49 protein-coding genes and 3 pseudogenes (1 of these 52 cut by a window edge) are annotated in these 57,671 nt (G+C 69.1%); 25 read left to right on the plus strand and 27 right to left on the minus strand.

Annotated elements, in window-relative coordinates; genetic code table 11:
• Window positions 1–88: 88 nt before the first annotated feature.
• From trmB to FHR84_RS10820, 7 genes are all read right to left on the minus strand, one after another.
• The gene (trmB, locus tag FHR84_RS10790) at window positions 89–802 is read right to left on the minus strand and encodes a tRNA (guanosine(46)-N7)-methyltransferase TrmB (protein WP_179535311.1); all 714 of its coding nucleotides are present in this window, start codon (window positions 800–802) and stop codon (window positions 89–91) included.
• 107 nt (window positions 803–909) lie between these two features.
• The gene (locus FHR84_RS10795; protein WP_179535312.1) at window positions 910–1,437 is read right to left on the minus strand and encodes a hypothetical protein; all 528 of its coding nucleotides are present in this window, start codon (window positions 1,435–1,437) and stop codon (window positions 910–912) included.
• Window positions 1,438–2,568: 1,131 nt separating this feature from the next.
• Complete coding sequence (locus FHR84_RS10800; protein WP_179535313.1) at window positions 2,569–3,318, minus strand: ABC transporter permease subunit; 750 nt, start codon at window positions 3,316–3,318, stop codon at window positions 2,569–2,571.
• A gap of 131 nt (window positions 3,319–3,449) precedes the next feature.
• Window positions 3,450–4,421 (minus strand): ABC transporter ATP-binding protein, encoded by a 972-nt coding sequence (locus tag FHR84_RS10805; RefSeq protein WP_179535314.1) that lies wholly within the window; start codon window positions 4,419–4,421, stop codon window positions 3,450–3,452.
• Between the two features lie 180 nt (window positions 4,422–4,601).
• Window positions 4,602–5,408, minus strand: a complete 807-nt coding sequence (locus FHR84_RS10810; protein WP_179535315.1) for an HAD hydrolase family protein — start codon at window positions 5,406–5,408, stop codon at window positions 4,602–4,604.
• A gap of 111 nt (window positions 5,409–5,519) precedes the next feature.
• Complete coding sequence (locus FHR84_RS10815) at window positions 5,520–6,176, minus strand: response regulator transcription factor (RefSeq protein WP_179535316.1); 657 nt, start codon at window positions 6,174–6,176, stop codon at window positions 5,520–5,522.
• A 159-nt stretch (window positions 6,177–6,335) separates the two neighbouring features.
• Window positions 6,336–7,547 (minus strand): histidine kinase, encoded by a 1,212-nt coding sequence (locus FHR84_RS10820; protein ID WP_179535317.1) that lies wholly within the window; start codon window positions 7,545–7,547, stop codon window positions 6,336–6,338.
• 399 nt (window positions 7,548–7,946) lie between these two features.
• Here FHR84_RS10820 and FHR84_RS10825 point away from each other — a divergent pair, with 399 nt between their 5' ends.
• The 9 genes from FHR84_RS10825 (at window position 7,947) to FHR84_RS10865 (ending at window position 21,116) form a co-directional block, all read left to right on the plus strand.
• Complete coding sequence (locus FHR84_RS10825) at window positions 7,947–9,869, plus strand: glycoside hydrolase family 2 protein (protein WP_246300419.1); 1,923 nt, start codon at window positions 7,947–7,949, stop codon at window positions 9,867–9,869.
• 100 nt (window positions 9,870–9,969) lie between these two features.
• Entirely contained in the window at window positions 9,970–11,040 is a 1,071-nt protein-coding gene (locus tag FHR84_RS10830) for an aldose 1-epimerase family protein (protein WP_179535318.1), read from the plus strand.
• Between the two features lie 216 nt (window positions 11,041–11,256).
• Complete coding sequence (locus tag FHR84_RS10835; RefSeq protein WP_179535319.1) at window positions 11,257–12,792, plus strand: dynamin family protein; 1,536 nt, start codon at window positions 11,257–11,259, stop codon at window positions 12,790–12,792.
• 281 nt (window positions 12,793–13,073) lie between these two features.
• Window positions 13,074–13,418, plus strand: a complete 345-nt coding sequence (grpE, locus tag FHR84_RS10840) for a nucleotide exchange factor GrpE (RefSeq protein ID WP_218862639.1) — start codon at window positions 13,074–13,076, stop codon at window positions 13,416–13,418.
• 52 nt (window positions 13,419–13,470) lie between these two features.
• Window positions 13,471–15,351 (plus strand): dynamin family protein, encoded by a 1,881-nt coding sequence (locus FHR84_RS10845; RefSeq protein WP_179535321.1) that lies wholly within the window; start codon window positions 13,471–13,473, stop codon window positions 15,349–15,351.
• Between the two features lie 446 nt (window positions 15,352–15,797).
• Complete coding sequence (locus tag FHR84_RS10850; RefSeq protein WP_246300420.1) at window positions 15,798–17,342, plus strand: pyridoxal phosphate-dependent decarboxylase family protein; 1,545 nt, start codon at window positions 15,798–15,800, stop codon at window positions 17,340–17,342.
• Between the two features lie 59 nt (window positions 17,343–17,401).
• Window positions 17,402–18,724, plus strand: coding sequence for a lysine N(6)-hydroxylase/L-ornithine N(5)-oxygenase family protein (locus FHR84_RS10855; protein WP_179535322.1), 1,323 nt, complete (start codon window positions 17,402–17,404; stop codon window positions 18,722–18,724).
• Window positions 18,721–19,308 carry a GNAT family N-acetyltransferase gene (locus FHR84_RS10860; protein ID WP_179535323.1) on the plus strand — a complete coding sequence of 196 codons (588 nt, stop codon included), beginning with the start codon at window positions 18,721–18,723 and terminating at the stop codon, window positions 19,306–19,308. The genes FHR84_RS10855 and FHR84_RS10860 overlap by 4 nt, the downstream gene beginning before the upstream one ends.
• Entirely contained in the window at window positions 19,305–21,116 is a 1,812-nt protein-coding gene (locus tag FHR84_RS10865; RefSeq protein WP_179535324.1) for an IucA/IucC family protein, read from the plus strand. Before FHR84_RS10860 ends, FHR84_RS10865 begins: the two co-directional genes overlap by 4 nt.
• Before the next feature lie 201 nt (window positions 21,117–21,317).
• On the opposite strand, the gene FHR84_RS10870 is transcribed toward FHR84_RS10865, so the two are convergent.
• The 3 genes from FHR84_RS10870 to FHR84_RS10880 are packed head-to-tail and all read right to left on the minus strand — an operon-like array spanning window position 21,318 to window position 26,254.
• Window positions 21,318–22,238: a thiopeptide-type bacteriocin biosynthesis protein gene (locus FHR84_RS10870; RefSeq protein WP_179535325.1), complete on the minus strand. Its 921-nt coding sequence runs from the start codon at window positions 22,236–22,238 to the stop codon at window positions 21,318–21,320.
• Window positions 22,239–22,250: 12 nt separating this feature from the next.
• A complete protein-coding gene (locus FHR84_RS10875) occupies window positions 22,251–23,456 on the minus strand; it encodes a lanthionine synthetase C family protein (RefSeq protein ID WP_179535326.1) in 1,206 nt (401 codons plus the stop codon).
• Window positions 23,453–26,254 carry a lantibiotic dehydratase gene (locus FHR84_RS10880; protein WP_343075227.1) on the minus strand — a complete coding sequence of 934 codons (2,802 nt, stop codon included), beginning with the start codon at window positions 26,252–26,254 and terminating at the stop codon, window positions 23,453–23,455. The genes FHR84_RS10875 and FHR84_RS10880 overlap by 4 nt, the downstream gene beginning before the upstream one ends.
• Between FHR84_RS10880 and FHR84_RS10885 the strand changes: the two genes are divergently transcribed.
• The 7 genes and pseudogenes from FHR84_RS10885 to FHR84_RS22405 all read left to right on the plus strand — a co-directional run bounded on the left by FHR84_RS10885 (window position 26,150) and on the right by FHR84_RS22405 (window position 28,908).
• On the plus strand, window positions 26,150–26,503 hold the full coding sequence (locus FHR84_RS10885) for a DUF5753 domain-containing protein (protein ID WP_179535328.1): 354 nt from the start codon (window positions 26,150–26,152) through the stop codon (window positions 26,501–26,503). The genes FHR84_RS10880 and FHR84_RS10885 overlap by 105 nt on opposite strands.
• A 17-nt stretch (window positions 26,504–26,520) precedes the next feature.
• The gene (locus tag FHR84_RS10890; protein WP_179535329.1) at window positions 26,521–26,730 is read left to right on the plus strand and encodes a DUF397 domain-containing protein; all 210 of its coding nucleotides are present in this window, start codon (window positions 26,521–26,523) and stop codon (window positions 26,728–26,730) included.
• A gap of 174 nt (window positions 26,731–26,904) precedes the next feature.
• A pseudogene (locus FHR84_RS10895) lies at window positions 26,905–27,297 on the plus strand (DUF5753 domain-containing protein); the annotation flags it as partial.
• A 4-nt stretch (window positions 27,298–27,301) separates the two neighbouring features.
• Complete coding sequence (locus FHR84_RS10900; RefSeq protein WP_179535331.1) at window positions 27,302–27,508, plus strand: DUF397 domain-containing protein; 207 nt, start codon at window positions 27,302–27,304, stop codon at window positions 27,506–27,508.
• A 134-nt stretch (window positions 27,509–27,642) separates the two neighbouring features.
• The gene (locus FHR84_RS22880) at window positions 27,643–27,765 is read left to right on the plus strand and encodes a hypothetical protein (RefSeq protein ID WP_281361290.1); all 123 of its coding nucleotides are present in this window, start codon (window positions 27,643–27,645) and stop codon (window positions 27,763–27,765) included.
• Between the two features lie 260 nt (window positions 27,766–28,025).
• A pseudogene (locus FHR84_RS23505) lies at window positions 28,026–28,247 on the plus strand (methyltransferase domain-containing protein); the annotation flags it as partial.
• Window positions 28,248–28,329: 82 nt separating this feature from the next.
• Window positions 28,330–28,908 carry a methyltransferase domain-containing protein gene (locus FHR84_RS22405; protein WP_246300423.1) on the plus strand — a complete coding sequence of 193 codons (579 nt, stop codon included), beginning with the start codon at window positions 28,330–28,332 and terminating at the stop codon, window positions 28,906–28,908.
• 81 nt (window positions 28,909–28,989) lie between these two features.
• Here the strand turns inward: FHR84_RS22405 and FHR84_RS10910 are convergent, their stop codons facing one another.
• Window positions 28,990–29,973, minus strand: a complete 984-nt coding sequence (locus FHR84_RS10910) for a siderophore-interacting protein (RefSeq protein ID WP_179535333.1) — start codon at window positions 29,971–29,973, stop codon at window positions 28,990–28,992.
• 345 nt (window positions 29,974–30,318) lie between these two features.
• On the opposite strand from FHR84_RS10910, the gene FHR84_RS10915 reads away from it, so the two are divergent.
• From FHR84_RS10915 to FHR84_RS10925, 3 genes are all read left to right on the plus strand, one after another.
• Window positions 30,319–31,032, plus strand: coding sequence for a DUF6802 family protein (locus FHR84_RS10915; RefSeq protein ID WP_179535334.1), 714 nt, complete (start codon window positions 30,319–30,321; stop codon window positions 31,030–31,032).
• A 420-nt stretch (window positions 31,033–31,452) separates the two neighbouring features.
• The gene (locus FHR84_RS10920; protein ID WP_179535335.1) at window positions 31,453–33,282 is read left to right on the plus strand and encodes a phosphoenolpyruvate carboxykinase (GTP); all 1,830 of its coding nucleotides are present in this window, start codon (window positions 31,453–31,455) and stop codon (window positions 33,280–33,282) included.
• 447 nt (window positions 33,283–33,729) lie between these two features.
• A complete protein-coding gene (locus FHR84_RS10925; RefSeq protein WP_179535336.1) occupies window positions 33,730–33,996 on the plus strand; it encodes a hypothetical protein in 267 nt (88 codons plus the stop codon).
• A 90-nt stretch (window positions 33,997–34,086) separates the two neighbouring features.
• Here FHR84_RS10925 and FHR84_RS10930 read toward each other — a convergent pair whose 3' ends face one another.
• The 6 genes from FHR84_RS10930 to FHR84_RS10955 form a co-directional block, all read right to left on the minus strand.
• Window positions 34,087–34,848 (minus strand): amino acid ABC transporter ATP-binding protein, encoded by a 762-nt coding sequence (locus FHR84_RS10930; RefSeq protein WP_179535337.1) that lies wholly within the window; start codon window positions 34,846–34,848, stop codon window positions 34,087–34,089.
• The gene (locus FHR84_RS10935; protein ID WP_179535434.1) at window positions 34,845–35,645 is read right to left on the minus strand and encodes an ABC transporter permease subunit; all 801 of its coding nucleotides are present in this window, start codon (window positions 35,643–35,645) and stop codon (window positions 34,845–34,847) included. The genes FHR84_RS10930 and FHR84_RS10935 overlap by 4 nt, the downstream gene beginning before the upstream one ends.
• 138 nt (window positions 35,646–35,783) lie before the next feature.
• Entirely contained in the window at window positions 35,784–36,572 is a 789-nt protein-coding gene (locus tag FHR84_RS10940) for a basic amino acid ABC transporter substrate-binding protein (protein ID WP_179535435.1), read from the minus strand.
• 436 nt (window positions 36,573–37,008) lie between these two features.
• Entirely contained in the window at window positions 37,009–38,424 is a 1,416-nt protein-coding gene (locus tag FHR84_RS10945) for a M20/M25/M40 family metallo-hydrolase (protein WP_179535338.1), read from the minus strand.
• 57 nt (window positions 38,425–38,481) lie between these two features.
• Window positions 38,482–39,222, minus strand: a complete 741-nt coding sequence (locus tag FHR84_RS10950) for a GPP34 family phosphoprotein (protein WP_179535339.1) — start codon at window positions 39,220–39,222, stop codon at window positions 38,482–38,484.
• A 79-nt stretch (window positions 39,223–39,301) separates the two neighbouring features.
• On the minus strand, window positions 39,302–39,997 hold the full coding sequence (locus FHR84_RS10955) for a GOLPH3/VPS74 family protein (RefSeq protein ID WP_179535340.1): 696 nt from the start codon (window positions 39,995–39,997) through the stop codon (window positions 39,302–39,304).
• A gap of 352 nt (window positions 39,998–40,349) precedes the next feature.
• Between FHR84_RS10955 and pdhA the strand changes: the two genes are divergently transcribed.
• The 4 genes from pdhA to FHR84_RS10975 all read left to right on the plus strand — a co-directional run bounded on the left by pdhA (window position 40,350) and on the right by FHR84_RS10975 (window position 46,790).
• The gene (pdhA, locus tag FHR84_RS10960) at window positions 40,350–41,603 is read left to right on the plus strand and encodes a pyruvate dehydrogenase (acetyl-transferring) E1 component subunit alpha (RefSeq protein ID WP_179535341.1); all 1,254 of its coding nucleotides are present in this window, start codon (window positions 40,350–40,352) and stop codon (window positions 41,601–41,603) included.
• Window positions 41,603–42,622 carry an alpha-ketoacid dehydrogenase subunit beta gene (locus tag FHR84_RS10965; protein ID WP_179535342.1) on the plus strand — a complete coding sequence of 340 codons (1,020 nt, stop codon included), beginning with the start codon at window positions 41,603–41,605 and terminating at the stop codon, window positions 42,620–42,622. Before pdhA ends, FHR84_RS10965 begins: the two co-directional genes overlap by 1 nt.
• Before the next feature lie 10 nt (window positions 42,623–42,632).
• The gene (locus FHR84_RS10970; protein ID WP_179535343.1) at window positions 42,633–44,072 is read left to right on the plus strand and encodes a dihydrolipoamide acetyltransferase family protein; all 1,440 of its coding nucleotides are present in this window, start codon (window positions 42,633–42,635) and stop codon (window positions 44,070–44,072) included.
• A gap of 1,248 nt (window positions 44,073–45,320) precedes the next feature.
• The gene (locus FHR84_RS10975; protein ID WP_343075228.1) at window positions 45,321–46,790 is read left to right on the plus strand and encodes a multicopper oxidase family protein; all 1,470 of its coding nucleotides are present in this window, start codon (window positions 45,321–45,323) and stop codon (window positions 46,788–46,790) included.
• A gap of 135 nt (window positions 46,791–46,925) precedes the next feature.
• Here FHR84_RS10975 and FHR84_RS10980 read toward each other — a convergent pair whose 3' ends face one another.
• The 7 genes and pseudogenes from FHR84_RS10980 to FHR84_RS11000 all read right to left on the minus strand — a co-directional run bounded on the left by FHR84_RS10980 (window position 46,926) and on the right by FHR84_RS11000 (window position 52,621).
• Window positions 46,926–47,393 (minus strand): pyridoxamine 5'-phosphate oxidase family protein, encoded by a 468-nt coding sequence (locus FHR84_RS10980; protein ID WP_179535345.1) that lies wholly within the window; start codon window positions 47,391–47,393, stop codon window positions 46,926–46,928.
• A gap of 99 nt (window positions 47,394–47,492) precedes the next feature.
• Window positions 47,493–48,077: a glycoside hydrolase family 97 C-terminal domain-containing protein gene (locus FHR84_RS21995; RefSeq protein WP_218862641.1), complete on the minus strand. Its 585-nt coding sequence runs from the start codon at window positions 48,075–48,077 to the stop codon at window positions 47,493–47,495.
• 112 nt (window positions 48,078–48,189) lie between these two features.
• Window positions 48,190–48,765 (minus strand): annotated as a pseudogene (locus FHR84_RS22000) (glycoside hydrolase family 97 catalytic domain-containing protein); the annotation flags it as partial.
• On the minus strand, window positions 48,752–49,207 hold the full coding sequence (locus FHR84_RS22005; protein ID WP_218862642.1) for a glycoside hydrolase family 97 N-terminal domain-containing protein: 456 nt from the start codon (window positions 49,205–49,207) through the stop codon (window positions 48,752–48,754). The pseudogene FHR84_RS22000 and the gene FHR84_RS22005, both read right to left, overlap by 14 nt.
• 287 nt (window positions 49,208–49,494) lie before the next feature.
• Window positions 49,495–49,995 carry a hypothetical protein gene (locus tag FHR84_RS10990; protein WP_179535346.1) on the minus strand — a complete coding sequence of 167 codons (501 nt, stop codon included), beginning with the start codon at window positions 49,993–49,995 and terminating at the stop codon, window positions 49,495–49,497.
• A gap of 750 nt (window positions 49,996–50,745) precedes the next feature.
• Window positions 50,746–51,954 carry an acyl-CoA dehydrogenase family protein gene (locus tag FHR84_RS10995; RefSeq protein WP_179535347.1) on the minus strand — a complete coding sequence of 403 codons (1,209 nt, stop codon included), beginning with the start codon at window positions 51,952–51,954 and terminating at the stop codon, window positions 50,746–50,748.
• A gap of 73 nt (window positions 51,955–52,027) precedes the next feature.
• Window positions 52,028–52,621 carry an SCP2 sterol-binding domain-containing protein gene (locus FHR84_RS11000; RefSeq protein WP_179535348.1) on the minus strand — a complete coding sequence of 198 codons (594 nt, stop codon included), beginning with the start codon at window positions 52,619–52,621 and terminating at the stop codon, window positions 52,028–52,030.
• A gap of 351 nt (window positions 52,622–52,972) precedes the next feature.
• On the opposite strand from FHR84_RS11000, the gene FHR84_RS11005 reads away from it, so the two are divergent.
• Together FHR84_RS11005 and FHR84_RS11010 are read left to right on the plus strand one after the other, a co-directional pair.
• Complete coding sequence (locus FHR84_RS11005) at window positions 52,973–53,650, plus strand: TetR family transcriptional regulator (protein WP_179535349.1); 678 nt, start codon at window positions 52,973–52,975, stop codon at window positions 53,648–53,650.
• Between the two features lie 220 nt (window positions 53,651–53,870).
• The gene (locus FHR84_RS11010) at window positions 53,871–54,524 is read left to right on the plus strand and encodes an MBL fold metallo-hydrolase (protein WP_179535350.1); all 654 of its coding nucleotides are present in this window, start codon (window positions 53,871–53,873) and stop codon (window positions 54,522–54,524) included.
• A 15-nt stretch (window positions 54,525–54,539) separates the two neighbouring features.
• Here FHR84_RS11010 and FHR84_RS11015 read toward each other — a convergent pair whose 3' ends face one another.
• The 3 genes from FHR84_RS11015 to purB form a co-directional block, all read right to left on the minus strand.
• Complete coding sequence (locus tag FHR84_RS11015; protein WP_179535351.1) at window positions 54,540–55,292, minus strand: polysaccharide deacetylase family protein; 753 nt, start codon at window positions 55,290–55,292, stop codon at window positions 54,540–54,542.
• Between the two features lie 161 nt (window positions 55,293–55,453).
• The gene (locus FHR84_RS11020) at window positions 55,454–56,356 is read right to left on the minus strand and encodes a phosphoribosylaminoimidazolesuccinocarboxamide synthase (RefSeq protein ID WP_179535436.1); all 903 of its coding nucleotides are present in this window, start codon (window positions 56,354–56,356) and stop codon (window positions 55,454–55,456) included.
• A gap of 254 nt (window positions 56,357–56,610) precedes the next feature.
• A protein-coding gene (gene purB, locus FHR84_RS11025) for an adenylosuccinate lyase (protein WP_179535352.1) crosses the window boundary here: on the minus strand, window positions 56,611–57,671 show its 3' portion. Its footprint extends 373 nt past the window's final position; the window shows 1,061 of its 1,434 coding nt (coding positions 374–1,434); its start codon lies beyond the right edge, outside the window; it ends in the stop codon at window positions 56,611–56,613.

A 57,671-nucleotide genomic window follows, 5' to 3' on the forward strand; every position in this document is an offset into this window, starting at 1 on the left:
GCGAGTGCTCGCTCGGCCGAGTCGGTCGTCGTACAAGCGGCGAAGCCACTTTCCACAGCCTTCGGAGCGATCAGACGTCGAAACGGCGTCAGCGACGCTCGAATATCAGATCGTGCACCGCTCGCCCCTCGGAATGAGCACGTTCTTCGAACTTGGTGACCGGTCGCCACTCCGGACGCGGCGCCCAGCCACCGGGATGATCGGCGAAACCGTTGCGCAGTTCGGGCCGGGCGGTGCAGACCTCCATCATCTGCTCGGCGTAGTCCTGCCAGTCGGTCGCCAGGTGCAGCACTCCTCCTTCCCGCAGCCTCGAGGCCACCAGTTCGACGAACTCGGGCTGAACCAGCCGACGCTTGTGGTGACGTTTTTTGGGCCAGGGGTCGGGAAAGAAGATCCGCACCTCCGCCAGCGACCCCGGAGGCATGTGCTCGCGCAACAGCACGGTCGCGTCACCGCGCAGCAGGCGGAGATTGTCGATTCCCATTTTCTCGGCACGCAGGAGCAACTGCGCCAACCCCGGCTTGTACACCTCAACCGCGAGGTGGTCGAGATCCGGCCGGGCTGCGGCCAGTTCCGCTGTCGTCTCCCCCATGCCGGAGCCGATCTCCAGAACCAGCGGCGCGGAGCGGCCGAACCAACCGGTCGTGTCCAGTGACCCCTCGGGAAGTTCGGACACCTCACAGCCGAACTCGTCCCAATACCGGTCCCAGGCACGTTGTTGCCCGGCTGTCATCCGTTCACCGCGCCGCACGTAGCTGACAACCGTACGCCGATGGGGAACCTGCTGGTCGGAAGCACTCACGGGAGGTCAGTATCGCAAACTCGACTCCGGTCTCCGAGTTCGACCAGCACTGCCGGGCATCCGATCACCCTTCGAACAGCCCGGCCGAACTCGCCGTCCGCAATGGATCACCAGGACTCGATGCGCGGAAGGAACCCGGACAGCCCGTCGATCCCCGGCTCGGGAACCGGGACCGTTCTACCGCTGTCCACCTGGGCCGGGACGATGTTGAGCCATCCCGGGTGCTGGTCCGTCAGCGTGACGGTGGTCGGGACGGTCATCGGCGGGCGATCGGAGGGAGTGTACTCCCAGTAACCTATCTCACCCGCCGTCGACCACGGCACGAAGATCCAGCCCCGCCGCTTGCTCAACAGGGAGTGCACGGCGTCCTCGAATTCGAAGCCCTCCGCGCGCGTGGAGATCTGGCCCCGCTCCAAGGCGCGCAACCACCAGGGAACCGGTAGTCGCCCTGCCGAACCGTCGAGTCGCCGGAACAGCTCGAGCACGTGTCCTTCCGGTGCGGTGTGCACCCACCCGCACCGCACCGATGCCGGCGAGGTGGCCTCGTCCGCGGACGGGACCGGCTCGGTAGCCAGTGACCACTCCAGGCGAGGTATCGGAATCAGCCGTACATCGTTTTCCTCGTCCTCGCTCACCTCCGCTTTTTGCTCATGCGACGAAAACTCACTCGAAAGAACCACAATTCACCTTCCTCCGCGAGCACCGCGAGAGGGTCTGACGAACACTCGCGGCAAGCACCCCCAGGGGATGCGCCCCGGAAACGGCGCTGGTTCGGGATCGCACCACTCACTTTACGAACTACCACGGACACAAGAGGTAAACACAACCTCTCGAACCGCGGCCCCACCCTCACGCATGGGGGCCATCGATAGTAGCGCAGAACCAATCGAACCGTAATCACAGCAGCGCGCACAGTGCTCGCCGAGGTTCTCCGTCGCGGTTGTCCCAGTGGCCGCGCGGTTCGGGCGAGCAACCGCTCGGTTTGGCCGGTATTCGGGCAAGCGGCGAAACCGCTTGCCGCCACCTGCGCAACCGACACCGCCGGGGTGTCTCAGGCGCGGGTCTCGCGAGGACAGCCGGCGCGTGGCCACAGGTTCCTGCTCGATGTGGGCGGATCCCGCAGCGAGCCCCCGACCGGGGTTCCCCACCCACGCGGCCGAGCAAACCAACCCGCGCGAGCTCCCGGGTACTCGGTCGGCGGAACCTCCCGCGGGCTCGCGAGTTGGCGCCCCGGCCTCGGGTGGTGACCCACGGGTCGCGCCGGACAGCGGACTTCGGCGCGTAGCTGTCGCCGGGCGAAGAGTTGCGCGCGCTCGACACCGGGCGTGCGTGCTCGAATTCCGCGGTGATCGGCCGATGGACGGGGTTGCGCGGCGAAGCCCCACCAGAAGTGATCAGGGCCAGGGCCGTCCCCCGAATGACAGCCCTGGCCCTCCCCCGTCCCGACCGTTAGGCACCCCCGAAGCGCCCGTACAGCCGGTCGATCCGGTTGTGCCAGGACTCACCCCGACAGAGTGCACAGCGGATCGTTACGCCTGTAGTGGTCCCTCTCGGACCAGTTACCGTGATCTTATCGGCCGGGGTGAGCAGTCTCTCCCCCGGGATCGGTAACAGCGCGGAGTCACATGGAGAGCTTTGTTTTTCCTTCGCGTGAAATGTTCACCCGAACAGACGTATTGCACATTCGTTCGAGTAACCGCCTGATGACAAAACGGTCGAAGTTCGGGTTTTCCTCACCCGAGGGAAGGAAAAACTGACGGTGGTGCTCACGCGTCACGCTTGCGAACCGTGACCAAGGCCACCACGAGCAGAACCAACGTGATGGCGAGGAAGTAGACCAGCGAGGCCCACGGTCCGATCGGCATCTCGGAGACGGGCTGACTCATCATGGAGTCCCCACCTCCGCGCATGAACCTGAACGCCGCGGCGAACGGCAACCACTGGTAGATGTCGTCCCCGATGGTGGGCAGCAGCTGGATCAACGACTCGGCCAGCAGCACCCAGATCATGACCAGCGTCACCGCACCGGCCGTCTGGCGTACCAGCGCACCGACGGAAAGGGCGAAGACCGCGGCACCCGCGAACACCAGCCCCACTCCGGCGACCTGCCGCCATTCGGCCGCCGTGTCCAGCACCAGAGCCTGGTCCGAGGTGAGCAGCCACCCCGCGGCCCACGAACCGAAGGCGGCCAGCTCTCCGATCAGGAAGGCCAGCACCGCCACCACGGAGGTCTTGGCCAGCATGACGGCCACGCGGTTGGGCATCGCCTGGAAGGTCGCCCGGATGGTCCCGAACCGGTACTCGGTGGTCACGGCCAGCGCCGCCATCACCATGACCACGATGAGCCCGAACTGGGCGCCCCGCTGGGTCATCCCGACGCTCATCGGGGCCGTGTCCTGGACCTGGGACGCGAACATCGCGGCGAACCCGATGGTCAGCCCCAATGCCGTGACTATGCACCACCACGGGGACCGGGTGGAGAAAAGCTTCATACGTTCGACTGAGATCAATGTCATACGAAAATCCCGTTGGAAAGGTGTGGGCCGGCAGTTCGCTGCGCGAACCCGAACCGCCGCCCCGTGAACGAGTGAACTGTGGATCGGCGAAACCGGACCGGTGGCGAGTCGGCCACCGGCTCAGCTCCGCTTCATTTGTCGGCCGCCGCGAGCGCCCCGTCGCCCGCGTCCCCCGGGAGAGCGGATTCCGGTGATCCGGTGCGGTACTCCACGTCCTGCCCGGTGATCCGCATGAACGCGTCCTCGAGCGAACCGCGCTGAGCGGACAGCTCGTGCAGCACGAAACCGTGCCCCGCCGCGAGCTCGCCGATCCGCTCGGTGGTGGAGTCGGAGACGAGCAGGCTGTCGGGCTCACGGGAGTCCGGGGGCGCCACCGCCATCCCCTGCGCGGTCAGCACCTCCCGCAACCGTTCCGCCTGGGGAGCACGGACCTTGACGGAGGAGCTGCTGGTGCTGTCCACGAACTCCTCGGTGGTGCACTGGGTGATGAGCCTCCCGCGGCCGACCACCACCAGCTCCTCGGCCGTCTGCGCCATCTCGGAGAGCAGATGACTGGAAACCAGGACGGTACGTCCCTCGGCGGCCAGCCGTTGCATGAACCGGCGGATCCAGTTGATGCCCTCGGGGTCCAAGCCGTTCACCGGTTCGTCGAACATCAGGATGTCCGGGTCGCCGAGCAGAGCCGTCGCGATCCCGAGACGCTGGGACATGCCGAGCGAGAAACCGCCGGCCTTGCGGCGTGCCACTTCGGTGAGCCCGACGGTGTCCAGCACCTCGTCCACTCGCTTCGTGGGGATTCCGTTGGAACGCGCCATCCACTTCAGGTGCGCGTACGCCGAACGGTTCGGGTGAACCCATTTCGCGTCCACCAGGGCTCCGACCGTGCGCAGCGGATTCCTCAGGTCGGTGTAGCGCTTGCCGTCGAAGAGGACCTCGCCCGCCGTGGGCCGGTCCAGTCCGAGCATCATGCGCATGGTGGTCGACTTGCCGGCGCCGTTCGGACCGAGAAAACCGGTCACCTTGCCGGGTTTGACGGTGAACGACAGATCGTTCACCGCGACCGTCGAACCGTAGCGTTTGGTGAGGCCCACAGCCTCGATCATCTTCACTCCTGGACGGACTCGGTGACGGCCGGAACGAACGATCCGAGTTCCGGCCCCATGCCACACGCCAGGTTGCCCGACGATCGGGGGCGCGCGCGTCAACCTTCGGTCTAAAACCGAATAGTCTTCAAGTCGTACTTCCGCCCCGGACACTCTCGGGGCGCGGCCAGGCCGGCGGGCTCAACCGAGCGGGAACCAGCGCTCCAGCGCCGTGACCAGACCGTCCTCGGTGACCGCACCGGTCACCTCGTCGGCGGACAGCCGCACCGTGGCGGGAGCCTGCCCCATGGCCACCCCGTGCCGGGCCCAGTCCAGCATCCGGATGTCGTTGTCCCCGTCACCGACCGCGAGCGTGTCCTCGGAGCCCACCCCGAGTTCGACCCGCAACTTCTCCAGGGATGCGGCCTTGGTCACCCCGTCCGGGACGACCGTGACCCACGGTTCGTAGTGATCGATCGTGTAAATGCAGCCGGGCAGCTCCACCCCTTCCAACCTTCCCCACACCTCTGCGGGGGAGTGCCCGGCCCAGTTCGCGATGAACCGGGGGACGCGGCTCGCGAGCAGTTCGGGGACACCGCTGCGCCACTGGGGCCCGTGCAGCTCGCCCTCGGCGAAGGGCTCCGTGACCAGACTTCCCGCACCGACCTGCTCAGCCGCGAACAACGCCCCCGGCAGCAGGAGGCTCAGCCGCTCGTGAACGGGCCGCGGGTCGAAGGTCTCCACCGAGACGTCCTCCCTCGTGGCGACGTCGACCCGGACAGCACCGTTGGAGCACAGGGCGTCCCCGGAGCTCATCCCCAGCTCGTCGAGCACGGGCAGGACTCCGAGCATGCTCCTGCCGGTGGCGACGACCACCTGAGCTTCCGCGGCCACTCGGGCCACGGCCTTCCGTACCGGCGCGGATATCGCCCGCGTGGCCGGATCGAGCATGGTCCCGTCCACGTCGAGCGCGACCAGACGCGGCTTCCAACTGGATGTTGCGGTCACACCGGCAGCCTATCCATCACGCGCACCGCCGCAGCCGGAACGTGCGACGTCGCACGAAACGTGCCGAACAACCGCCCGGAGGGCCCCTGGCGAGACCCTCCGGAGGTGGAGCTACTCGCCACCGGGACGCACCAGACCGGTCTCGTAGGCGAGCACCACGGCCTGCACCCGGTCACGCAGTTCGAGCTTGGACAGCACACGCCCGATGTGGGTCTTCACGGTGGCCTCGGAGAGGTGCATGCGTTCGGCGATCTCGCCGTTGGACAGCCCCCGGGCCGTGTTGACCAGGACCTCGCGCTCGCGGTCGGTGAGCACTTCCAGCACGGAGTCGTCCCGGAGCTCACCCCCGGCCGCCCCGAGGAAGCGGTCCAGCAACCGCCTGGTCACGCTGGGCGAGACGACGGCGTCCCCCTCGTGCACGGAGCGCACGGCGGAAACCAGGTCGTCGGGCGGAGTGTCCTTGAGGAGGAAACCGCTCGCCCCGGCCCGCAGGGCGGACAAGGCGTAGTCGTCGAGATCGAAGGTGGTCATCACCAGCACCTTGGCCAGGTCCTCGCCCACTATGAGCTCGGTGGCGCGCACCCCGTCCGTCCCCGGCATCCGAACGTCCATGAGCACCACGTCAGGAGCGTGTTCGCGCGCCTTGTCCACCGCGGAGGCCCCGTCCTCGGCCTCGTCGACCACCTGCACGTCCTCCTGGGAGTCCAGCACCATGCGCAGGCCGACCCTCATGAGTTCCTGATCGTCGACCAGTACCACGCGAACCATGCCGGTCAGCCTATACGCAGGACTCGGTCGTCCCGGTCCGCTCAGGGGTGCGGGTGGCGGAACCTCCCGGGGGCTCTCGCTCCGGGAGCGGCCGTTCCGGCGCTGCCGCGCCGAGGAGCACCGGCGCGCCACCGGAGTCGAACGGGCGCAAGGCTTCGGCTACGGGTTCCCGGAGACGGCTCGCTCCCCCTCCAGCGGGAGGTCGGCGCGCACGCACCAACCACCGTCGGCGTTCGGCCCCGCCTCGAGGTTCCCGCCGTAGACGGTGGCCCGTTCCCGCATCCCGATGACGCCGTTGCCCCCGGACGCCTGCGGAGCCAGCACACCGCGCGCCCCGCTGTCGGACACCTCGATGCGCATGCTGCTGCCCCCCTCCTCCAGCGACACCGTCGCCGTCGCGTTCCACCCCGCGTGCTTGAGCACGTTGGTCAACGACTCCTGCACGATGCGGTAGATGGCCAGCCCCGGTCCGGTCGGGACCCGATCCAGCTCCCCGTTGATCCGCAGGGTCACCGGCAGTCCCAGCGCACGAACGCGTTCCACGAGGTCGCGGACACCGTTCACACCGGGCTGGGGGGAGCGACCCCCGGTGTCGTCCCGCTCCTCCGGGTGGCGCAGCACGTGGAGCAGGCTCCGCAACTCGTTCAGGGCGTCCCTGCCGGTGTTCCCTATGGTCTCCAGAGCCTGCTCCGCCAGCTCCGGTTTCCGCCGAACGGCGTAGGTGGCGCCGTCGGCGTGGGTGACCATCACGCTCACCGAGTGCGCGAGCACGTCGTGCAGCTCCCTGGCTATGCGGTTGCGCTCCTCGGCCACCGCGATCCTGGCCTGCTGGTCCTGTTCGAACTCCAGGCTGCGCAGCCTGCTCTCCGTCGCTTCCTGGTACGCCCTGCGCGCGCCGACGTACTCGCCCAGCACCCAGCAGAACCCGAGTTCGAGCCCCAGCTGGATCGCGAAGAACACGAGGGGCGTTCCCACGTGGGGCTCGCTGAGCAGCGCAGGCGGAACCAGCCACGTCACGGCGACGCCGCAGGCATAGCACGCGGCCGCGCTCCTGCCCACGTAGGCGACCAGGGTGTACAGCATGATCAGCGCCGCGAAGGCGGCCGGGCGGGTGACCATGTCCTGCTGCGTGACCAGCTGCACCAGCAGGCCGAGCAGCATCAGGTAGGCGACCGGCACCGGCAGGGTCCTCCGCAGCACCAGCGGGAGGACCAGCAGCACCCCGGCGAGCACGTCCCAGAACGGGGCGGGGGAGTCGGCGACGGTGTCGCCGAGCGTGCCGCGCATGATCTCGGCCAGCAGCACCAACAGCATCAGCGTGCTGTCCCCCGCGCTCGGGTGGGCGCGCATCCACAGGCTCAGTCTCCGCACGTCCACCCACGGTAGCCCGTTGCGCTGTCCGGACGCGTCGTTCCGCGGCCGAGACCCCTGTCATACCGGAGCAGGGCGGACCGCGCGCCCTCTCGGGGGCGACGTCCCGCCCGGCTTCCGCTCGTCCGAGCGGGTTCCGAGCAGCGCTCCCTCACCCGGCTCAGTGATATTTCGCCCCCGGTCGGCGCCGTACGGCCGTTCGGACTCCCCGAACTGCTCCTGGCGGAGCATTCTCGCCCGACGGTGTTGACGCGGGGTGTGTTCTGCGACACCAATGTTCGTTGATGGTGACTGACGTCCGGTTGTGTTCTTCTCTGTTGCCGAATGTGCTCCCGCGTCCCACGGCCGCGGCGACCGCTCACCGGGCGAGAGCCACCTGATGTCGTGCGAGGAGGATCGATGAAATCACGACGGCCCGCCCGCGGACGGCTCCTCGGAAGCCTCGGCGGACTCGTGCTCGCGAGCACCCTCGCCCTGGGGGCCGTGCCCGCCGGGGCAGCCGCTCCCCCGAAGCAGTGGACCCCGGAGGACCCACCGCTGACCACGCCGTGGACCGAACAGGTCGGACCGGACAACGCCCTGCCGGAGTACCCGCGCCCCCAGCTGAAGCGGAAGCGCTGGAAGAACCTCAACGGCGAGTGGAGGTACGCGGGCGGGGCCACCCCGCCCGACAGGCACGGTCGCCTCGACGAGCGAGTGCTCGTCCCCTACCCCGTCGAGTCGGGACTGTCCGGCGTCCAGCGCCACGACGACCACATGCTCTACCAGCGCGAGTTCGAGGTCCCCCGCTCGTGGCGCGGTGACGAGCTGCTGCTGCACTTCGGAGCGGTCGACCAGCAGGCCACCGTCTGGGTGAACGGCAGGCGGGTCGGTTCGCACCAGGGCGGGTTCACCTCGTTCACGCTCGACGTGAGCGACGCGCTGCGCCCCGGCAAGCGGCAGCGGGTGACCGTGGCCGCCACCGACACCAACGAGGAGAGCTCCTACCCGGTCGGCAAGCAGAGCAACCAGCCCGGCGGGATCTTCTACACCGGGTCCTCGGGAATCTGGCAGACCGTCTGGCTCGAACCGGTCTCGGACGCCCACCTGAGCGAGCTGAACATCACTCCGCGGCTCGACTCGCGGATCTTCCGGCTCGAACCGGAGGTACGCGGGTCCGAAGCCGCCCGCGTCGAAACCGTGGTCTCCCACGAGAACGGCGAGACCGTCTCACGAACCAGCACGGAGGCGGGAGCGACGGTGGAGGCCCCGGTGCCGGAGCCCAGGCTGTGGAGCCCCGACGACCCCTACCTCTACGACCTGACGGTGCGCCTGCTGGACGCCTCCGGACGTGAGCTGGACCGGGTCGACAGCTACGCGGGCATGCGCTCGATCGGCCTGACCACCGACTCGCAGGGCAGACAGCGGATGGCGCTCAACGGCGAGATCCTGTTCCAGCAGGGAATGCTCGACCAGGGGTTCTGGCCGGACGGGCTGCACACTCCCCCCACCGACGAGGCCATGCGCCACGACATCACCCGGGCCAAGCGGATGGGCTTCAACATGCTGCGCAAGCACATCAAGGTCGCCCCGAAGCGCTGGTACCACTGGGCCGACCGGATGGGGATGCTGGTCTGGCAGGACATGCCCTCCCTCTCCGCAGGGGTGGGAGGCACCAACGGGCCCCCTGACGAGCAGGCCCGGGCCAACTTCGAGGCCGAGACCGAAGCGGTCGTCGACCAGCTCGACAGCGTGACCTCGCTGGTGACCTGGGTGCCGTTCAACGAGGGCTGGGGCGAGTTCGACACCGCCCGCGTCACGCGCGAGATCGAACAGCGGGATCCCGACAGGCTGGTCGACGCCTCCAGCGGGGTCAACTGCTGCAACTCGCTGCCCGACACCGGGGCCGGTGACATCTACGACGACCACACCTACGTCGGCCCGGGAACCCCGACGGCCACGGCCGACCGCGCCGCCGTGGACGGCGAGTACGGCGGCCTCGGGCTCGTCGAGCAGGGCCACCTCTGGCCCGGTGAGCCACACGCCTACGAGATGACCGACAACGGTTCCGAGCTCACCGAACGCTACGACCGGCTCTCCGAGGACCTGATCGGAGCCATCGAGCGGAACGGGATCTCGGCGGCGGTCTACACCCAGGTATCGGACGTGGAGAACGAGGTCAACGGCCTGATGACCTACGACAGGAAGGTCACCAAACCCGATGTGGACTCCATCCGCGAGTCCAACCGGGCGATCATCGACGCCGGAACTCCCCGAGCCACCCGCGCCCCGGGCCGGGTGGGCAGCCGCGGCGCTGCTCGCCCGGCCCCGCGAGTCCGGTGATGCCGAGCCCCCGCGCCGCCCGGCCGGCCCAGCGGAACGGGAGGGCACCACCGGACAACGCCGATCCACGACACGAACGGTTCGACCGGAAAGGACGTTCATGAGCGATTCCGACACCGCGGGGCGCGGCTGGAGCAGGCGCAGCGCGCTGACCACCCTCACCGCGACCACCGCGGCAACGGCGCTCGGCGCCGGGTCCGCCGCCGCGCACTCGGTGCCCGGACATCGCGGTCCGGGGCACGACCGGTACGAGCAGACCGCCAACGGCAGGCTCTACGAGATCCGTTCGGGCCGGAACCGCGCCGTCGTGGCGGGAGTGGCCGCGACCCTGCTGTCCTGGCGGGTGGGCGGCGACGAGATGCTGCTGACCCACGAGCCGAACGACCCCGGCGAGGGATACCAGGGGAAAACCATCCTCCCCTGGCCCAACCGGATCGACCGGGGAACCTACGAGTTCGGCGGTGAGCGGCTCCAGGTTCCGATCAACGAACCGTCCAGGCAGGCGGCGCTGCACGGCCTGATGAACTTCGTCGAGTGGGAGCCGGTGCGCCACGGGGCCGACAGCGTGCGGCTGCGGTACCTCCTGCACCCGCAGTACGGCTACCCGTTCTCTGTGGAGTTCTCGATCGAGTACGCGGTGGACCGACACGGCGTGCGGTGCACGCTCACCGCCGAGAACAGGGGAAGTGCCGCGGCCCCCGTGGGTTGGGCCAACCACACCTACCTGGCGGCCGGTCCCGGCGGCACCGACCGGATGGGACTGCGACTGCCCGCCGAGACGTACTACCGCACCAACGACCGGCTCATCCCGACGGGAACCGCCGCGGTGTCCGGCACGGAGTACGACTTCCGCGAAGAGCGCGAGATCGGTGCGACCGAGATGGACACCGCGTTCAAGGACCTCGCGCGCGACGGCGACGGGCACGCGGTCGTGCAGTTCGGACTGGAGGACGGCCGGGAGGTGCTGCTCTGGATGGACGAGGCCTACGGCTACCTGCAGGTCTACACCGACGACGCCCCGAGCGAGGACCGCGGGCAACCGGCCAGGTCGGGGATCACCGTCGAACCGAACACCTGCCCGCCGAACGCGTTCGTCACCGGTGAGGCCGTACGTGTTCTGCGGCCGGGCGAGCGGCACACCGCGACGTGGGGGCTGCGCTCAACGGGCTGAACGTCGGGCCGCGGGGCAGGGCCCTGTCCGGGAACCGCCTTCCGGTTCCCGCGAATCGGCAAGGCGGTTGCCCGCAGAGCGTTGCTCGCCTGGCGACGCGCGGAGCCGCGGGGTCCCTCTAGACTCTTCCGAGCCGTTTCCGCCCGCCCGAGAACACCGGCTGGGTGACGGGAACGGCCCGAGGAGGAAGCACGAGAGATCCGTGAAGGAACGGGGTTGACCACTCACCACGTGCGCGGCCCGATCTCCGCCGCCGTGGCGCGGCTGTGCGAGGAACTGCGTCCCCGTGTCGGGCAACGAGCCGCCACCGGTTTGGGCGAGGTGCTCGACCGGCTGAGCGCGCCGCTGCAACTCGCCGTCGTGGGGCGAATCAAGTCGGGCAAGTCCACACTGGTCAATGCCCTGATCGGGCGCCGGGTGGCACCGACCGACGTGGGCGAGTGCACGAAGGTGGTCACCCGGTTCCAGTACGGGACGGTCGATCGGCTCGAGGTCGTCCTGCTCGACGGGAACAAGTACTCGCTGCCGTTCACCGCCGGAGGGGCCATCCCCACCGACCTAGGGGTGCGCCTGGAGCGGGTGTCGCACGTCGAGGCGTACCTGACCAACGCCGTGCTGCGCGACCTGACCGTGATCGACACCCCCGGGCTGGGTTCCCCGGACGACGACTCGGTCGCCCGCACCGAGGCCGTGCTCGGCACCGCGGAGCGGGCCGGGCGCTCCGAAGGCCCAGAACGGCTCGATCCCGTTTCGCACGAAGCCGTCGCGGGCGCCGAGGCGGTGCTCCACGTGATCACCCAGTCGGTGCGGGCCGACGACCGACAGGCCCTGTCCGCGTTCAACGCCGCCACGGGCGGTCGTCCCTCCGGACCGGTCAACGCGATCGGCGTGCTGAACAAGGCGGACACGATCGAACCGGATTCGGTGCGCGGCGGCGAGGGCGGGCTGTGGACGGCGGCACGGGCGCTGGCCGCGGACCAGGAACGGCAGCTCAAACCACGTGTCGCCGACGTGCTGCCGCTGATCGGGCTCCTCGCCGAGACGTCCGAGGCCGGTGAGTTCACCGCCTCCGACGCAGAAACGCTGCACCGGCTGGCCGCGCTGGACGAGTCGACGAGACGGACCATGCTGATCTCGGCCGACCTCTTCACCGAGTGGGAGTGCGCGGTTCCCGCCGACGCCCGGGCACGGCTGCTGGAACTGCTGGATCTGCACGGTATCCGATGCGCTCTGGAGAAGATCGACGCCGATCCGCACATCACCGCGGGACGGCTGCGGAGCGAGCTGCACGAGGCATCCGGTCTGTCCACACTGCTCACGAGGCTCAACGCGGTGTTCCGCGGCCGCGCTGACGGCATCAAGGCCGCCGCGGGGCTCGCCTCGGTCGCCGCCGTGGCGCAGTCCTGCACGGACCCGAACGAGCGCGAGCGGCTGCACGCCGCGATGGAGGGACTGCTGACCCAGCCGCAGGCGCACCAGCTCAGGCTGCTCGAGGCGCTGACGATGATCTCGGCCGGAACGGTCACCCTGCCCTCCGACCTGCTCGACGAGGTTCTGCGACTCGGCGGTTCCGAGGACTTCTCCGAAAGGCTGGGGATGCCGGGAGCCCCCGTCGAGCGGATGACCGAGTTCGCCTTGGAGCGGGCGAAGTGGTGGCGCTCCTTCGCCTCGCTGGGAGCGACCCCGGCCCAGAGCCGGGTGGCGCACGTGGTGCACCGTGCCTACTTCCTGATGTGGCGCCAACTGCGGTAGAACTCCGTCGGCGCGGGCCGCCGGGGCGGAGTTTCGGCACCGGGAGCACCGGAGCCGGGAGACTCCGCGGCGGTTCCGGTCGCTCAGGGTGGGCGGACGGTCCGCGCTCCGTGACCAGGGCTCCGACCTCGGGATTTTTCACCCGAAGGTGGAACCGACGAGGCCGCGTTCGCGTCGGAGGCGACCAGGCACGCACATCGTTCCCGACCGTCCTCGAAGACCGTCCCGCCGATGATCGGCGTGCGAGACGACGACACCGAATTCGGAAGCACATGGCCGCTTTGAGCAACGAACCACTCGTCGATCCGCTGGGCCGGGCACTGGCCGAGCGGGAGACGCTGATCCGACTGTGCATGTACGCCTACGACAGGGCACGCAGCACCGGGGTCACCGAACGCCTGGAAGAAGGCATGAGCTCGATCGGAGTGACGGCGTTGCGTCCACGGGGAGAGCCTTTCGACCCGTCCCGGCACGAGGCCGGCGGCACGGTCCACACCGCGGACCACACGCTGGACGGCCTCATAGCCGAGACCGAGACTCTCGGGTTCGCCGATCGCGGCCGCATGTTGCGCCCCCCTGTGGTGGTGGTGTACCGGCTGGATTCGGCGGAGGCTCCGCCCGGCTGACCACTCCACGAACGGCCGCATCCGTCCGAACCCTGCTCGACCGAGGAAACCCATGTCGTCGAACTCCCCGATCGACCAACTGCCCGGCGCCGACGTGGCGGCCGCGGCCCAGTTGCCCACCCAGGTCAAGCAGACCCGCGAGTCCCTGTCCGCCCTGCTGCGCGAGGTCGATCCGGAAGCGGCCGAGTGGGTGGAGCGGATTCGCGCCGACCGGCCGCGCACACCGAGCGCGGTCGTGGTCGGGGAGACCAACCGCGGCAAGAGTTCACTGGTCAACGCACTGCTGGGCGAGCAGGGCCTTTCTCCGGTGAACGCGGGTGCGACCACCTCGACCTACCTGTGGTTTCAGCACGGCTCCGAGTGGGCCGGGTACGCGTGCCATCCGGCGCGCGACGGCCCGCTCCGCTTCGGGATGGATGAGCTTGGCGAGCGGGTCTCGGGCACCGGGGAGGCCCCGAGCGGGGAACTCCCGACCCGCTACATCAGGGTCGACGCGCCGATCGAGCTGCTCGAGGAGCTGACGGTGGTCGACACACCAGGTGTGGGCGGGCTCGAGTCGGTCCACGGCGAGTTGGCGGCCGAGGCCGCGGCCTCGGCGACGGCGCTGCTGTTCGTCGTGGACGCCTCGGCGCCTCTCGGACGTGGCGAGCTGGACTTCCTGCGCGGGGTGAGCGACCGGGTCGAGACCGTGCTGTTCGCGCTGACCAAGACCGATCAGCACCGGGGGTGGCGACGCGTCCTGGAGGAGAACAGGAAACTGCTCGCCGCCCACGCCCCCCGCTTCGCCGAAGCGCCCTTCCACCCGGTCTCCGCGCGCATGGCCGAACTGGCCGGCCGGACGCCGGACGCGCGGAAGGCCGAGGCGCTGTGGGAGCGTTCCGGGATCGCGGAGCTGCGTTCCGCGCTGCGTCAGCTGCTCGCGGACCACTCGGCGATGCTCGGCGAGGCCAACACCATGCGCGGTCTCTCCACGGTGCTGGACGAGCTCGTGTCCAGGTTGGAGGCCGAGAGGCGCGCGCTGAGCTCGGGGGAGCAGGAGGCCGAGTCGCTGCGCAGCCGGCGTGACGAGCTGACGGCCGAGCGGAAGTCCTCCACGCGCGGCTGGCAGGTGCGGCTCAGGGGGCAGGTCCAACGCGCGCGGGTGGAGGTGAATCACGAGGTCACCGACCGCGTGCGCGAGGTGCAGAACTGGTTTCGGCGCGAGATCGACGCGGCCGACAGGGACCGCCTGGAACAGCTCCCCCAGCAGGTCGACTCGGCCCTGCAGCTGGTGTCCGGCCGGATCGCCGAGCTGTTGTCCACCCGGTTGGACGAAGTGGCCGGGTCCTGCCTCTCCGAGCTGTTCTCCCCTGCCGAGTTGAACGTGATCCGCTCCCAGTTCACCAGGGGGAACAGAGCTCCGGTCTCGTTGCGGCGGCCGGACAGACGACCGCCGACGGCCGAGGACAAGCTGCTGGTCTTCATGGGGGTGTCCGGCGGCCTCGGGGTCGGCCGTGCCGCCGCGCTGCCGCTGGCCGGCGCCGGTGTGAGCGCGTTGAACCCGATGGTGTTGCCGGTGACCATCGTGCTGGGCCTCGGCGCGGGCTGGTGGATGGCGCGCACGCGCAGACACGCGGCGGACAAGCAGCACATGAAGCAGTGGCTGACCGAGGCCATCGCCGAGGCGCGCTCCACATTGGAGCAGCTGGTCTCGGAACAGCTCATCGAGGCCGAACAGCAGTTGGCCCTGGCACTGGACGACGCGCTGGGCAGGCGGGTCGAGGCGATCGAGGGTGAGCTGCGTGAGACAGACCGCGCGCTGAAGTTGGACTCGGCGGAGCGGAACCGGCAGCTGCGGACCGTCGACCGGCGGCTGGAGGAGCTGAGAACGGGCGGGGAGAAAGTGGACGAGCTGCTGGAACGGATCCGCGCGCTGCGCGATCGCTCCCCCTGATCCCGAGTCGTCACCCCGGCGATCCGGTCCCGAAGCACGACGGTGGACGAGTCGACGCCTCCCCCGACCGAGGTGTTCGGCGGTGACGCGGCGTCCCCTGACCGGCACAACACGTGCTCCCCCGAACAGGACCTGCTCACCTCTTCTTGTCCCCGCTCGAGCGGCGGAACTCGGACGACCCCGCCGAAATGACCCCGGGACGTGAACGTTGTCACGCCACAGTGGGCTCGATATAGGTTAGCCTAAGTTCTCGGAAAGTTAGGCTAACCTTGCTCAGGAGGTCGTGCCACGAACCGCCCACCACCGCACCGCAGCACGGGACACCGTCCGTCCGGAGCACCGAGGGACACGTGCCGCTCGCGCTCACCACACGCCGAACACCCCCTCGCACCCGCCACAGGCACCGAAACGATCAGCGCAACACCGAGCACCGAGGAGGACGGGTCATGAGTTTCCTCGCCTACCAGAACGAGGAACCGTCCGGAACACCAGCACAGCAGGCGGATCCGCGCGAGAACCTGCTGGACGAGCACAACACCGCCGCCTACCGCGCATCGGTCCTGCAGGGCGTCGAACGCGTGATCGGTGAGCTCACCGGCCGGGACAGGCCCACCACCGGAATCCAACCCGAGCAGCTCGAACCGGAAACCAAGCGGATCGACCTGGACTCCCCGCTGCGGGACACGAGCGAGGCCCTCGACGAACTGGAGAAGGTCTACCTCCGCGACGCGGTCCACTTCCACCACCCGCGTTACCTGGCGCACCTCAACTGCCCGGTCGTCATCCCCGCGCTGCTGGCAGAGGCGATCGGCTCGGCGATCAACTCCTCGCTGGACACCTGGGACCAGAGCGCGGGCGGCACGTTCATCGAACAACAACTGATCGACTGGACGGCCGGACGCATCGGCCTGGGCGAGAAGGCCGACGGGGTCTTCACCAGCGGAGGGACCCAGTCCAACCTGCAGGCCCTGCTGCTCGCCCGCGAACAGGCCCTCGCCAGGCAGGAAACGAACCCGGACACCGGCTGGCAACTGTCCAGGATGCGGATCCTGACCGCCCGCGACAGCCACTTCAGCATCGTCAAGGCGGCCAAACTGCTCGGCCTCGGCGCCGAATCGGTGATCCCGGTGGACTGCGACGAACAGCGGCGGATGATCCCGTCCGCACTGGACGCCGAGCTGGACGGCTGCCGCGACCGGGGGCTGATCCCGATGGCCGTGGTCGCCACCGCGGGCACGACGGACTTCGGCAGCATCGACCCGCTCCTGGAAATAGCCGGGAGCTGCGCCCGTTCCGGGGCCTGGATGCACGTGGACGCGGCCTACGGCTGCGGGCTGCTGGTTTCCGGCAAGGGCCCGTCCCTGACCGGGATCGAACACGCCGACTCGGTCGTGGTCGACTACCACAAGTCCTTCTTCCAGCCGGTCAGCTCCAGCGCCGTGCTCGTCCGGGACCGGGAGACGCTGCGGCACGTCACCTACCACGCCGACTACCTCAACCCGGAGCGCCACGCGGAGCAGCGGATTCCGAACCAGGTGGACAAGAGCATCCAGACCACGCGGAGGTTCGACGCGCTCAAGCTCTGGCTCACGCTGCGAACGATGGGGCCGGACGCACTGGGAGGGCTCTTCGACGACGTGCTGGACCTGGCGCAGCAGGCGTGGGAGGTCCTGCACGCCGACCCCCGCTTCGAAGTGGTCACCCGCCCCGAGCTCAGCACGCTGGTGTTCCGCTACGTCCCCTCGGCGGACATCGATCCCGAGCTCTGCGACCGGGCGAACCTGCACGCCCGCGGCGCGCTGTACGAATCGGCGGCGGCCGCGATCGCGGAAACGGTCGTGGACGGGCGCACCCACCTGAAGTTCACCCTGCTCAACCCGAGAACCACCCGGGACGACATCGCCGAGGTGCTCGAACTCGTCGCCGAACACGCCGGGCGGCACCTGGAGGAGAACGACACCACCGGGCTCGAACAGCGCCGAGCCAGCTGATCGAGGTTCGAGCTCCAACAGCGCCGAACCAGCCGAGAACACGACGAACCGGAGCACGGATGCAACCGACGCACGACTTCATCGCCATCGGGGTCGGGCCGTTCAACCTCGGGCTCGCCTGCCTGACCGAGCCGATTCCCGAGCTGAACGGGCTCTTCCTGGAGAGGAAACCCGACTTCGACTGGCACAGCGGGATGATGCTGGAGAACAGCACCCTGCAGACGCCGTTCCTCGCCGACCTGGTGAGCATGGCCGACCCGACCTCGCCGTTCTCCTTCCTGAACTACCTCAAGGAGGTCGGCAGGCTGTACTCCTTCTACATCCGCGCCGACTGGTTCCCACCCCGGCTCGAGTACAACGACTACTGCCGCTGGGCGGCGCGCAAACTCGGCAACGTCCGGTTCGGCAACGAGGTGACCTCGGTCGAGTACGACGAGCGCTCCGAAACCTACCTGGTGCACGCCACGGAGCTGTCCAGCGGACGCGTCGACACGCACCGGGCGCACCGCCTGGTGCTCGGGACCGGGACACCGCCGCACGTCCCCGAGGCGTGCCGCGACCTCGGCGGTGACGCCTTCCACAACTCCGAGTACCTGAACCGCAGGGACTCGTTGCTGAACAAGGACAGCGTCACCGTCGTCGGCAGCGGGCAGAGCGCGGCCGAGATCTACTACGACCTGCTGGGCGAGATCGACAAGCACGGCTACACGCTCAACTGGGTGACGCGCTCGCCCAGGTTCTTCCCGCTGGAGTACACGAAGCTGACCCTGGAGATGACCTCTCCCGAGTACACCGACTACTTCCACTCGCTCCCGGAGCGCACCAGGGAGTCGCTGCTGGCCGAGCAGCACGGCCTGTACAAGGGGATCAGCGCCGAACTGGTCGACAACATCTTCGACCTGCTCTACGTGAAGAACCTCTCGGAACGCTGCTCGACCAGGCTGATGACCAACACCGCGGTCACCGCGGCGCGCCACGACCCGGACAGCGGCCGGTACACGCTGAGCCTCCGCCAGCAGGAGCAGGGCAAGGACTTCACACTGGACACCGAGGGGCTGGTGCTGGCCACCGGATACCGCTACGAGGTCCCCGAACTGCTCAACCCCGTGACCGACCGGATCAGCTGGGACGAGTCCGGGCGCTTCGACGTCGGGCGGAACTACGGCATCGACCCGAAGGGCGCGGAGATCTTCGTGCAGAACGCCGAGCTGCACACGCACGGATTCGTCACCCCGGATCTCGGGATGGCCGCCTACCGCAACTCCTGCATCATCCGGGAGATGCTCGGCGAGGAGTACTACCCGATCGAACGCGGAATCGCCTTCCAGGAGTTCGCCGCTCCCGAGCAGCGGAACCGAGCGGGAGAGGAGTCCGCGGCATGAACGACGTCGTTTTCACCCGCACCGACCGGGAGCTCGGGGAGTTCGCGGTCCGCCACGTCGACCCGGCCGCGGACGTCGGCCTGCTGCACCGCTGGCTCACCCACCCCAAGTCGGCGTTCTGGCTGATGGGCGACGCCACGCGGGACGACGTGGCACGGCAGTTCGCCGACACAGCGGCCGCTCCCGGGCACGACGCGCTGCTGGGAACGCACAACGGGACTCCGGCCTTCGTGATGGAGCGCTACGACCCGGCGAGCAGCGAACTGGCCGATGTGTACCCGGTGCTTCCGGGCGACGTGGGCATGCACTTCCTGGTGGCTCCGACCACGACGCCCCTGCGCGGATTCAGCCTCGGCGTGCTCCGCACCGTCATGGAACTGCTGCTGTCCGATCCGGGCAACCAGCGCGTGGTCGTCGAACCCGACGTGCGCAACACCTCCGTGCACCGGCTCAACCGCGCTGTCGGGTTCCAGGAGGTCGAAACCGTGTCGCTGCCGGGCAAGACGGCCCTTCTCAGCACCTGCACCCGCTCCCAGTACCACGCGACGGTGCCCGACGAACACGATCAGGAGGTATCCCGTTGAGCAGCAGCAGTGCAGCCGCACCGCGCGAGGCCGCGGCCCATCTGACACCGCACCACTGGGAGACCGCCAACCGATTACTGGTGCGCAAGGCGCTGGCCGAGTTCTCCCACGAGCGCCTGCTGGAACCCGCGGAAACCACGCCGGGACACTACCGGGTGAGCAGCGACGACGGGCTGGTGGAGTACCACTTCGCGGCCGAGGTGGGGAGTCTGCGGCACTGGCGGGTCGACGCCGACAGCATCACCAGGTACTCCGAGGGGGACGAGCAACCGCTCGACGCGCTCGCCCTGTTCCTGGAGTTCCGGAAAACCCTGGGGCTGTCCGAGAGCACGCTTCCCGTCTACCTGGAGGAGATCAGCAGCACGCTGTCCAGCAGCGCGTTCAAGCTCGCCGCGCCCGCCGCGCGCTCCGCGGAGCTGCTCGACGCGGGTTTCCAGGAAGTGGAGTCCGGGCTTACCGAGGGGCACCCGTGCTTCGTGGCCAACAGCGGGCGCATCGGGTTCGACAGCACCGAGTTCACCGAGTACACCCCGGAGGCGGGGCAGCCGGTCTCCCTGGTCTGGATGGCCGCGCACCGCGACAGGTCCACCTTCACCGTCTCCTCCGAGACGAGCTACGCGGAACTGATCTCGTCCGAACTGGACGAGGCGGAACGTGCCGGGTTCACCGCAGGACTGCGCGAGCGCGGACTCGACCCGGAGGAGTACCACCTCTTCCCGGTGCACCCGTGGCAGTGGGAGAACAAGCTCTCGGTGACCTTCGCCGCCGAAGTGGCGCGGAACAACCTCGTGTACCTCGGCCGCGGTTCCGACGCGTACCGCCCGCAGCAGTCCGTCCGCACCATGTTCAACGAGAGCTCGCCGTCGAAGCACTACGTGAAAACGGCGCTCTCGGTGCTCAACATGGGCTTCCTGCGCGGGCTGTCCGCCGAGTACATGAAGGCGACCCCGGCCATCAACGACTGGCTGGCCCGGGTGATCTCGCGTGATCGGCAGCTCGCCGACTCCGGGTTCGACATCCTGCGCGAGCGGGCCGCGATCGGCTACCACAACGAGTACTACGAGTCCGCCTGCGCGAAGAGCTCCCCCTACCGCAAGATGCTGGCCGCGCTCTGGCGGGAGAGCCCCGTGCCGAAGCTGCGTTCCGGGCAGCGGCCGGTGAGCATGGCCGCGCTGCTGCACGTGGACCGCTTCGGGGACTCGGTGGTCGGCGAGCTCGTGTCCCGCTCCGGGCTGGAGCCCGAGGTCTGGCTGCGCCGCTACCTGGACGTCTACCTGCGGCCGCTGCTGCACCTGTTCTACGCCTACGACCTGGTGGCCATGCCGCACGGCGAGAACATCATCCTCGTGCTGGAGGACGGGGTCCCCCGAGGAGCCCTGCTCAAGGACATCGCCGAGGAGATCGCCGTGCTCGACGCCGACGCGGAGCTGCCGCCCGAGGTCGAGCGGATCCGGTCGGTGGTTCCGGAGCACCTGCGCGAGCTGTCCCTGCTCACCGACGTGTTCGACTGCTTCTTCCGCTTCCTGTGCTCGATCACGTCCGCCGAGGGCGTGCTGAGCGAGGAGGTCTTCTGGAGGACCGTGGCCGAGTGCGTGACCGACTACCAGCGGGACAACCCCGAGCTGCGGGACGAGTTCCGGCGGCACGACCTGTTCACCGAGTGGTTCTCGCTGTCCTGCCTGAACAGGCTGCAACTCGGCGACAACGAGCAGATGGTCGACCTGCAGGACCCGAGCAGCGCGCTCGCCTTCGCCGGGACCCTGTCCAACCCGATCGCGCCCTACGCGCCGGACCCCGTGGAGCGGTGACTCCCGCCCGCCGGTGGAACGTTTCGCGTGAAACGTCCCACCGGCGGGCGGGCGGGGTTGGGGTCGACCAGCTCCTCGAACAGAGCTTCGGTGAGCCTGTCCGGCCCCAGTCGGGGTCGTGGGCGATGTCGTGGGTCGCGGTGAGTTCTCCCAGCGTGTCGGCGTCGGTGCGCGAAGGTGTGAACTGCATGTGGTTCGTGGTCAGCAACTCGCGGGCGGTATCTCCGTCGGTGTCTCGGCATCGACGATCAAGGACTCTTCCGTCGTGTGGTCGGTCATGACGACCTCGGTGGCTCGTTCGGACAGTACTTTCTGTTCCTGGGCTGACAAGCCCAGGCGATTCCAGGCGAAAACCGCGTGGTGGGCCAGCACCGCGCGTAGGCCCCGTTCGAGCTGTCCGCGCTGGGCGTGTTCGTCGAGTGTGCTACCGGCGGCTGCGAACGCATCGAGCCAACCGTGGATCGGTGCGAGCGGACCGCTTTCGGCCAGGCTTGCCGCGTCGGCGGTCATCAACCGCTGCATGTTCTGCCGCTGCTGTCGAGTGATCGGTAGTGGATGGGTGGACTCGTCGTTGCCGGTGTGTCGCATGCGGGCGATGCGGTTCCACACGTCGCCCTGTTCGTACCAGTCCAGGCCCGCGCCGCGGAGCAGAGCACTGATCAGCAGTACGCCGAGTTCCCGGCGTCCCGGTTCGGGCGAGGATTCGGCGGCGTGCTGGCGGGCGAGGTAGGCCAAGATGTTGCTGCTGTCGCCGTGGAACAGCCTGTGGGCGGTGGTCATCGCAGCCGCGCCGCCGAAGGCCAGTGTTTCCGGCTCGTAGATGCCGTGGGCCCACCAAGCCACTTCGCCGGTGGCGGTCAGGTCTTCCAGGGTCCGTGCCAGGTAGGTGCGGGCAGCGGTGTCGCCGAGGTAGCGCAGCCGCCAGTGCGGGTGTTTGCGTACGAAGAACCACTGGTCGAGGCGGCCGTCGTGCTCGGCGGTGGCCAGGGGCGGGTGGAGACGTCGTGCTGCGGTGGTCTCGGCGTTGTCCCAGTCGGTCCATTCGATCAGCAGCTGTGGCCAGCAGTCGTGGTCGTCATCGGAGTCTTCGCGTTGCCCCGGGGTGGTGCTGTCGGGAAGCATCCTTGGTCCTCGTCAGTTCAGTAGGAGACTCGCGTCCCATGCGCATGAATCGGTGCTGGCGGCTGTGGTGTGCAGGGTGAGGGCTATGCCGGCGGCGCCGGTCAGGAATTCCGGCGAGTCCGTGTGCTGGTGCTCGGTCAACGTGCTGATCAGTTGTGGAAGGTGCTCACCCAGGTCTTCGGTGACAGCGTCCGCGGCCATGCGCCAGGTGGTTTGTACGAGTCCGGCGAGTCCGTGGCACAGGCCGGGTTCGGTGAGGTAGGTGCGTTGCTTCGGGTCGGTCAGGCAGCCGAGCAGCGCGGCTTCGCTGGTGCGCTGGCGGGTCGTGTCGCCCAGGGCGAGGGCGGCGAGCTGCTGGGCACGGGCCAGCCCGGGGGTGCCGTAGCACCAGGAAGGTCGTCCCGGCCCCGTGATGGGAGCGTCGTCGCGTATCTGGGCGTGGGTGAGCCAGTAGGGCCACCACGGTCCGGCTGGGTGGGGTTGTTGCCAGGTGTCGAGCCAGGTGCAGATCCGGTCGAGGGCGTCGATGTGTCCGTCCACGGTGATGCCGCGACGCGCTGCTCGGGCGAGAAGAGCGAGTGGTCCGGTGATGCCGTGGGCCATGCCGAGGTTGGCGTGTCCGTGGGTGAATGCCGGGTCGGGGTCGTCGGGGCTCGGAGCGTGGTCGACCCACCAGCCTGGCGACCCGTCCGGGTGCGGGTGCGTCAGGCGCACCAGGTAGGACAGCACAGCACGGGTGCTGTCGTGGTGGTTGCGTTGCAGGTGGTATGCCCCGAGGCCGGTGAGCCCGCGCATGAGGTCGTACTCGCGGAAGGTCGTGGGGTGTCCGCGGTCGATGCGGGTGTGGGCGGCGGCCAGGCGGCGGAAGGTCAGGTCCGTGATGCTCGTGTCGAGTTGGGACAGGGCGCGGGTGAGTGTGCCCGGCCGTGCGCGAGTGACGAGGTGGGCGGCGAAGGCGCAGGCTGGGGCTCCGAAGAACAGTCCGGCATCGTCTCCGGCGGACAGGTCACCGCTGAGGGCGGTGGTCAGCCAGGTGTGGGCACTCGCCCGGTCGTCGTGGCCGGAAGCGGCGCGTTCGCTGTGCAGAAGGGCGATCCCGGCCGCTCCGGAGGCCAAGGACTGCGCCGATGCCCCCGTCTCGGCGAGCCGCTCCGGGGACGTGAGGTTGTGGGCGATGTCGGCGGCGGCCTCCAGCGTCGTCTGAACGGTGGGGGTCATGCGGTTCCTTGCTTCCGACGGCTGGTGATGCTCAGGGCGGCGGCGCGGGCCAGGTGCAGACACCGGCGTTCGCGGTCGGGGTCGATGCCGGTCATGCGCACGTGGTGCAGGTGCAGGAAGTCGCGCAGGATCTCCGTTGGGACCGCAGTTCCGGGCGAGGTGATGGACTGGCGATAGCTGGTCAGTGCGTGGGCACGGGTTCTCCATGCGGCGAGGGTGGTGTCGCCGCCGGGCAACGCGCGTAGCGCAGTCCACTGGTCGTGGGGGGTGGCGAGTTCGAGTGCCTGGTCGCGGAGTCCTCGGGGCGGGGCTGGTGTGTGGGTGCGGGGGATGTGGTCGATCAGCCACCGCGTCCCCTGCTCGATGTTGCCGAGGTAGGAGATCACCAGGTCGACCATGCTCGCGGCCGTGATCGCCTCGCTGGACGCGCCCGCGCGGGTGTGTTCCAGCTGCGTGAGCACGGCCGCGGAGTCGGCGGCGAAGAGGGATTCGGCCGCGCGCATGGCTTCCCCGTCGCCGAACCGGCCGGTTTCGGGGCGATAGGTCTCCAGGGTCATTCCGCCCAGCAGACCTCGTTGGCGCAGGGCGTGAGCCCAAGCGCTGACACGGGCGGCAGCGGTTCCGAACTCGTCGGGGTGGTTCAACCGGATGCGCAGCCGCAGGTGCGGGTGGGGGTCGGCATAGCGCAGGAACCACCACTGCGGGTGGTTGTCCCACTGGTCCAGCAGCCGAGGCAGATGGTCGGTGAGGAGGTGTGTCTGCCGGTCGGGATGGCCGTGGAGCTGGGCGTAGAGCCAGGTTCCGGCTCCGGGCAGGTGTCCGTGTTCACGAGCGTGCACGGTGACGGGAGAGCGCGTGCGTGCCGCGGGTCCGGCCTCTGGGGCGGCTGTGGAGGTCATCGGGGCGACGAGGTCGTGAGCGCGGCCGTCGATCCAGTCGAAGGCACCGGGCGGGGGTGCTTCACGTAGGGTGAGGCGCTCGTTGCGGTCGAGCTCGGTGCGCAACAGCTGCTGGTGGGTGGGGTCGTCCAGGTTCAGGTGCAGCCGTTGATCACCATCACCGAGGTACACGTCGTCGGCGACGTGGAACCGGTCTCGCCAGGTGGCCAGTGCTTCGGCCCATCGGGTCCCGTCGGCGTCGTGCGGCAGTTCGCGGGAGGTAAGTGTCCACTGGGCGGGAGCGAGGATGCTGCGCTGGTAGCGCACGCGCGGTAGGTATGGCAGCTGTCCTGCTGCTTTGCCCCAGGCGAAGGGGCCGAGGGTCGGGGTGCGGGCCGTGGTGATCTCGGCCAGAAACCGAGCCAGCGGGTGTGTGTGGTGGGTGAATTCCACGGCATTGACCATGATCGGCTCAACCACCTGCCCGTGGGTGAGTGAGACGAGGTAGAGGCGGTCGAGGTCGCCGGTCACGGTGAGGTCGTCGACAGCGAGCCGGTTCACGCGATGCTCACCCAGGGACAGCACCTCGGGCAGCACAGCGGGACTGCGGGCGACGTTGTGGGTACGGGTGTGCAGCGGTGGGCAGGAGAGCTGCACGGGAACGGCCTCTCGGGCGAGTGTGGGAAGCCGAGCGTAGGTCTCCGTCAGGCGCTTGCGTTCGGGCTCGGCGAGCGCGTCCAGGAAACGTCCGGTCAGGGTGCCCGCCGCACGGGAGATTCCGGCAACCGCTAACTCGAACTCGCCACGGTCGATGGCCTCGGGGGTTGTGGCGTGGACACGAAACGAGAGTTCACAGTGTGGACGACGCCGCGGAGTCTCGGAAGTGGCTGCCAGCGCGGCCACCGTGTCCTCGTCGAGGTGGACCTCCCGGCGTTGATCGAGGGCGGCCCGTTGTGCCAGGGAGAGCAGCCGCGCGTCCCGCTCGGAGAGGCCCTGTTGCCCCACGTCCAGGAGGGAGTCCCGGTATCCGGCGGGATAGCCGAGCCCGGTGTCGGGGTCGAGCAGGTCGCGAACGGGTACGTGCGCGCCGGGTCCGTAGCGTTCGAGGAACCGGTGGTGGTAGTCGATCCACTCGGTGCTGCCCTGAGGGTGCGGGCTCAGGCGTGCAAGCACGTCTACCGTGGATTCGGCCTCCCGCCAGACAGGTTCGGGAAGACTCACCGAGCAATCGGCGTGCAGATCCACCATGACGGGCTTGTCGGTGGCAGCCAGGGCCGACATCCGTGTCGACAGCGATCTGCGCAGCGCGCCGGGCTCGGACGGAGGCGTCGCGGCGTTGTGCCGGGCGAACTCGCCCCGCACCTCGCGCAGCTCGTTGATCAACGCGACCGCGTCCTCCGGAAGTTCGTCCAGGTCGAAGGTGTCGAGTTCGGCCACGACGTGCTCCACCGAGTCGGTGCTGGTCATGGGAGGACGCAGGTTGCTGATCAGCACGCGTTGTTCGATCAGCTCATCCACCATGTGCTCGATCGCCGCGAGCGAGCTGCGGGGAAACTCGTGCTCCAGCCTGGTTATCAGGGCGGTAACCGGGATGGGGGTGTCGGCGGTTCGCAGGGCGATGTCGACGGCACGGGTGTAGCGCACCGAGATCTCGGCGGGTCCCTTGTGGTCTGTGCGTGGCTGGTGGGTGATCACGAGTCGGTCGCCGCGGGTCTCGGCGATGTTGGTGGACACCACGCGAAGTCGGTGCCGGAGCGCTCGACACCGTTCCAACGAGGTGATCACCTGATTGATCCACTCGGACTCGGCCCGCGCATGGACACGGTGATCCACGAGTCCGGCCTCCGTCAGCTGGTCGGCGGTACCGACGTGATGCGGGAACAGTTGGAACATCTCGTCACGATGGGCGACCTGCCGCATGTCACTCTACAAGTACTGCCGTTCAGCGCGGGCGCGGTGCCCGCGCTCGGCGCACCGTTCATCATCCTCTCGTTCCCTGACCAGGAAGACCCCGACGTTCCATACACGGACTACCTGACCGGCTGCGTCTACGTGGAGGACGAGGACGAGGTCGCATCGTATAACCTGAATTACAGCGCTCTTGAACAAGCGGCGCTGACCCCCGCAGACTCGACAGAGTTCCTCTCCAAGCTTGCCGGGGAGCTATGAGTACAAGGAGCACCCACATGACCGCCCCAGACTTCAGTCAGGCTCGCTGGCACAAAAGCAGCCGCAGCAACGGCGGCGGTGCAGCTTGCGTCATGGTGGCGCACGTGCCCACCGCCACCGGCGTCGCCGACAGCAAACTCGGCGACGACAGCCCCGTCCTGCCGTTCGGCAAAACCGCGTGGACACAGTTCCTCGACGCGATCAAAAGCGACCGCCTCGACAGCTGATCCCGCTTCGCGAAGTCCCGCTCGATGTGCCGTCGGGCGGGACTCCTTCATGGTAGGCCGCTGTGCCCAACGCTCCAAAGTTCAGTTGACCAGCTCGATCACGACATCACACGCCGCATGAGACCTCAGCTCATGTTCCGGAAGGTTTCTGGGCCGTGATCCCAGCACCGAACTGCGACAGCGCCGGACACAAAAACAGCCTCACACTCGGTCGTCCTCAGCGAAGGTACGTTGAAACGCCGAATTGGCGGCACAGCGGTCATGACCGAACAGCTGGAACTTCTCTGCGACTTGGCGGAACTCCAGCACGTAGCGGTGCAGGTGCTGCCGTTCAGTGCCGGTAGCCACGCTTCGCTGGGCACTTCCTTCACGATCCTGCGGCTGCGCAACAACCACAAGCGCACGGTGTATGTCGAAGACATCACAAGCGCGGACTACCTGGATCGACCGCACCACCTCGACACGTATAACCTGGTCTACGAGCGGCTACGGATGGAAGCACTCGGCTTGAACGAGTCCAAATCCATGCTGAAGCAGACCATAGAAGAGCTTGGCGCTGGAAGGTGACGGGATGACCCCCAATCTCACCGAGGCGCGGTGGCGCAAGTCCACCCGAAGCAGCGGTAACGGCGGTGCCTGCGTTGAAGTGGGGATCGCGCCTTCCGCTGCCGGAGTACGCGACACGAAACTCGGCGACGACAGCCCCACCCTCGCGTTCACACGTTCGCGGTGGGGCTCCTTCCTCGACGCGATCAAGAGCGACCGCCTCGACGGCTGACCCCGCTTCGCGAGGTCCCGCTCGGCGCACCACCGGGCGGGACTTCGCGCGTCGCGCACCTCCGTGTCCCCTGGTCGATATCTACCGCGCGAGCAGCACCGATCGCTAACCTCGCACTCGAGGGGATCGATCCGATGCTGTGGAGGTCGAGCATGGGCAAGCGCGACTCGGACCGGGACGGCCAGGGCACTCCCCAACCGGACGAGTGGGAGAACTGGGAAACCGAGGACGACGGGGACAAGCACGAGGACAAGTAGCGACGGCACGGCGGATGACTCACTCACGTGCTCGGCTCCCGGTACCGCGCGACCGGTTCGTTCCGTCCGTGGTCTGGCTGGAAAACCCCGCTGGTGACGGATTCACCCCCGTCTCCCGCACCGACGACGAAGCCGGGTGGCGTGCCCTGGTCGAGGCGGACGAACCGATCGTCACCCAGGTCGACGACGGCAGGGCACCACCGAACGGCGTGGGCCTGCGCCCGTCCAGTTCGTGCAGCCAACCGTCCCTGGTCGCCGCCATGCTCGAGGAGCTCGACGTGCGCGCGGGCCACCGCGTGCTGGAGATCGGCACGGGAACCGGCTGGAACGCCGCCCTGCTCGCCGAGCGGGTCGGCGAACGCGGACGTGTCGTATCGGTCGAAGTGGACACCGGGGTCGCGGACCGAGCCCGAGCCCGCCTGCTCCGCGCCGGCTACTCCCCGCTGGTCGTGACCGCGGACGGCCTCGCCGGGCACCCTCCCGCAGCCCCGTACGACCGGGTGGTCTGCACCGCCTCCGCCCGGCGGATCCCGCGCGTGGATCGAGCAGACCCGGCCCGGTGGAATGATCGTCACCCCGTGGGGAACCGACTACGGCGACGACGCGCTCACGCGGTGGGAGGTGCACGAGGACGGCTCGGCCTCAGGCCGATGTGGAACGAATCTGGCGTTCATGCGGCTCGGGGACCAGCGCCGCGACTTCCTCGAACCGAGCGAAGGCGAGATCGAATCGGCGGACAGAACGGTGACCCGACGCGGCGGGCGGGAACTGTTCGAAATGGTCTCCTTCGCGCACGCCTCCTTCACGATCGGGCTAAGCGTGCCGAACTGCTACGTCACCGTGGAGGACCTCGACGCCGACCACCGCAACGTGGAACTGCACGATGCCCGCTCGACTTCGTGGGCGCGGGTGGAGCTCGTCCGTGGCCGGCATCCGTGGACCGTGCGCCAACTCGGCCCGCGCCGCCTGTGGGACGAGGTGGACACCGCCCACCGCTGGTGGGTAGACGCGGGGAAACCGACACCGGAGCAGTACGAACCGACCGTGGCCCCCGGACGGAACGCACGCGGTCCGGCTCGACACCCAGGCCGGTCCACACCGGTGGCAGGTGACCGCGTGACCGAGGTTCTCCGCTCAGGTTGACCAGGTGGTTGCGTGGCGGAACCTCTCGCGGGTTCTCGCTCCGGCGAGGCCCGACATCGGGTAGCGACGCGGACCGGCCCGTCAGTGACGGCCCTCGCGCCAGTACCCCATGAAGGCCACCGAGGTGCGCGGAACCCCGTACTGGTTGACCGTCATCCTGCGCAGGCGCTTGATCACCCCGGCCTCACCGGCGAGCCAGCCGTAGAGCTCACCGCTCTCCACGTCGACGCGCTCCCGCGCGGGGGCTTCCGGTATCTCCCAGAGCGGGCAGCTGTCCACGTCCACGTCCTCCAGGGCCGCGGAGCGGGACGAGGCGAGCTCGTCCGGCTCCCCGTTTCCGCCGCACAGCTCCCGCAACGCCTCGGACAGGGCGCCCTCCAGCAGCGAGCCGTGCTCCCGCGCGGTCCCCGCGTTCCTGGGCAGCCAACGGACCTCCATCCCGCTCGGAACCTCCCACTCCTGGGCGTCGTCCTCTGTCGGGATCTCCAGGCAGGCGATGCCGCACGCACCGGCGGGCAGGGACTCGAGGATGGCCCCCACCGCGGGTATGGCGGTCTCGTCCCCGGCCAGCAGCAGCCGCCGGGCCGTGGCGGGAGGGCACCACTCGCACCCCCACATGCGCCCGGTTCCGGGGCGGTCCGGCCCGAGCAGCGCCACCCGGTCCCCCGGCCGGGCGGAAGCGGCCCAGTTCGACGCGGGCCCTCCCGAGTCCTCTTCGGACCCGTGCAGCACGAAGTCGATGTCGATCTCCGCCCGGGACGGGCGGAAGGCACGCACCGTGTAGGTCCGCATCGTGGGCCGCGTCTCCTCCGGCATCGCCTGCCACTCGGCGTACCAGTCCCTGCCCCTCGGGACATCGGCGACGGTTCGCCCCGGTCGGGGAAGCATCAGCTTGATGCGCTGGTCGGCCCCGCCCGCGCCGAAGGAACGCAGGCACTCGCCCGCGACCGTCACTCGCACGAAACTCGGACTCAACCGCTTCCGAGCTACCACCTCGACGGTGTAGACCCGGTACTCGGGCTTCTGCTCGTTACGACGAGCCGTGTGTTCGAGCGCAGTGGTCATGGGCTCTCCCCTTTTCGCACGAGCCGGCTTGCGAAGGTTCGCGGTTCGGTTTGTCGTGGGTGGTCGCTCGGCGGAACCCCCGCGGGCAACGTGGCCGAACAACCGAACGAACTCACCCGACCAAGTCCTACTGGTCCGATCTGCGGGTAAGGTTAGCCTATACTTAAGGCTCTTGGCGATAGCAGTGCAGGGGGCGTCGCGTCACAGTCGGACGAGACGCACGAGGCCAGGCCGAGGCGGCGGGCACCGCGGGCGCCGTCCCGGCACTTCCCGGGAACCACGAGCGGGCGGGCCGCGTCCCACGCGCGAACGACCAACGACGGCTACGACGGGAGTGCTCGCCTCATGTACGTGGAGGACACCGGTTCCGGCGACGGCGACATCCGGATCAACGTGGACGGCGCGGAGTACACCGCCGAGGCCAACTACGACCTGGACGAGAACGGAGTGGACGAGACCGTGGCCGTGCTCACCGACGACGGCTACCTCGCCTACACCGACTCGGACTCCGACGGCGAGGCCGACGTCGTGCGCTCCATCGACGACCGGGGCAACGTCGTGGAACGCGCCCGTTTCGACGAAGCGTCCGGGGAGTGGGTGCCCGAGCAACCGGACGGTTCGGCCGAGCAGGACCCTCGGGACGGCGCCGAGGGGCAACCGATGGTGGTGGACACCCCCGGGGGAGACCGGGAGGTCGGCCCGCCGACCGAGGACACCAACAACGACGGCAGGGCGGACACGACGATAGTCGACACCGACGGCGGGCAGATGCTGGTCACCGATGTGAACGGGGACGGAGCCGCGGACCAGATGGTCCGGATCAACGACTCCGGCGAGGTGACCGTCGCCAAGCACACCGGTGACGGCGAGTGGACCGTGGTCGACCAGGGCCGGTTCGACGGCAGCGGGCAGTACGCCTCCGGACAGACGGAGAGCCCGGTCACCGGCACCGAGGACTGGCTGTGGGAGTCCGACGGGCACGCGGAGTCGAACCCGTCGTCGCACCGGAGCACGGACACCGGGAGAACCGATCCGGCGAGCGACTCCTTCTGGGGATGAGCACGAGCGGGCCCGGAAGCACTCGTCGAGTCGACTACCGCCCGCCCCGCATCACCAAACTCCCGGAACAAAAATGTGACCCGAAACACAGCACAATTCGGTTGAAACTCCACCGGAGCGAAAGCCCTGTCCGGCCGCCCTCCCGGCCGGAGAGGAAAACATGGCCCGCAATCGGGCAGCGACACGCGAAATTTCGCGCAACCCTCCCAACTGAATCGATTCCCTTATCGTTCCTGTGAGGGAAGCGACAACGCTGATCTCCGTAAACGGACGCCCATCCGGTTAGTCTCGGTGCATCCACTTCGCAGCTCCGCCCGGAATTTCCGGGCGGAGCGAAGCATTCCTTGAAAGCCCCGTCGGCCGGTGCGTCGGCGGCACGAAGAATCCGGGCTGAGGCGCCCAGTCAGGAGACACGACGCGATGACCGCTTTGACCATCCCCGGTCTCGACCAGGCACCCGTGAATCACGAACGCCTGCTGTCATGGGTACGCGAGGTCGCGGAACTGACCACGCCCGAGCAGGTCGTGTGGTGCGACGGGTCCCAGGAGGAATGGCAGCGCCTGACGGATCGACTGGTCGAGGCGGGCACCTTCAAGCGACTTGACGAGTCGAAGAAGCCCAACTCGTTCTGGACGGCCTCCGACCCCAGTGACGTCGCCCGCGTCGAGGAGCGCACGTTCATCTGCTCGCGCGACAAGGCCGATGCGGGCGTGACGAACAACTGGATGCCCCCGGAGCAGATGAAGGCCACCATGACCGAGCTCTACCGGGGCTGCATGCGTGGTCGGACGATGTACGTGGTCCCGTTCTGCATGGGCCCGGTCGAGGCGGACCCGCCGCGCCTGGGCGTGGAGATCACCGACTCCGAGTACGTGGTGGTCTCCATGCACATCATGACGCGGATGGGCGACCGGGTGCTGGAACGGTTCGCCGAGGACAGCGACGCGGAGTTCGTGCCCGCGCTGCACTCGGTCGGCGCCCCGCTCGAACCCGGCCAGCAGGACGTCCCGTGGCCGTGCAACGAGACCAAGTACATCACGCACTTCCCCGAGGAACGTCTGATCTGGAGCTTCGGCTCCGGCTACGGCGGCAACGCGCTGCTCGGCAAGAAGTGCTACTCCCTGCGGATCGCCTCGGCCATGGCCCGTGACGAGGGCTGGCTGGCCGAGCACATGCTGATCCTGAAGCTGATCTCGCCGGAGAACAGGGTCTACTACGTGGCGGCCGCCTTCCCGTCGGCCTGCGGCAAGACCAACCTGGCGATGCTCGAACCGACCATCCCCGGCTGGAGGGTCGAGACCCTCGGCGACGACATCGCGTGGATGCGCTTCGGCGAGGACGGCAGGCTCTACGCCGTCAACCCCGAGGCCGGTTTCTTCGGTGTCGCACCGGGGACCAACTGGAACACCAACCCCAACGCGATGCGCACCGTCGAGAAGGGGAACTCCATCTTCACCAACGTCGCGCTCACCGACGACGACGACGTGTGGTGGGAGGAGATGGAGGGCGAGCCCGCCCACCTGACCGACTGGAAGGGCCGGGACTGGACGCCCGACTCCGACGAGAAGGCCGCCCACCCCAACTCGCGCTACTGCACTCCGATGTCGCAGTGCCCGATCCTGGCGCCGGAGTGGGACGACCCCCAGGGTGTGCCGATCTCGGCCATCCTCTTCGGCGGGCGCCGCAAGACCACGATCCCGCTGGTCAACGAGGCCTTCGACTGGCAGCACGGCGTGTTCATGGGGGCCACGCTGTCCTCCGAGAAGACCGCGGCCGCCGCGGGCAAGGTCGGCGAGGTCCGGCGCGACCCGATGGCGATGCTGCCGTTCATCGGCTACAACGTCGGGGACTACTTCCAGCACTGGGTCAACATGGGCAAGGAGGCCGACGCCTCCAAGATGCCGAGCATCTACTACGTGAACTGGTTCCGCAGGGACCCGTCCGGCGAGAAGATCGTCTGGCCCGGTTTCGGCGAGAACTGCCGCGTGCTCAAGTGGATCGTGGACCGGCTCGAGGGCAACGCGGCCGCGGAGGAGACCCCCATCGGCAGGGTCCCCACGGCCGATCAGCTCGACCTGAGCGACCTCGACGCCACCCGCGAGGAGATCGAGCAGTCCCTGGATGTGGACCGTTCCGAGTGGCGCGCGGAGCTTCCGCTGATCGAGGAATGGTTCGACACCATCGGCGACGCCCTGCCCACTTCGATGCGTGACGAGCTGGAGGCCCTCAAGCAGCGCGTCGGTGAGTGACTCGCGCTGCTGCCCGGGATTCGCGGGGAGCCGAACGGGCCACCGCGGCTCCGATTCCCGGGCGGAGTCGCCCCGATGAGTCGTGCGGGCATTCCGTGAGCTTTTCGGAATGCCCGCACGACTCATCACGGAGTGTATTTTTATTTGAAGTCAATCTCCGCAACTCACCCTTCCGGGTGATTCCTTGATCGATGCTTCCAGCAAGCGGAATCACCCGATCCGAGGTTTCGCGCGGATATTTCCGCGAACCTCACGAATTGTCCGCCGCTCCCACCCGAAAATGCGCGGGGAAGAACCGCTCGGCACCGGTGACCGGCCGTTCGAGCGGCGTAGGAATACTCAGCGTCAACGAGTGAGATTTGGTTGGCCGGGCCTACGGGCCACGGGGCACACTCGACGCGTCCGAGAAACCGGAAAAACTGCGCAACACACCCGAGGAGGTGTGTCATGGTTGATCTGGCCACGGTCGCGCTCGCCCTGGTCGCCCTCCTGGCGATCTGGTTGTTCCTGCGGGGAACGGACGACGGCAGGTTCTCCCGGAAGAAGAGACCGCCCGCTGAAGGGGACGACGGGGAAAACGCCCGGCAACGAGCCGAAGCCCGTGAATCACGCGGCCCGGGACTGTACCGCTCCATGCTGCTGCTGTCCCAGCGACGGTCCGAGCAGGAACGCGGAGCGGACGAGCGGCCCGGCACCACCGGCCGCTCGCCCTGACGTCGCCACCCGAGGCCGGGGCACCCGCTCAGGAGCCCCGCCGCGGGGTTCCGCTCGACGATCACCCAACGACGAGCCGAACGGAAGTCCTCAGTCCTCCGGCGCCGCGTGCGTCGGATCCAGCACCCTGGCGAGGAACCCGCGAGTGCGCTCCTGCTGCGGCGCCCCGATGACGTCGGCCGGTGCGCCCTGCTCGACGATGGTTCCACCGTCCATGAACAGCACGCGGTCGGCCACCTCCCGCGCGAACTGCATCTCGTGGGTGACCACCAGCATCGTCATTCCCTCGTCGGCCAGCCTGCGCATCACCCCGAGCACGTCCCCGACCAGCTCGGGGTCCAGCGCCGAGGTCGGCTCGTCGAACAGCATCACGTCCGGATCCATCGCCAGGGCGCGGGCTATCCCGGCGCGCTGCTGCTGACCGCCCGACAACCGCCCGGGCATGGAACCGGCCTTGTCCTCCAGCCCGACCTTGCGCAGGTTCTCCCTGGCCACGGACTCGGCTTTGGCCCGGTCCCGCCCGAGCACCTTGCGCTGGGCCACGGTGAGGTTGTCCAGCACCGACAGGTGCGCGAACAGGTTGAACTGCTGGAAGACCATCCCGATGCGCGCCCGGGCCGCGTCGATGTCCGTGTCCGGGTCGGTGAGATCCATCCCGTCCACGACGATCCTGCCCGCGGTGGGCTGCTCCAGCAGGTTGACGCAGCGCAGGAAAGTGGACTTGCCCGAGCCGGAGGGCCCGATCACGCAGACCACCTCACCGGCCTCGACCCGCTGGTCGACCCCGCCGAGCACTTCCAGCTGCCCGAAGGACTTGCGCAGCCCCGAGATGTCGATCTTTACGTCGCTCATGACTTGCTCCCCTGTCCACCGTCGGGGCCGAACCTTCGCTCCAGGCGCTGCTGCAGGATCCCCAGCGGGATCGTGATCACCAGATAGCACAGCCCGACGACCAGGATCGGGGTCATGCCCGGATAAGTGGTCAGCGCCGACCTGCCGAACTGGGTGAGTTCCTGCTGCGCCAAGGTGGCCCCCAGTACGAAGGCCAGCGAGGAGTCCTTGGTCAGCAGGATCAGCTCGTTGGTCAGCGGCGGCAGGATGATCCGGAAGGCCTGCGGGATGACGATGGTCATCGTCGCGCGGCCGTGCGACATCCCCAGGGAACGCGCCGCCTCGAGCTGTCCGCCCGGCACCGCCTTGATCCCCGCGCGGATCGTCTCGGCCATGTAGGCCGAACCGACGATCCCCAGCGCGAGCATGATGGTGACTTTGCGGTTGAGGTCGACGTTGGGGAAGGCGTTCGGAATGCCGAACCCCACGGACAGGAACACCAGCAGCGCGGGCAGTCCGCGGAAGAACTCGATGTAGGCCCCGGAGATCCAGCGGTACGGTCCCACCGAGGACATCCGCATCAGGGCCAGCACGAGCGCCAGCCCGAGACCGAAGGCGAAGCCCAGCGCGGTGTAGACCGCCGTGTTCACCAGTGCCGTGGTGACCACGGTGGGGAACAGGGACCGCACGACCTCGACGTTGAAGAAGGCCTCCTGGATCTGACCCCAGTCGGCCAGCAGGGCGGCCACGATCACGATCAGGACCAGGACCACGTACTGCGCACCGCGCCCCAGTTTGGCGCGCTTGCGCTTGCTCATCCCGCTCTTGGCGGGGCGAGTTTCTACTGCCATCGAGACTCCAGGGCAGTCGTGGCGGGCCGGGCGCGGTTCACGCCCGGCTCGTCGTATACGGGCTCAGCGAGTACGGCCGGTCCGCGCCGCGGCGGAACCGGAAGCTCACTTCTCCGAGGGCGCGAAGCCGAACCACTTCTCGTGCAGCCGGTCGTAGGTTCCGTCCTGCTTGGCCCGGGCGAGCACCTCGTTGATCTTCTCGCGGAGCTCGTCGCTGCCGCTCTCCACCCCGAAGCCGTAGGACTCGCTGGTGTCGAACTTCTTGGACATCTCGAAGCCCGGGTTCTGCTGCACGAAGTCGCGGAGCACGAAGTCGTCGGCGATCACGGCGTCGATCTGCCCGTTCTGCAGCGCCGGGTACAGCAGGCCCAGGTCCGCGTACTCCTTGATCGTGATGCCCTTCGGCTTGGCGTGCTCCTTGGCGTACTGCTCGCCGGTGGTGCCCTTCTGGTAGCCCACCGTCTTGCCCTCGAGCTGGTCCAGGCTGTTCACCCCGGAGTCCTTCGGAACGAGCAACGCCTGGGTGGCCTGGAAGTACGGCTCGGAGAAGTCGAAGTTCTTCTTGCGCACATCGGTGATCGTTATCGCCGAGGCGGCGATGTCGCAGTTGCCGACGTTGAGCGCCTGGCCGGACTGGATGGTCTCGAACGGAGCGGTGGTGACTTGCTGCGGGACGCCGAGGTCCTCGGCCACCAGGTCGATCAGCGCCATGTCGAAGCCGACGATCTCGCCGTTCTTCCTGGACTCGAACGGCTCGTACGGCGGATTGGTGCAGGTGGTCAGTTGGCCCTGCTGCACCAGCGGAACGCCCTTGGCCTCGCCACCGCCGCTGCCGCAGCCCGCCACTGCCGCGACCAGTGCGAGTCCGGGCAGCAAAGCCGCCGCTCGCCACATCGTCCGACGCGCCACAGTGTCACTCCTCCTCGACGGGAATCCGGATGCTGGGATACTGCCATCCGCCAGGACCATCGGAAATGGCCTCACGTGTTTCGATCACGTCAACTTCACTCGGAAGCATGACAGCCACACAACGAGTGAACACACAGCGCTTTCCCGATCGTGTTGGTCACTCAACCGACGCCACACGAGATCGAGTTCAGCGGCCGCGATAGCGGCCAATACGATACCCCTCCTCCGAACAGGTGAAGCGACGAGGGGTTGAAAGCCATCACCAAGAGTGACCAGGACCGTTCACGAGAACCGGTCCTCCCGCCCGGGGCGGCCTTCCGCGCCGCCGGCTCCGCCAACGACGTGGACACGCCCCTGCCGGGAGGACACGAAGTCACCGCCCGCGGACGAGCCGTGGTGGGCAGTCCGCGGGCGCGAAGGGTCACTTCCGCGCGTGCGCGTCGAGCACGCGGGCCACGGCGCTGGTCACCCTGGCCGCGTAGTCGAGGTCCAGGGACTCGTCCGGCACGTGGGCGTTGCTGCGCGGGCCCAGCGCCCCGGTGACCACGAACTGCGCCTCCGGGTAGCGCTCGTGCAGCAGTCCCATGAACGGAATCGAACCACCGAGCCCCATGGAACGCCAGCCCGCGCCGAACACCTCGGCACTGGCCCGGTCCAACGCCTCGTTCAACCAGGGCGCCGTCTCGGGCGCGTTGAAGCCCCGCCCCGCTTCCTCGTGGCCGAACTCGACCTCGGCCCCGTAGGGAACGTCCCGCTCCAACGTCGAGCGCACGGCACGCAGCGCCGCATCCGGGTCAGCGGTGGGCGGCAGCCGGAAACTCAGGTCGAGCGTGGTCCGGGACCGCAGCACGTTTCCCGCTTCCGCCGGATGCGGCAGACCGTCCGCGCCGATCACGGTCAGGGTGGGGCGCCACCAGTTGTTCAGGGCCAGCTCGGCCTCGTCCTCGTGCATCATCCGCATCCCCGGCGGAAGCTCCACCGAACCGCGCACCAGCCCCGGCGCCGCCTCGACGCCCGCGCGCGCCTCCGCGGCGCGGCTGTCCGGGATCCGCACGTTCAGCTCCGGCAGCAGGATCTCCCCCGTCGCCGAGTCCTCCAGCCGCTCCAGCAGCTGGCGGGCGATCCGGAAGGAATCGGGGACCAGGCCACTCGCCGCCCCCGAGTGCTGCCCGGTGTCGAGCACCTTGACGGTGACGTTCACCTGCACCAGACCGCGCAGCGAGGTGGTCAGCCAGAGCCGCTCGTAGTCCCCGCCCCCGGAGTCCAGGCACACCACCAGACCGATCCGGCCCAGCCGTTCGGAGAGGTGGTCCAGATAGGCGGGCAGATCGGGACTGCCCGACTCCTCGCCCGTCTCCAGCAGCAGCACGCAGCGCGGATGACGACCGCCCTGCGCGCGCAGCGCCTCGATCGCCGTGACGGCGGCGTAGCCGGAGTACCCGTCGTCCACCGAGCCACGTCCGTAGAGCCTGCCCTCGTGCACCACCGGGCTCCACGGGCCGAATCCCGCGGACCAGCCGTCCATCGGAGGCTGCTTGTCCAGGTGCCCGTACAGCAGCGCGGTCTCGTCCGAAGCGCCGTCCGTGGCCGGCACGTCCACGAGCAGCAGCGGACTGCGACCGGGCAGCCGCACGACCTCCGTGCGGGCCCCGGTGAGGCCCCGGGCCTCGATCCACTCCCGCACGTGCCCGATCGCCGAGTCCAGCTGCCCGTTGGCCTCCCACTCGGGGTCGAACCCGGGGGAGACGGCCGGTATCTCGATCAACCGGGAGAGACTGGACACCACGGAGGAGTCCCACTGCTGACGAACGAAGGTGTTAACTGCTGCGTGGTCCACACCGCGATCGTATTCCCACGTTCCGGGAACGGGCAGCTCCCCGTCGGGTCGGCGACCTCACTCCCCACCTCCACCGCCGTCTCCACCGCCTCCGCCGCCGGTTCCACCAGCCGTGCCCCTTCCGTTCCCGAAGGCGAAGGAAGCCAGGGCGCCGAGGACCGGACTGCTGTCCGCGACGGCGTCCGAGACGGTCTCTCCCAGCAGCTCCCCCCGAGCGATCGAACGCAGCCGCTCCAGCGAAGACCATTCCTGGAAGAGTTTCCGACACAATCCACTGGAATGAGCGATCGTGACGAGCAGAGCCCTCCGGTCGTCGACACGACCCTCGCCGCGGGCGATGCGTACGAGCTCGTCGAACCGCGCCTCCCGCTCCGCCTCGTGCGGGAAGTACCGCTCGTGCAGTACGAATCCGAGCAGCTTCTCCCTCCGGTGCTCGAGCCCACCGATCGCGCACAGCTGGGCGCGGTGTTCCGCGAAAGCCTCCCGGCGGAGCCGGGCCCAGGAAAGAAAAGGGATCGAATCGGTCCGCGACTTCACCGAGCGAGCCAGCAAGCTCAACACCCGGTCCAGCCAGTCCACCCCCACCGGAGTCCGGCGCAGGAGCACGATCTCGGCCTTTCCGCGCTTTCTCTGCCGCAGCTCGACCCGACCGTGCAGCACGAGTTCGGCGATCTCGGCCACGATGGTGACGATCCAGGGGTTCACATATCCGACCCCCTTGCCACCCGGCTGGTGCAACAACAGCACGAGCTCGGCGGGCAGCGGCAGGTTCGGGACACCGGGTGCTCGCTCGTTCACCCGGCGGAGTCTAGAGCTCCACGGCAGCGCGGTGGGACGTTTCCGCGATTCCGGAGGGACACGTCCCCCTCCGAAAGGATCAGCCTCCTCCACCGTCCCCGCCGCCCGAGATGGCCGCCGCTCCGGCGACCACGATGGCCGCCCGCGCCGACCCCACGGCATCGTCGACGGCCTCCCCGAGCCGCTCACCCCTGGCCAGCGACTTGATCACCCGCCGTTCGGAGCGCTCCAGACCGAACTCCCGCAGCAGCCCGGTGCCGTGGGTGACCGCGGCGAGCAACGCCAGCCTGTTGTCGGCGGCCCGTTCCTGTCTGGCCACCTCGCCGAGCTCGCGGAGCAGCCCGGCCCTGGCGTCCGGGTCCGGGAAGTACTTGGAGTACTCCACGCCGAAGACCCTGCGCCGCTCCGTCCGCAGCGGCCCGTCCCGGGCCATCCGGGTGCGGTAGCGCTTGAACACCCCGCTCCTGGAGTGGAACCAGGAACCGAGGGCGACGGATCCGGTGGAACGCCGAACCTTGCGCCGCAGCTGATCCAGCGCGTCGTCCAGCCAGTCGAGCCCGCTCGGCTCCGCGTCGTCCAACCGCATCCCGAAGCCGGACATTCGCGTGCCGGTGATCGTGGCACGCCCCCGAAGCACCAGTTCCCCGACCTCGGCGGCGGCCACGGCCACATCCGGGGTGGACGAGTAGTGCCCGCCGTGCGGCTTGTGCGACAGCAGCACGAGCTCACCCGGGAGCCCGAAAGCGATGCGTGATCGATCATTCACCCGCCGCATTGTATGGCGCGCGTGAAGGCACACGAAGGGCTTTCGCCGATTCGTAAGCAAAACCCCCGAAGATCGGTTATACAACTGTCACAACCCCATCAATCGGAGCTCCGCCCCTTTGATGACCTGCGAATACGTACTCCACACCCGAGCACTACGGTGCCGGGGAAAAGGTTTGCAGGCGGGATCGATCTTTGTGGCGGGACTCACGGAAGTGGCGGGTGTCATGCCAGGATGGCCAATACAGCGATCCAACGGCTGCGCCCGGCGGCCCGGAACCCACCAGGTCGAGCGGCACCGGGCGGAGCAACCGGACCCGTCGCCACAAGCGATCGGGCCGGGGTGAGACGAGGAGATCCACATGTCCCCCGAACACTGGACGCGACCGAGCCGATCCGAGGATCGTGGTCACGCGGACGAGACGGCACCTGCCGCAACCTCAGCAGCACCGACGAGGGAGCAGGTGATCGCCGGATTGCGCGCGACCAGCGAAGGCGGAGCTGACCTCGTGCAGCTTCTGACACCGGAGGGTCAGCGGGTATCGCACCCGGATTTCGACATCGAAATTTCCGGACAACAGCTACGCGAGATGTACCGCGACATGGTGCTGATACGGCGGGCGGATCGCGAGGGCAACTCCCTGCAGCGTCAGGGACAGCTCGGCATCTGGGTACCGCTGCTCGGCCAGGAAGCGGCGCAGATCGGCGCGGGAAGAGCGCTGCGGCCCCAGGACATGGCCTTCCCGAGCTACCGCGAGCACGGAGTGGCCTGGTGCCGGGGCATCGACCCCACCGAGCTGCTCGGCATATTCCGCGGAACGGATCACGGCAGCTGGGACCCGAACCGGACCGGGATGGGGCTCTACACCATCGTCATCGGCAACCAGTGCGTGAACGCCACCGGTTACGCGATGGGACAGAAGTTCGAGGGCATGGTCGGCAACTCCGACCGGGACCCGAACGCGAACGAAGCCACGATGACGTTCTTCGGCGACGGCGCCACCAGCCAGGGCGACGTGCACGAAGGCATGGTCTGGGCCTCCGTCTACGACGCTCCCGTGGTCTTCTTCTGCCAGAACAACCAGTGGGCGATCTCCGAGCCGACCGAACGTCAGACCCGTGTTCCGCTCTACGAGCGCGCCAGGGGATACGGCTTCCCCGGCATCAGGGTGGACGGGAACGACGTTCTCGCCAGTCTCGCCGTCTCCAAGTGGGCGCTCGACGAGGCGCGCAGCGGAAACGGTCCGGTGCTGATCGAGGCGTTCACCTACCGCATGGACGCGCACACCACCTCCGACGACGCCACGCGCTACCGGATGGACGACGACCTCCAGGCGTGGAAGCTCAAGGACCCGATCGAACGGCTGCGGGTGTACCTGCTCCGCGAGCAGATCGCGGACCAGGGGTTCATCGACGAGGTGCAGAACGAAGCCGAGGAACTGGCCACGCGGTTCCGCGAGTTCTGCCTCAACATGCCCGACCCACCGCCGGAGAGGATGTTCTCCGCCGTCTACGCGGACGAGAGCCCCGTGGTGGCCGCACAGCGGGACGAGTACCTCGACTACCTTTCCGGCTTCGCCGATGCGGGTCACGACACCGAGGGGAGTGTTCGCTGATGGCCGCACCAACCGTTGAACCCACCGGTTCCGGCACCGCACAGCCCCAGACCGTCACCATGGCCAAGGGTCTGAACATGGCCATGCGGGCCGCCATGGAGCGCGACCCGAAGGTACTCGTCATGGGCGAGGACGTCGGCAAGCTCGGAGGTGTGTTCCGGGTGACCGACGGGCTGCAGAAGGACTTCGGGGAGCACCGCGTGCTGGACACCCCGCTCGCGGAGTCCGGCATCATCGGCGCGGCCGTCGGACTCGCGATGCGCGGTTTCCGCCCGGTTTGCGAGATCCAGTTCGACGGGTTCATCTTCCCCGGTTTCGACCAGATCGTCTCGCAGCTGTCCAAGATGCACTTCCGCAGCCAGGGCAGGGTCAAGACCCCCGTGGTCATCCGGGTCCCGTTCGGCGGGGGGATCGGCGCGGTCGAACACCACTCCGAGTCGCCGGAGTCGCTGTTCGCTCACGTCGCCGGGCTGAAGGTGGTGTCCTGCTCGAACCCCGTGGACGCCTACTGGATGCTGCAGCAGGCCATCGACAGCGACGACCCGGTCCTGTTCTTCGAACCGAAGCGGCGCTACTGGGAGAAGGCCGAGCTCGACCCCACCGCCGAGCACCTGCCCATGGGCAGTTCGGCACTGCTGCGCAGGGGGTCCTCCGCCACGCTCGCCACGTACGGGCCGATGGTCAAAACCTGTCTGGACGCGGCCAACGCGGCCACGGAGGACGGCAACGAGCTCGAGGTCGTGGACCTGCGTTCCTTATCACCGCTGGACCTCGGCCCGGTGGCCGAGTCGGTGCGCCGCACCGGACGTCTGATCGTGGTGAGCGAGTCCCCACCGGAGTCCTCGGTCACCTCGGAGGTCGCCGCGCGGATCCAGCAGGAGTGCTTCTACTCCCTCGAGGCGCCCGTCATGCGGGTGAACGGGTTCGACACACCGTACCCACCGAGCAAGTTGGAAGAGGGGTACCTGCCCGACCTGGATCGGGTGCTCGATGCCGTCGACCGTTCGCTGGCGTACTGAAGAGGCTGCCATGTCACAACTCAAGCACTTTCCGCTTCCGGACGTCGGTGAAGGCCTGACCGAAGCGGAGATCCTGAACTGGCGGGTCGGCCCCGGGGACGCGGTGGAGCTCAACCAGACCATCGTGGAGATCGAGACCGCCAAGGCGTCCGTCGAACTTCCCTCCCCCTACGCGGGCAGGGTCGGTGAGCTGCTGGCTCAACCGGGGCAGACCGTCGAGGTCGGCACCCCGATACTGGCCTTCGAGCTGGACGACCAGCGAGCCGAGCCGGAAGCCTCCCCGGAGCCGGGCGGCGAGAGCGGCGAGCAGGGCGACGACGAGCAGGTCGCGAACCTGGTCGGATACGGGCCCCGCTCCTCCAGCGCCAAACGCCGTCCCCGCAAGGGGAACGCGACCACGACGAGCACGCCACAGCGGGAGCCCGGTGCGGCGGAAGGCGGGGGCCCGTCCGAAGGCGACTCCCCCGCGAAGCGGAACGGGACGAACGGCACCCCGAAGGGCGCTCCTGCCGGCGGGACCGCGGTGAACGGTTCCGCTCCGTTCCGTCAGGGGGCCTCGGCACCCTCCGGTGGACAGGTCCCCCTGGCCAAGCCTCCGGTGCGCAAGCTGGCCAAGGACCGCGGAGTGGACCTGCGCTCCCTGAGCGGGTCCGGCTCCGAGGGCATCATCACCCGCGAGGACGTCGAACGGGCCGCGGCCGGAACGGAGTCCCCCGCGTCCGCCCCCGCCGGTGATTCCGGGCCGTCCGGGGCACGGGAGCACCGCGCCCCGGTCAAGGGGGTGCGCAAGGCCACGGCCCAGGCGATGGTGGACAGCGCGTTCACCGCACCGCACGTCACCGAGTTCCTCACCGTCGACGTCACGCCGATGATGGAGTTCCGGCAGCGGCTCAAGACGCACCCGGACTTCCGGGACGTGAAGGTGACACCGCTGGCCGTGGCCGCGAGGGCCATGTGCCTGGCGGTGGCCAGAACGCCGGACGTGAACGCGACCTGGGACGGCGAAGCGGGCGAGATCGTCTACAAGGACTACGTGCACCTGGGGGTGGCCGCGGCCACCGACCGGGGACTGGTGGTCCCCAAGGTGCGCGACGCCGAGGCGAAGTCGCTGCGCGAACTCGCGGTGGCCCTGGACGAGCTCACCAACACCGCGCGGGAGGGCAGGACGCCGCCCGAGGCGATGACCAACGGCACCATCACGATCACCAACGTGGGTGTGTTCGGTGTGGACACCGGAACTCCCATCCTGAATCCCGGCGAGTCGGCCATCCTGGCTTTCGGAGCGATCCGCGAGATGCCCTGGGTGGTGGACGGCCAGGTGGTGCCGCGTCAGGTCTGCCAGCTCGCGCTGAGCTTCGACCACCGCGTGGTCGACGGGCAGCAGGGGTCCCGTTTCCTCGCCGATGTGGGGGCGATCCTCTCCGACCCCGGCATGGCGCTGACCTTCTGAGCAACGCCCCCACCCGGGGGGCGGCACCCGCGCGGGTGCCGCCCCCCGGCGGGAGCGCGACCGGCTCGTGCTCGGCGGCGTCAGCGCGCGGCCGCCTCGCCGACGGCAGGCACCTCGCACACCGGCGGCAACCACCGGCACCTCCGCGTTCGGCGCGATCCGCTCCGAGCTCGCCCGCGGTGCTCCGGCCGACGAGCGATTCGTGGCGCTCGGCGGAGTGATGATGACCATGTCCCTGGTCGAGCGGAAGCGAGTTCTGGTTAGGCTGGGTCCATGCCGAGGGCACTCACTCGCAGGCGCGCGCGCATCGCGTCCGTCGCGTTCGTTGTCCTCACAGGTTTTCTGATGTGCGTTCTCCCGCCCCATCAGTCGCAGGCTCCGACAGGGCGGATCTCCGAGGCGGCGATCGCCTCCGCGGCTGCTGGGTGTTCTTCAGCGGCACCGCGATCCGGGCGCCCTGCTTCTGCGTCGAGTTCCGCAGCGGGGCGGGGAGGGCTTGCTCAGCCGTCCGGCGGCCAGGACCACCGCCCCGAACCGATTCCCGTGTGCCAGGCCACGACTGCGCACACTATGGAGGCGGTAAAACCGCTCCAGGGATCTGTCCTCGGACTCCTCGGGGCGCTGCTGGTCACCGCGGTCGGCCTCGCACCTCGCGGTGCCCGGGTGCGCGCTCCGGGGTGGGCCACGCGACCGCCCCTGCCCCTCGCCGGTTTTCCCCTGCTGATCAGCCTCGGTGTGTCACGAACCTGATCCGCGTTCACGGGACGACGTCTTTCCGAGTCCTGACTGAACGATTCCTGGGGGACGTCACACCCCGCTCCGGTTCCTCCGACTTCGCCGCGGACGCGCCACTGCGCGGAAAAAGCGGCGATTGTCGGATTCCTCCACTTCGGCGGACACGCGCCCGCCCCCTCCTCGACCGTGCTGTTGGGAGCGGCGTGCGGCGCGGCCGGTGCGCGTCGCGTGTGCGCGGCCCGCTCCGAGCGCACGCGGGGCAGCACTGCCGAGCGGTCCGCTGATCGAGGGACGGACGCACCGGTGCTCCGCCGGATGAGCGGGAACCTCGATCTCCCCTCCGGCAGGCCCGGACCCGGTCCCGCCCCACGTTCCGTGGCGGAGCGCCTTTCGGACCGCTCCGGAACCGGCGAGGGCCGTTCGTCTCGCTGACGCACCGATCACCGTGACGGGCCTGCGCCCGTCCACGCGGAAAGGACATTCGTGTCGAGCACCCACCAACCCTCGTCCCACGTGTCACGACGCCGAGTCCTGCGACTCGGGACCGGCCTGGCCGTCGGAGGCCTGGCCGCCGCGTGCGGCGGTCCCGAGCGGACGTCAACGGCGCTCGGTCCCGACTCGACCGCCGTGCGGGACTTCGCCCGGGAGCAACAGCGGCGCTTCCCCCGGGGGCGCACCGTCTCCCGGACCGTGACAGCGGCTCCCACGACCGTTGACCTCGCGGGAAGCACCGCGACCGCGTGGGCCTACAACGATGTGATGCCCGGACCGCTCCTGCGCGCGACCGCGGGGGACCGCGTCCAGGTGCGCGTGCGGAACCAGCTGCCGGAACCGACGACCGTGCACTGGCACGGACTGGCGATCCGCAACGACATGGACGGCGTGCCGGAGGTGACCCAACCACCGATCCCGGCCGGTGGGGAGTTCACCTACGAGTTCATCCCGCCCGACCCGGGGACGTACTGGTACCACTCGCACGGCGAGCTGCAGCGCGGCCGGGGCCTGTTCGGTGCGCTGATCGTCGACGACCCGCGCGACCCGGGCGATTACGACGTCGAGTTCCTCGTCGTGCTCTCCGACTGGCTCGGTCGGCGCACACCGCGGCAGGTCCTCGACGAGCTCCGCGGCGGAAGAACGAAGCCGGGGCACGACGGACACGCGGAACGGTCCAGCTCGGCGGTGCTCGGCGCCGATGCCGGTGATGTGAGCTACCCGTTCTACCTGACCAACGGTCGCCCTCGGGTTGATCCGGAGACCTTCCGGGCCCGTGCCGGCCAGCGTGCTCGCATCCGCGTCATCAACGCCGCCGAGGACACCACGTTCCGCGTGGCCCTGGGCGGGCACACGCTGACCGTGACCCACACCGACGGTCAACCGGTCACGCCGCGGAACACCCGGGCGCTCCTCGTGGGCATGGCCGAACGCTACGACTGCGTCGTCACCCTGGACGACGGGGTGTTCCCGCTGGTCGCCTCGGCCGAGGGCAAGGACGGCCGGGCCTTCGCCCTGGTCCGCACCGGCTCCGGAAGCGCTCCGCCCCCGGATGCCCGCGTGCGCGAGCTGGACCCGCGCCCGCTGCTGGCCACGGACCTGCGCGCCGCCGAATCAGCTCGGCTCTCGCCCCGGACTCCGGATCGCACGCTGGCCGTCGAACTCGGCGGAAACATGCAGCAGTACGTGTGGAGGATCAACGGTCGCAGCTACCCGGAGCACGAACCGCTGGTGGTCTCCCCGAACCAACGGGTGCGGTTGAACTTCGCCAACACCACGATGATGCCCCACCCGATGCACCTGCACGGACACTTCTTCACAGCAGGGACTCCTGACGGGGCCGGCCCGCGCAAGGACACCGTGGTCATCCTGCCGCACCAGCGGCTGGCGGTGGACTTCGACACCGACAACCCCGGCCAGTGGTTCACGCACTGCCACAACGAGTACCACCAGGCAGCCGGGATGGCCTCGGTCCTGTCGTACCGAGGGTAACCAGTCGGCGGTTCGCGACGCTCGCTCCGCTGTCCCGCCGAACCGAGGAGCGGTTCGGCGGGGCAACCGCTCCCGGCTCTGGGGCACCACCGCGTTCGGCCACGGCAGCGACGGCCCCGAGCCGCCGGTATCCGATCAGGACCGGTGGAACCGGGTCACACCGGCGCCGGGGCGCCACAGCCGCACCACCAGCTGCTGCCCCTCCACCGAGGTGAGCACCACCTCCCGCAGGTCCAGCCGGAACAGGTGCAACGACCCCGGCGGGGGCTGCTCCTCCGCGCGGTAGTGGTCCAGCTCTTCCTCCGCCGTCACCTCCACGGCGTGCGCGGTGATCTTGGCGTCGCCGCCCTCCATGTTCTCGTCCGAGGGGTGGGCGTGCAGCGCGCAACGTGGATCGCGCTGCAGGTCGCGCGCCTTGACCCCCCCCAGCATGGAACCGAACGTCAGATCGGCGCCGTGGAACTGGACCTCGGTCCCGCTCACCCGCGGCGAACCGTCACCGCGCAGGGTGGCCAGCACGTGGTGCGTCCCGGCTTCGAAACGTGCCCGGACGGCCGAGGCGAGCTCCGGGGCCTCGGTGGTGAAACGCTGCCATGTGGTCATGGCGCGAACATCCCACGAGGCCCCGACAACCGGTCCCGCTCGGAAGTGCCCGGAGCCGGTGGTCTCCTCCCCGGACGGGTTCCGCCCGGCGAGCACGAACTACGGGTTCCGCCGCTCCGAGCCCCCGGCGGGAACGATCCACATCGCGTGCCCGCTGCCGCTGGTCATCCTGGCCCGCACCGTCGTGGTGGCGTCCACGCGCTCGCTGGTCACCGCCACCGCGTCGGGGTTGTCCTCCAGGTCGGTCTCCGGCGAGTCCGTGTAGAAGCGCGCCACGTAGCTGCCCGCGCCCAGGAAGTCCAGCGGCACCTCCACGGTGCGGGCCCGCTCGTCGGTGAGGGTGCCGACGAACCACTGCTCGCCACTGCGCCGGGCCACGCTGATGTAGTCGCCGACCGCGCCGTCGACCACCCGCGTGTCGTCCCACGTGGCGGGGACGGCGCGCAGGAACTCGAACTCCGGGGCGCCCCGGTAGTTCTCCGGGACGTCGGCCAGCATCTGCACCCCGCTGAGCAGCACCGGGTACAGCGCGATCTGATGCGCCCTGGTGGTGTGCACGCGCGTACCGTCGTTGTCCGCGCCGTGGGGGTCCTCCGGCGACTGCTCCGGGAACCAGGTGATGTCGAAGATCCCCGGCGTGTAGTCCAGCGGCCCCGAAAGCATCCGGGTGAAGGGCAGCGTCACGGTGTGCTCCGGCGGGTTCCCCCCTGGACCAGGCCTCGTACTCCTGCCCCTTGACCCCCTCGCGTGAGACGAAGTTCGGCCAGGTCCGCTCGATACCGGTCCCCTTGATCGGCTCGTGCGCGTTGATCATCAGCCGGTGCTCGGCAGCCTTCTCGACGACCCGCTGGTAGTGCCGCACCATCGTCCGGTCGTGGTGGTAGTGCTTCTCGATCACACCGGCGTAGCCGGTCTTGACACCGGGGATCCCGAGTCGCTCGTACTTGGCGAACGCCTCGTCGAGCTGCTCCTCGTAGTTGTCGATCCCGCCGCCGGTCTCGTTGTGCGCGAGGAACCGGACATCCCGCTCGCGCCCGTACTCCACCACGCGTTCCAGGTCGAACTGCGGATTCGGAGTGCTGAAGTCCTGCTCGTTGGCGAAGTCGTCGCCCTCACCGGTCTGCCACCCCTTGTTCCAGCCTTCGGCCAGCACGTAGGGGATGCCGTTCTCGGAGGCGAAGTCCATGTAGCGCATGACGTTGTCGGTGGTGGCACCGAGGTCCGGCCCGGGGGCCCAGCTGTTCCGTCCCTTGGGGATGCTCCACCACACGCCGACGTGGGTGGCCGGCTCGATCCAGGAGGTGTCCCGGATGGCGCACGGCTCGTTGAGGTTGAGCACCAGGTGCGACTCGACGAGATCACCGGGGCGCCGCCCCGGGGTGAACGTGCGCCAGGGCGTGGAGAAGGGCCCGGTTGAGCCGGGCCTTGAGCCGTCCCTCGCCCTTCAGCGGTGCCAGGGCCGTTCGCAGCGACGGCCCGCCCTCGATCTTGCCGAGGGTGGCCTCCGGATAGTCGTAGAGCGCGGCCTCGTGCAGCGCCAGGTACAGGTCCTCGGCGATCCGGACGGTCAGCGGCGTGGCGGCCGATCCGATCCGCTGCCCGGGATCGTCGCGTGGTTCCTGCCAGTCGGCCAAACCGCCGATGCCGGACAGCGGCGTCTCGGTGTACAGGTACTCGTAGGAGTCGTAGTTGGCCGGGATGGACCAGGCCGCGTGGTTGCCGGTGAACCGGAACTCCGTGTGCTCGTCGAGCACCTCGAAGTCCCGCCACCTCTCTCCGAACAGGTAGCGAAAGCCCACACCGTCGTCGAACACGCGGAAGTGGATCGGTCAAGACGCCGGAAACACGTCTGCCGACGCAGTCGGCCACCTGGCGTGGCGAGGAATTCGGCCACTGTGGCGCCGCGGGCGACCGCACCGCGGATTCGAGGGTGTGCCGCCGCGGAGAATTCGACGCCGCGCGCCACCGGCTCGACCGTCCGGGGGACGTGAGAACCCTTCGTCGGACACGTGTCGTTCGGGAGGACACGTGGCTCGGGGATCACCGGAGGCGTGAGCGACCTTCCGCGGGCCGGACGGCCCGCCGCGAGCCGCTCGTGGGCTCAGTCCTCCTTGCGCCTGCGGCCCCCGCGCTGCGCTGCCGCCGCGCCGGCCACCGCCTCGGCCGCGGCGTTGCTGCTTTGCTCGCCGTGCTGGGAGTCCCCGCTGTCGGAGTCCTGGGCCGCCTCGGTGCTCTCGGCCCTGGAACGCCGGCTCGCCCGCTCCTCCGAACGCGTGGTTCCGTGCGCCGCTTCCTCCTCGACGGAGGCTTCCCCGGTGGGTTCGTTCCGGGCTTCCTGCCCGTCCGCGGACGGTTCGGGCTCACCCGCGCCGTCCTCGCCCCGAGGTGCGTTCTGCCCGGACTCCTCGCCCGCCGTCTCGCTCGGCGTCGCGGTTCGGTTCGGCTCGCCGCCGTCGACCTCCGGTGGCCGAGTGGCCGAGGGCCCCTCGGGGAAGTCGAATTCGTGCCACTCGAAGTCGTGCACGTCGATCTCCGGCAGTTCGAGCTCGCTGTGGAGCTCCCCGAAGATCGGAGTTCCGGGGTCGGATGTCGCCTTGCTCACCGCTTCGCCCTCCCAATCACTCTCGAAGCGAAGCCGGAGCCCCGGCGTCGTCGCCCGTCCGAGGTTCCGGCATGGTGCCCCACGTGTTCGGGGCTCCCCCGGCCGGGGGCCGCGCGCCCCACGGCAGGACCGCGGATCGCCCACGTCGATGAAACGCGGAGTACACGGCTGCCACGGGATAAGTTGTTCGATCTCCTCCGTTCGGGTGAAGATTCAAACCACGTAACCGCGTCGCAACCAAACACCATCCCAGAGCAACGAAGTCAAAACAGGCGGGAATTCCGAACCGTGGTGAACACCACGAACCACCGGGGAGCGCCCACTCCGGACAAATCAGAAAGCGCAGCGCAGCAAGCTGAACAGTACGGCCCCGCACTGTCAACGAACAGTGACGTGCGCCATCCAGCGCCGTGGCGAGCGCTCCGCCGAGTGAGCGCCGCTCGGCGGACCGACCCGCCGCCCCCGCCGGGAGCGCTTCAGCCCGCCCCAGGTACTTCAGCCCCTACGCAGTCGGCACCGCCGCCAAGCAACCACCTACGCCCAACCGAGTCCCCGAAAAATCCGTCACGCCAACGCGAGCGCTTACGAGCCTGAGCACCCCGACCGACCGCGGGTTCTCGGTCCCGGGTCTCGCGAGGACGGCCTCGACGTTGTGCAGGTGCCTACCCGATGTCGAGGATCCCGCAGCGAGACCCCGACCGAGGTTCCGCCGGGCGACCGGCCAGGCAACCCGACCCCGCCGACCTCCACTCAGGGAATGTGGCGGCCGGAAATGGCCCTGGCCACCACGAGCTGCTGGATCTGCTCGGTGCCCTCGAAGATGTCGTAGATCTTGGCGTCGCGGTGCATCCGCTCCACCGGGTACTCCCTGGTGTAGCCGCTGCCTCCCAGGACCTGGATGGCGCGCTCGGTGGCCCAGGTGGCCACCCGGCCCGCCTTCAGCTTCGACATCGAGCCTTCCCCGGAGGTGAACGGGACCTCGTTGCGTCCCATCCAGGCAGCCCGCCAGACCAGCAGTCGCGCCGCGTCGATCTCGGTGCGCATGTCGGCGAGCGTGAACGCGATCCCCTGGTTGTCGACGATGGGGCGGCCGAAGGTCTCCCGCTGTCCGGCGTACTCCAACGCCTGCTCGTAGGCGGCTCTGGCGATGCCGATCGCCTGCGCTCCTACGGTGGGCCGGGAGAGCTCGAAGGTGCGCATCGCCTGTGAGCTCGACTTGCCGCCCTCCCTGGCGCGTGCGAGCCGCTCGTCCAGTTTCTCCTTGCCCCCGAGCAGGCACCTGCCCGGAACACGCACGTCGTCGAGGAAGACGTCGGCGGTGTGCGAGGCCCGCAGACCGTGCTTGCGGATCTTGCTCGGCGAGGAGAGCCCGGGAGTTCCGGGCGGGACCACGAACGCGGCCTGCCCGCGCGATCCCAGCTCGGGGTCGACCACGGCCTGAACCACGTGGACGTTGGCGATCCCCCCGTTCGTCGCCCAGGCCTTGTGCCCGTTGAGCACCCACTCGTCCGTGGCCTCGTCGTAGACCGCGCGGGTGCGCATGGCCGCCACGTCCGAGCCCGCGTCGGGTTCCGAGGAGCAGAACGCCGCGACCCGGGGGTCGTCCGCGTCCCCGTAGCACTGGGGCACCCACTCGGCCAGCTGGTCGGGGGTCCCCGCGGAGAAGATCCCCGCCACGGCCAGCGTGGTTCCGAAGATCGCCATCCCGATCCCGCCGTCGCCCCAGAACAGCTCCTCGTTGGCGATCGGCAGCGAGAGTCCCGTCTCGTCCGCCCAGAAGGTCGCCAGTGTCTCGAACCCGTACAGACCGACCTTGGCCGCTTCGGAGATGACGGGCCACGGTGTTTCCTCGCGCTCGTCCCACTCGGCCGCGGCGGGGCGTATCTCCCGCTCGGCGAATCCGTGCAGCCAGTCGCGCAGTTCCCGGTGCTCTTCGGTCAGTTCTAGCGAGAAGCTCATAACGTCCTCGGCGGATCGGGGGTACGACTCGGAGGGGAGGTGCTCGTGTTCCGCCCGCGGGCGGGGAGGTCTGTCACGCCTTCGGGATCTGGAAGAGCTTGGTGAGTCCCGCGGCGAATCCCACGTCGCCCGCGACCTTCAGCTTGCCCGTCATGAACAGCATCGGCGCCGAAGCGTTGCTGGAGGCGAGCTTGAGCAGCTCGACCGGTCCGAGCATGACCGTGACCCGAGGTTCCCGTTCCGGGGTCTTGCTCACCGTGCAGGCGCCTTCCGAGAGCACGCACTCGTAGCGCAGCACGCCGGGGTCGTCCTGCCCGTCCGTGGAGGAGTCCCCCGGGGCGGCGGAACCGTCCAGGTTGATGCGCCAGCGCACCACCGCTTCGGTGCCGCCCGCCTTGTCGGAGCGGTAGTGCTCGCCCATGCGCCGGAACACCTCGTCCAGGATCCGCTCGGCCAGCTCCGGGCGCGCCATGACGGCTCTGAGCTGTTCGTCCGAGGCCCGCGAGATGAGCCTGGCGAACTGTTGCGGCTCCAGGGAGCTGAGGTCGACCTCGGCGTCGTCGGCCGCCAGCTCGGAGGCCGCTTCCAGCAGCGCGACGAATTCCTCGCTGCCGAGTTGCTTCGGGTCCGTGGAGCCGAGGGCGGCGATCGGGTCGGATTCTGTCATGTGAAAGCCCTCCATTACCTACTCACGAGTAAGACTACTCCGGAGTAGGTAAAGCGGCAAGGCAGTTTCGATCAACCCCGCTCCACTGTACGCCGCCCGGCCCTGTTCCGGACCTCCGAAGCACCCCGAGATCACCGATCACCGAACCAAGTCGGCGGACGGCACCCGGGACCTTGCAGAATGGTGTGCCGGCTTGGGTGCTCAGCCTGAGTAGCGTGCGAAGCTCCGGCGCGCGAGCCGGGCGGATCGCGCGACCGGGTCGCCCGCGCGAACGCCCCGGCTCGGCGGGGCGCCGGCTCACGCACCGGCACCCGAGCACGCACTCAAGCCGCCGCGAAAGGACTCCTCAGGGTGCAGGACGCGAGACATCCCCGGGCCGAGCGGTCCGGACCCCCCGCCAGGCCACGTTCCCGACGGCTGCCCCGCGAAGTGCGCGAACGCCAGATCCTGGACGCCGCCGTGCAGGTGTTCGCCCAGCACGGCTACCACGAGGCCGCGATGGACGAGATCTCCGAGGTCGCCGAGATCTCCAAACCCATGATCTACACTTACCTCGGTTCCAAGGAGGAACTCTTCGTCGCTTGCATTCGACGGGAGGCGAACCGGTTGATCGACTCGATCGGCCAGGCCGTCGAGGCGAACCTGAGTCCGGACGAGCAACTCTGGCGTGGCCTGCGAGCCTTCTTCGAGTACGCCAACGAGAACCGCGCCAGTTGGACGGTCCTGCATCGCCAGGCCAGTACCCAGGGGCAGCCCTTCACCGCCGAGCTCTCCGAGTGGAGGCAACGCGCGCTGAACCTGGTAACGGCACTGCTGGCGCGCGCGAGCGGCACCGACGAACAGCCTGTGCCGCACGAGCAGATGCAACCGTTCGCCGCCGCGCTGGTCGGCGCGGGGGAGTCCATGCTCGACTGGTGGATCGACCACCCCGAGTACACGGCCGACGCGTTGTCGATGCGACTGATGAACCTGGTCTGGATGGGTTTCGGCGACATGGTTCAGGGGCGGAGGTGGAAACCCTACGAGTAGCAGCTCACAGCGGAGCTCTGCGTTGCCGGCCGGTCAGCCGTCACGTGAGCCGCGCCCCGCTGCGTCGGAGGGCGCCTCGCGCAGCGGCCTGCACAGCGTCGGGACCGTCCTCGCGAGCGAACCCGCAGCGGTGCGAGTCGCCCGGATGGATTCCTCGCCCCTCCCGCGCCGAAGAGCACCAGCGAGTCACCACAGTCGAACGAGAACACGGAGGTAACCCTTGCGGCTGACCCACTACGGTCACTCCTGCGTACTGGTCGAGATGTCCACGGCCCGGCTGCTGATCGACCCGGGGACCTTCTCCGAGGGCTTCGACGCGCTCCGTGACCTGGACGCGGTGCTGATCACGCACAAGCACCCCGACCACCTGGACACCGAACGCCTGCCCGCCGTACTGCGCAACAACCCGAACGCCCGGCTGGTGGCCGACACCGAGTCGGCAGCGGCCCTGTCCGAACTGGGCACCACGGCCGAGGTCGCCCAGGCCGGGGACGCGTTCGAACTCGCCGGGGTACCGGTCGACGTGGTCGGTGGTCGGCACGCGGTCATCCACCGGGACATCCCCGTCATCGCCAACATCGGCTACCTCTTCGACCACGGGGCCTTCTACCACCCGGGGGACTCCTTCCACGTGCCCGAGCAACGGGTCGACGTGCTCGGCCTGCCCACGGGGGCACCGTGGCTGAAGCTCTCCGAGGCGGTGGACTTCCTGCGGGAGGTGGCCCCGCGCATCACGGTCCCGATCCACGAGGCCGTGCTCTCCGTGCCGGAGATGCACTACAGCAAGTTCGAGCAGCTCGGCCCGGAGGGGAACACGGTCAACCGCCTCCACAGGGGCGAACCCACCGAGATCCCCCAGCCCCAGCAGGCGTGACGGCCGGTCCGTCGGTCAGCTGGTCAACGGGTCCGGATTGGGGACCCCGCCCCGCGTTCCGGGAACCGGAAGCGGGGCGCGGTCCCGCGGGACCAGCTGACCGTAGGTAACCGGTCCGGCCCCGCGCGCCAGCGCGCCGTCCACGGCGTCCGCCACGGCCAGCCGTCGCCGCGGGACCAGCAGGTCCGCGGCGGAGACCGCGAGCCGCGTCAGCCACCTGCCCTCCAGCACCGCCCGTTCGGTGCCCACGCGCAGGGCTCTGCAGCGCCCCGCCTCCCCACGTGGCCCGGTGAAAACCCGCGCCCCTGCCCGGTGCGTCGAGTCCTCGCGGAGATCACGGACCACGGTGGGACCGACGCAGAGCCCGAAGCCCGAGTCGCGCAGCGCGTGCAGAGCGCCGCCCGAAACGCGGTTCGCCCGCACCGCGAACGCCTCGGTCGACAGCCCGCGGGCCTCGAGCACGGCGTTCGCCGCGGCCAGCCACAGCCCGGCCTCGTGCCTCGGCAGGAAGCGCGGGGCGTCGAAGGCGCTCCCCGCGCGCTGGAAGACCCCGCCCGTCCCGTGCAGCACCGGGAAGTCGCCCCGCTCGCGACGCCGGAGCAGCCACTCGGACACGGCCGGGTCCGTCAGCTCGGCCGGTGGCACCAGCAGCGACAGCGCGACGCCACGGGCTTCCATCGCCGCGGCGAAGCGCTCGCAGCGGTCCAGCGCCTCCCCACCACCGATGCCGTACAACGAGACCACGAGCCGCGTACCCACGGCCCTCATGGGGCCATCCCGCTCTGAAGACGACGTGGCCGGAGGGCGAAACACCGGTGGCCACCGGGAGAAGGGACGGTGTCCCTCCCGACGCGGCCGCCCGGACGCCCGCGCGGCAGCAGGGCCTCGCGGCTCGGGCGCCCGCGGTCAGCCGTCCACGCGGGGGTTCGTCACGAGTCGGCGGAGTCCGCGGGCCAGTCGGCCAGATCACGTCCGGTGATCCGCTCGTAGGCCTCGACGTAGCGCTGCCTCGTGGCCGCCACCACCTCCGGGGGAAGCGGCGGGGGCGGCGCGTCGGCGGAACGATCCCAACCGGACTCGGAGGAGGTCAGCCAGTCCCGCACGTACTGCTTGTCGAAGGAGGGCTGTGCCCTGCCCGGCTCGTACTCGTCGACGGGCCAGTAGCGCGAGGAGTCCGGGGTGAGCACCTCGTCGGCGAGAACCGGCTTCCCGCCCTCCCCGACGCCGAACTCGAACTTGGTGTCCGCGAGGACCACGCCCCTGCCACGCGCGTGCTCGGCGGCCCGCTCGTAGATCCCCAGGGTCAGCTCCCGGAGCTGCTCCGCACGGCGCGGGCCCACGGTGTCGGCCACGGCGGCGAAGCTGACGTTCTCGTCGTGATCGCCCAGCTCCGCCTTGGTGGCCGGGGTGAAGATCGGTTCCGGAAGCCGCGAGGCCTCGGTGAGGCCGTCGGGCAGCGGCACCCCGCAGACCTCGCCGGTCTCCCGGTACTCGGCCAGGCCGGAACCGCTGAGGTAACCGCGCGCCACGCACTCCACGGGCAGCATGTCCAGCTTGCGCACCAGCAGCGCCCTGCCACGCACCTCGGCGGGGATGCGCGGGTCGTCGCCCGCTGCGACCAGGTGGTTGTCGACCAGGTCCCCGAGCAGCTCGAACCAGAACACGCTCATCGCGGTGAGCACCCGTCCCTTGTCCGGGATCGGTGTCCGCAGCACGTGGTCGTAGGCGGAGATGCGGTCCGAGGCGACCAGCAGCAGGTGGTCCTCGTCCACTTCGTAGAGTTCACGGACCTTGCCCGCCGCGACCGGGCGGTATTCGGAAAGCGCGACCACGAGCCGCATTCTGCCTCACCCGGCCGGGCGGCGAAGTAGCGGGCCGTCGAGTGCCCGGCCACCGGACAAGCGGCGCAGCCGCTCTTCACCACTTACGCGGTCGGCACCGCCGCGGGTTCTCCCGTGGTGCTCTCGCGAGGAAGGCCCGACGTCGTGCGGGCCGCTGCCCGATGTCGGGCCTGGCCGGAGCGAGAGCCCGCGAGAGGTTCCGCCAAGTAGGTACCCACGCGGGCCGAGGCACCGGCTCTCCCCGTTCAGAGGATCGGCGCGGGGGTGTAGGCCGCCGCATCGGGATGCCGCTCGACGACCGCGTTGATCTCGGAGATCACCTCGCGCACCTGAGTGGCGGCCGCCCCGGTGAACTCCAGCGGGTCGGACAGCAGCTCACCGAGCCGCTCGCGGTCCAGCGGCAGCCGCTCGTCCGCGGCCAACCGGTCGAGCAGGTCGTTGCGCTCCAACCCCCGCTCGCGCATGTCCAGAGCCACCGCCACGGCGTTCTCCTTGATCGCCTCGTGCGCGGTCTCCCTGCCCACACCGGCCCGCACGGCCGCCATCAGCACCTTGGTGGTGGCCAGGAACGGCAGGTACCGGTCCAGTTCCCGGTCGATCACGGCGGGGAAGGCGCCGAACTCGTCCAGCACGGTCAGCATCGTCTCCAGCAGCCCGTCGAAGGCGAAGAACGCGTCGGGCAGCGCCACGCGCCGCACCACCGAGCAGGAGACGTCCCCCTCGTTCCACTGGTCGCCCGCGAGCTCGCCGGACATCGAGACGTATCCGCGCAGCACCACGGCGAGCCCGTTGACCCGCTCGCAGGAGCGCGTGTTCATCTTGTGCGGCATCGCGCTGGAGCCGACCTGCCCCGGCTTGAAGCCCTCGGTGACCAGCTCCTGCCCCGCCATCAGCCGGATGGTCTTGGCCAGGCTGGACGGTGCCGCGGCCAGCTGCGAGAGCGCGGTCAGCACCTCGAAGTCGAGGGACCGGGGGTAGACCTGCCCGACGCTGCCGAGCACCTTGCCGAAGCCGAGGTGTCCGGCGACCCTGCGTTCCAGCTCGGTCAGCTTGTCCAGGTCGCCGTCGAACAGGTCCAGCGCGTCCTGGGAAGTGCCCACGGGACCCTTGATGCCGCGCAGCGGGTAGCGCGCGAGCAGCTCCTCCAGCCTGCGGTAGGCCACGAGCAGTTCGTCGGCGGCCGTGGCGAACCGCTTGCCGAGCGTGGTGGCCTGGGCCGCGACGTTGTGCGAACGGCCCGCCATGACCAGCTCACCGTGCTCGCCCGCCAGCTGCCCCATCCTGGCCAGCACCGCGACGGTGCGGT

The organism is Actinopolyspora biskrensis, from assembly GCF_013408175.1.
GTDB classification, from domain to species: domain Bacteria; phylum Actinomycetota; class Actinomycetes; order Mycobacteriales; family Pseudonocardiaceae; genus Actinopolyspora; species Actinopolyspora biskrensis.

Coding starts and splice junctions, on each gene's coding strand:
- FHR84_RS10860 (WP_179535323.1), top strand. CDS start 18,721: ATGAACGACGTCGTTTTCACCCGCACCGACCGGGAGCTCGGGGAGTTC.
- FHR84_RS10920 (WP_179535335.1), top strand. CDS start 31,453: ATGACCGCTTTGACCATCCCCGGTCTCGACCAGGCACCCGTGAATCAC.
- FHR84_RS10855 (WP_179535322.1), top strand. CDS start 17,402: ATGCAACCGACGCACGACTTCATCGCCATCGGGGTCGGGCCGTTCAAC.
- FHR84_RS10875 (WP_179535326.1), bottom strand. CDS start 23,456: ATGACCCCCACCGTTCAGACGACGCTGGAGGCCGCCGCCGACATCGCC.
- FHR84_RS10890 (WP_179535329.1), top strand. CDS start 26,521: ATGACCGCCCCAGACTTCAGTCAGGCTCGCTGGCACAAAAGCAGCCGC.
- FHR84_RS10955 (WP_179535340.1), bottom strand. CDS start 39,997: ATGCGGCGGGTGAATGATCGATCACGCATCGCTTTCGGGCTCCCGGGT.
- FHR84_RS10910 (WP_179535333.1), bottom strand. CDS start 29,973: ATGACCACTGCGCTCGAACACACGGCTCGTCGTAACGAGCAGAAGCCC.
- FHR84_RS10925 (WP_179535336.1), top strand. CDS start 33,730: ATGGTTGATCTGGCCACGGTCGCGCTCGCCCTGGTCGCCCTCCTGGCG.
- FHR84_RS10870 (WP_179535325.1), bottom strand. CDS start 22,238: ATGCTTCCCGACAGCACCACCCCGGGGCAACGCGAAGACTCCGATGAC.
- FHR84_RS11015 (WP_179535351.1), bottom strand. CDS start 55,292: ATGAGGGCCGTGGGTACGCGGCTCGTGGTCTCGTTGTACGGCATCGGT.
- FHR84_RS10800 (WP_179535313.1), bottom strand. CDS start 3,318: ATGACATTGATCTCAGTCGAACGTATGAAGCTTTTCTCCACCCGGTCC.
- FHR84_RS10940 (WP_179535435.1), bottom strand. CDS start 36,572: ATGTGGCGAGCGGCGGCTTTGCTGCCCGGACTCGCACTGGTCGCGGCA.
- FHR84_RS10970 (WP_179535343.1), top strand. CDS start 42,633: ATGTCACAACTCAAGCACTTTCCGCTTCCGGACGTCGGTGAAGGCCTG.
- FHR84_RS10850 (WP_246300420.1), top strand. CDS start 15,798: ATGAGTTTCCTCGCCTACCAGAACGAGGAACCGTCCGGAACACCAGCA.
- FHR84_RS10930 (WP_179535337.1), bottom strand. CDS start 34,848: ATGAGCGACGTAAAGATCGACATCTCGGGGCTGCGCAAGTCCTTCGGG.
- pdhA (WP_179535341.1), top strand. CDS start 40,350: ATGTCCCCCGAACACTGGACGCGACCGAGCCGATCCGAGGATCGTGGT.
- FHR84_RS22880 (WP_281361290.1), top strand. CDS start 27,643: ATGCTGTGGAGGTCGAGCATGGGCAAGCGCGACTCGGACCGGGACGGC.
- FHR84_RS10915 (WP_179535334.1), top strand. CDS start 30,319: ATGTACGTGGAGGACACCGGTTCCGGCGACGGCGACATCCGGATCAAC.
- FHR84_RS11000 (WP_179535348.1), bottom strand. CDS start 52,621: ATGACAGAATCCGACCCGATCGCCGCCCTCGGCTCCACGGACCCGAAG.
- FHR84_RS10980 (WP_179535345.1), bottom strand. CDS start 47,393: ATGACCACATGGCAGCGTTTCACCACCGAGGCCCCGGAGCTCGCCTCG.
- FHR84_RS10935 (WP_179535434.1), bottom strand. CDS start 35,645: ATGAGCAAGCGCAAGCGCGCCAAACTGGGGCGCGGTGCGCAGTACGTG.
- FHR84_RS10965 (WP_179535342.1), top strand. CDS start 41,603: ATGGCCGCACCAACCGTTGAACCCACCGGTTCCGGCACCGCACAGCCC.
- FHR84_RS10900 (WP_179535331.1), top strand. CDS start 27,302: ATGACCCCCAATCTCACCGAGGCGCGGTGGCGCAAGTCCACCCGAAGC.
- FHR84_RS22405 (WP_246300423.1), top strand. CDS start 28,330: ATGATCGTCACCCCGTGGGGAACCGACTACGGCGACGACGCGCTCACG.
- FHR84_RS10815 (WP_179535316.1), bottom strand. CDS start 6,176: ATGGTTCGCGTGGTACTGGTCGACGATCAGGAACTCATGAGGGTCGGC.
- FHR84_RS10825 (WP_246300419.1), top strand. CDS start 7,947: ATGAAATCACGACGGCCCGCCCGCGGACGGCTCCTCGGAAGCCTCGGC.
- FHR84_RS10805 (WP_179535314.1), bottom strand. CDS start 4,421: ATGATCGAGGCTGTGGGCCTCACCAAACGCTACGGTTCGACGGTCGCG.
- FHR84_RS10885 (WP_179535328.1), top strand. CDS start 26,150: ATGGACACGGTGATCCACGAGTCCGGCCTCCGTCAGCTGGTCGGCGGT.
- FHR84_RS10830 (WP_179535318.1), top strand. CDS start 9,970: ATGAGCGATTCCGACACCGCGGGGCGCGGCTGGAGCAGGCGCAGCGCG.
- FHR84_RS10995 (WP_179535347.1), bottom strand. CDS start 51,954: ATGAGCTTCTCGCTAGAACTGACCGAAGAGCACCGGGAACTGCGCGAC.
- FHR84_RS10845 (WP_179535321.1), top strand. CDS start 13,471: ATGTCGTCGAACTCCCCGATCGACCAACTGCCCGGCGCCGACGTGGCG.
- FHR84_RS10880 (WP_343075227.1), bottom strand. CDS start 26,254: ATGCGGCAGGTCGCCCATCGTGACGAGATGTTCCAACTGTTCCCGCAT.